Raw genomic sequence first — 57,671 nt, 5'->3', positions numbered from 1 at the left:
TGGTGGATTATTCATTAGATATAATCATGATTTTTGAGTTAATTTTGTGCCTGTAGGTCGCTTTCTCAAAAGAAAAGTGATTTGTAAACCAGCTAGTATAATATCGAAAGTGATTGAACTTAGTTTTATATAGTACGGTTAATTATAGTACTGCTAATCGTAAGAACACTGCGGCGAGTAATAAACTAATTGATATTAATATTGCCGTTATAAGAATAAGTATCATTTTCATAAAAAGGTAACCTGTTACCGATATGGTCTCTTTCCTCTGGGAGTTAAAATTAAGTCGTATCTGTCAGGTCTGAGATAATTTTATATATATCTATTGTCATTGGTGCGGTGCAGGATATTCGATATGGTTCTAAATGTTAAGTTAAAATAAGTAACAATGTGTTACAAATATTTACTTTGGGTGATATTGTAAGGATGTAATAATGGATGTGTATATAAGAATAAAAAAATCTTAATGGTTTATTGGTTGGCAATATAAATATTTATCTTTCTATTTTTATATTAAAGGTATTTTTTTGGGGAGTTAAAGTTATATTTTTATTATGTTTGATTAAATTTTTTCTTACGTTTTTTCATTGCATGTAATTATATTGATGTCTAATCTATTATTTTTGATTTATTTTTATGTTATTGATTTTTAATAATTTATTTCCGTTTCTAATCAATGTAAATTGAAATTTTTCATATGTTTTATTTTTCTGTTTATATGTTTTTTAGCGTATTGTTATTCTTCGGTAATCTTTTTTGGTTTCTGGTTGTCTGTTGTTTTTGTTTATTATTTAATAGGGTTAAAAAACATTATATTGATATTGTTTTTTTTAATTTAATTGATAAATGTAAATATGTTTTTTCTATTTTTCATAGAATTACACTATTTTATTAGGAAATTAAGTGAATTTGCGTGATGAATTAATACTAGGATTATCATTGTGTTACATCAATTCAGGGTAAGTTATAAATGTAAATGAATTTTTCTATAGAAACACTTTATTACAAATTATTACTTATTGAAACACAAATTTTTAATTAAGATGAGGGATAAGAGGCATCTCCTTTGCCTCTTGGTTAATTTTCCTCTTGATTAATTGTATTCAAAGTTCAGCATAGAAGTTGCTTTCAGGTCCCCTGCTATGATGTTTTGCGGATCATAAACGTGGTAGTAAGCATTAAGGTCGATGGCAAAGTTTTTATCGATGACATTGCCGGAGTTTTTGCTGAATAGCAGCGTTGCGCCGAGGGATGAGGATTGCGAGGCACTGAAAGTTATCGGTGTTGAATCATTTGACTGAGAGACACGGATACCAACACCTTTAGCGGCCCCTGCTTTGCTATCAATTAAAGTTCGATTGTCATTTGGTAGCAGATTATTACTGCTCAGGTAAGCTTTAACTGAGCGTGAAGTTTTACCGTTTTGAAGATATTTGCATTCAAAGTTGAGGGTAAAAGGTGTTTCTCCTTTATCTGTTCCGTTAAGCAATCTAATGCGGTTGACTTTTGGTAGATTCACCGTCAATCCCTCATTTAAGAAGTGACAAGTTGTATCTCTGTGATTAAAAATCATTGTGACGGGTTGGTAATAGATATCTTCAGAATGCGTCGGCCACTCCCAGGTAAGAATAAAGGTCAGGAAATCGGTAGCGAAACGGAGAATGGCATCAAGGATTCCTAAGTTGGTGGTATCCATCGCAATTACAGCAGTTTTTAATGTTGCAGAATTACCGGAAAAGACATGAATATTACTACCACCGGGTCTGCCACTCAGTAGTTTTACATTAAGTGTAAATTGGGCTTGCAATTTGCCGGCAGGGTATGTGTCGTTACTGTTTCCTAGGTTAATACTGTTGCTAGGAGAAAGATTCGTGATAGTCACTTCGGCATAATCTTTGCCACCATTGAATCCTAAGACAACTTTGTTTTTGGTAAAAGGCGAGCCGTTAGCAACAGAGTTTTGTTTCCATAATGAATTTCTTGTGCAGGTAAAATAGCCAGAATATTGGGTGTTGAGTATCCAGGTTGCATTACTGTTCAGGGTGAGATTATCTGTTATATCTACCGTGATTGCCGGTGCTGTTATTGCATATTTAGGTTGGCAGTCTGCATAGGCTATGGTGCTATTCAGACTGATTATGGCCGCCAGATATAATAGTTTAAGTTTCATTATCTTCTCCCTAACGGCAAATATTGGCAGTGGAGCCCATTTCAGGCTGTGGATCGTTTATCATGCAGCTTTTTTCGCCTATCTGACCGATGCGGACATAAATTTGCGGTGGTAATTTTTCTACTCGTAGGAAAACCATACTGCCCTGCCCAACGTATCCTAAGCTGTTACCTTCTGAATCGACAATTTCAGTCCCGAAAGGTAAAGGTTTACCATCAGCCTGAGCGGCGTAGAAAATAAAAGTTTTCCGCTGGTCTGTTTTAAATCCGATGTGGGTAATCGCACCGGAATATGGCGCAACATCTCGGATGTTACCGATAAGTTCAGCGGCATCTTCTGATACTTCACTGGTATCTAGCATGATGGCGTTTTTACGGTAAGGAGAAAGATAAGGTATCAGCAACTTACCGCTGTTGTTTGTCACCATGCTTTTATCTCCATTCACAGAAGCGTTTGCCGTGCCCGGCGCGTCAATGATGGCGAAAGTTTCCCCAACCTGATTAGCAGCCAGAATGCCGCCTTGATAAGCAACTAAACTGCCGATTGCGCCAAGCCCCATTTGGCGGTACTCCGTGGATTGGCTATAAGAGCTACTCAATGTGGAAACGGATGTTTTATAGGTCAAATTTGCACTGGTTGTTGTCGAACCGCTTTTCTGATCTGAAATGTTGAAGTGGTAATTCAAACGGTTGCTTGGGCCTGCGCTGCCGCTTAATCCTACGTTACTGTTGTCATAGTGGTTTTCATTGACTGAGACATTGTTGGTCAAATAGGCGGGGTAGCCAAACAATTCAAAAGGAATAGATAGCATCAGATAGTAACGCTGTTCCTCTTGACTTTCTGTTTCATTGATATTGTATCGGACACGGCTTGCTGTCAGGGAATAATTGACTTTACCCAGATTGTTGGAATACCCCATTTGATATTCTCTGCTTTTATTCTGGGTTCCCCAGTAATCGCGGAATGTTCCCGAAAGAAAAAGTGAACCTGCACCACTACCAAGATTCTGGTTCAAATTGATATTAAAGGTATTTTTTTGATGAGAATAGTATTGTTGGTTATATCCGTTGCTTATCCAGTCATGGAGATCAATCGCATCGATTAGGGTGAGATAATTTTTAGTTGAATAACGATAAGCTGCCAGCGAAAAATTTGTTTTTGTTTGTGGAAGATAGCGGCTATAAGCCAATTTGTAGCTTTGACCTTTCATCGTCGGGCTATTATCAAATTTGGCGCTGGACTGTGAAACGTCAATTGAGACAGCGCCAATGGGTAGATTAAAGCCACTACCTAACAGTAGTGAGTAATAATCTTTACTGATAATAGTGCCTGTATAACCGGTCAGGATATTATTAAAACCATATTGATAGCTGGCTTGAAAAAAGTTTGGTTTATAACGACTGTTGGCAATATGTGTTTTACCGGCACTGATATCATATTTGCCAAGACCTTCTTTCATCATATTAGGAACAGATGAAAAGGGGACGGTAAAACTGTTAATACGTCCGTCTGCTTCCGTTACTTCAACGAGCAAATCACCACCTGAACCTGTTGGTAAAATAGTATCAATGGCAAACGGCCCCGGAGGTACATTACCTTGATAAATAACAACATTATTTTGGGTGATCTTTACCAGAGCGTTAGTCTGTGCAACTCCCCTAACGATAGGGGAAAATCCTTGCCAGGCATCGGGGTACATGCGCATATCTGTTTTCAGATTAATACCTCGAAAGCGGAAAGAGTCGAATAAATCGCTTGATGTATAGCTATCGCCAATGCGAATTTCTGAATTAATTGATGAAATTCCCCGTTGCAGATAACGGGTATTGTTACTCCATTTATCACCATTTGAGCGTGTGTATTGATAAGAAGATTGATCACGTAATTGCCAGCCAAATAGATTCAAACCGCTATTAAGTGACACGTAAACATTATCTTCATCTTCATGGTCGCGGTTTTGTTTATTCCTATTTTGAGTATGATAATAGTTGGCATTATAGGACAGCATAGCGCCGGGGATACCTCTGTCCCAGAATGCAGGATCGATATAGCCTTTTAGTTCGTTTTTGACATACGCCTGCGGGACCACCAGATGTAGGCTGAGTTTAGGCACATCGAGATTAGCGGTTCCTTCATATATTATTTTAGTAAGAAGAATTTCATCTTTGGATAAGTTTGATTCTGATAATTGGTTTTTATCAATTTTTATACCTAACCTGGGAAGATCTTCATTGAATAAGTAAATATCTTTACCATCATTCTGGATATTAATATCAAATCTCCCTTTCCAGTCATTATTTAGATATATATCAATATCGTAACGGCCGGCGGGCAGTTCTGATGTGGAATAAAATCGGGATAAATCTGCTTTTGCAGATTCACCGGCTAGAAAATCAGTATTAAATGTTGCGGCATAACATAAACAACCTGTATACAGCAGTGTACCTATTGTCAGAGCTAACGGACTAACTTTTTGTCTTATCATGTTCTATGCTATGCCAGTAATATCACTATTGAAGTGGTAAAGTTAATTTATGTATAGCACCAAAATCGTCAACAATAGCTAGAGTTAATTTGTCTCCAACTTTTACTTTTTCATTGGTACTGAATGAATAAAAAGAGAATGGTTTTATAATTGTTCCTTCATTGAGTAAGTTAGGTTGAGTGTCAGAAGATTTAAGGCCGACGATATTCATGAAATAGGGTGATGAATTCTCCAATTTTAGTTGGCTACCCTCACGTTTTAATACAATATATTGTTGGATCTGTTTAGGTAAGATAGAAAGCTTATCAGGCCGGTAGAAAAATTTGATCCGGGTACGAATCGCAATCTGCATGACATTTTTGTCGCCAATATTTTCTGCGACGGGGGGAATATCCAGAACATTTAAGTAAAACAGTGATTCGCGATCAGTCGGTAGATTGCTGTTGATGTGTTTAATTCTTAATTGTTGCCCGTTATTGCCATCAATTTTGACAACTGGAGGGGTGAGTAAAAAGGGGACTTTAGCTGTTTCAGGTGTTGAATTAGGATCACCATCATCTATCCAGGATTGTACCAAGGAGGGTTGATCTCCTGCATTTAATAATTGAACCGATACCTCTTTATTACTGGCTGGATAAATAACACGTGTTGTGTTAATAACGATGTTGGCATGAGCCGATAAAGTCGTCATCCCTAATAGTATAGCTAAAAATAATTTCTTCATAATGTTATTTTTGCCAAATTAAATAAGCCTATTTATCTAAATAGGCTTTATTTATTGTAGTAAATAATTACATATAAGTAACGTGATAAGTAACCATTGTTACTACTTTACCTAAATCTGCCTCAGCAGTGCCTATTTTGTAGTATTTCGCATAGAAATCGACTGTTTCAGGTACTGCTCCAGAGCCTTTGATTCCTGTATCAAACGCTTTATTCAGCATAATAGGGGTATGTTCTTCGGCATGTTTAACAAGAGCGATACCTACGTTTTTCGGCTTGCCGTTTGCATTGAGTTCTTGGTTCATCAGGTACTTACCATCGTTAGCAATGGTATGTGATGATGAGAACTGGATTTTCAACATAGAGGTTGAGGGGTCAAAACCAACGGCTTTGGACTGACAGTTAGAAAATTCCATTGTAAATGCTTTCTTACCAAAATCAATTAAGCCTTCCTTTTGTCCGGCTTGAGTGACTGAGATAGGTTCCAATATAATCGACAGACTAGTTGAAGCACCGCCGTTAATAGTACAAGTGGCATCAGTGACTGCACCAGAGAAATGCAGTGTACCGCCAGCAGCATTATCGGCTGCAACAGCAGAACCTGCGGTAAAAATAAGGGCGGCGGTGGTTGATAACGCGAGTTTATTCATTTTTCCTCTCCAGGAGTAGGGACATCTTAATTGGTTTGAACAGGGGGTAAAGATAGGGGCCCTGAATCCCCCGATACATCAAAAAAATTAAGAAAACAATGTTGGTATTTATCTATTAAATTGATTGATTCTGTAAATTTAAAATAAAAATCAATATATTATATAGTTGAAAATAGTTTAGTAACTTGAGATTTTTTGAATAATTATAATTATTGCTAATGTAAATTCTTATTTTATCCATTTGGATAAAGATGATATTGTTTATACATATTTATAACTTGGAAACATATATTATAGACGATTAAACCTATTTAAGAAGGGATTTTTATTATTTAAAGTAAATTAAGAGTGAATGTCTGGTTTTTCGATAAAAATAAGTGAAATACACAGTTTGTGAGTATAATTAGGGATTATTCTCTAATTTTTTTGTCTTTTTGAGATTTTATTTCTTTTTTGATCTATTTGGTTGGTTAATGTTTTTATAATTTTTTGATTTATTTTTTAGATGTTATGTAATATTAATTATTTTATATCAGTTGTTTATTGATTTTTTATCTTTGTAAATATTTCAATACGATTTTTTTATCCGGTGAAATAATGGCTTGTTGATGTGGGTTTTACTCTTCTGATTTAATTTAAGTACAGTCAGTATAGTTTAATTTTATTATAGATAATGTCGATTTTATATTGTGGTGTAACATTGCGTAAATAGTAAATAATGATTGATGATACTTCAATGGGATTATTGTTTAGAAAATAGTAATCTAAAATTTCCTATATACTTTAACTCATAATGCTATATTAATTCTTTCATTGAAAATATGTGAATCAATAATTCTCTTGTTGTTCTTTCGCTTTTTCTGCTAATTGAGGAAAATCAGGGGCAATCCAGTAGCTTTCTGGTACAGGAAGATCTTTCATTTGGCGGCTAGGCCACAATTGTAATTCAGCCAATTCAGATAATTTGTAGCCAATATATTGTTGTGGCAAGGTAAGCCTAAGTGGAAATTGCTGTTCTGTAGGCACCATATTAGGTGTGCGATCGCTGTGAATATGGAAATCACGTTGAAGGATTAAGCGTTTATCAGGAATGCGGCGCTTGCTGTCCCACCAGATACCATCAACCTGTTCAAACATTTTCCGCGTTTCATCAGGGGATAAGGCTTCCAGTTCATGCAGTGCTGGAGGCAGAATAGCTTGCATTGATAGACGGTATTGTTTCATTGACGGTACTTGTCCTGCCAATATCAAAGAGAGGGAAAGACGAGCGCCTAATAGATTAGAATAGAGGTCTTCAGGAGAAAACGCAGAGACTTTTTCAGAAAATCCCGGTACAGACTGATAGCCATACCATTGGGCGATTTCATGCCATGCAGCAAGTTCAAAAGCCAATTTTACGGCTAGATAAGCACTTAAGGTATAACGTTGTTCTATCGCTGCTGGTGGTGTGAATTGATAGAACTGGATACGGCGTGATGCTAATTCGTTGCTGAGTTCTATTTGCCACTCTTCTCCAAGACGAGGCCAGATTTGACTGAACAGAAAAACCGCATTATCAGCGGTATCCCGTACATGGGAAATATCAATGAATCCGCCTCTACGGGTATATATCATCCCCACTTTTTCATTACTGAGTCCTGTTAATGAAGCAACGGTACCAAAAAAACTGTTGTTGTAATTATGTGCCCCAAGATTATTGGCATCCAGCACATTACTTATGTGGTAAAAAGGTACTGGAATGGTCAGTAATTCAGTTTTTAAATTATAGCCAAAAGCACAGCAAGCTCTTAATCCTTCGGGAGAGGGAATCGGAGCAAGCACCGGCCACGCACGGGTGGCTTCGGCGGTTGTTTCACTATTTAAGTCAGGTTGTACTGGTGCGATTGAAGAAAAAGTTCCTTGGCATCCTGCAACTAACGTTAAAGCAGCAATCCATAAACGCAATTTCAAAACGCCTCTCCCACTTGAAAATAAAATCCATTGCTTTTTTTACCGATACCAAAATCCAGTCTGACATTCATTTTAGGTTTGAATTCAAAACGATAGCCAGCGCCAACTGTAGGTAACCAGTTTTCTGAGCCAATATCTTCTGCGTAATGACTTAGGGTACCAGCCCCTGCCCATAAAACAAATCCGTGCCGCCAGTTTAATTTGTGCCGATATTCCAGTTGGGTGCTGATAACATTTTTGTCCCGGTATCTACCTTCATAATATCCGCGCATCCGATTGCTATTACCTAGCATTGACAGCATATTCCAGGGTACCTGGCCGTCAGTGAAACGACCATAACTATCAAATGCCAGTACGGACTTTTCATCTAATTGATAATAGGTGCTGTATTGCATATCAACAGTGTTAAACCGGCGATCGCTGCCTAATGCCGGGGAAAAATGGGTATAGGTAATATCAAGAACGTGCCCTTGATGAGCGTTAGGCAGAAAATCCCGTGTGTCGTAGCTGAAATAGGCACTGACGCCTGAACTCAATATGGACCGGCCATCGTTTTCCGCTACGAAAAGTTTTTTAGCACCATAATCGGGATCTTTGGCGTGTAATGATGAAAAATGCCAGCCAGTGCCTAAATAGGTAGAATCAGCAACGCGATAGAGGATTCTGGGTTGCAAGCGCAATTCCTGTGAGCGATATTTTTCTTTGCGATCATCTACCTTACCTGCTTGATATCCCGTTCCCCAATAATAGGTGGGAACGTTGTTCAATGTACCGGAAAGAAAAAAACGCCATTGATCATCAGCAAAGAAATTGTAGTTATCAAATGTGAAGCCAAAGGCACCCGTTGAAGAAGCAAATCCATTCAGGGAAAGAGAAGAGATTTGACTGGTATGATCATTATCATCTGGCCGATAGAGACCAACGACAGCAACCCCGAGACCAGCACCTAACTCTGGAGTATAAAAAGGGCCGGGTAAAACGCCCCAGTCAATCGCCTTACTGCTGTCATAGGTATTACTGCCACCTAATTTTTCCAGCCAGCCATCGATTTTTTCCCTGCTGAGTAGTGCTTCGCCATATGAGAAATCAGAAATAAGAAGGCTGACTAGAGCCAGCCCATGTAAAGTACAGCGGATATTCATTAAAAACGGAACTCACCTGAGATATAGAAGCTGTTACGTTTGTTAAAGCCAACTTCGGTCAACATATTGAAGTTGCGTGTGACTTCCAGCCTTGCACCAACAGTATTATTCCAACGAGATGCAACATGCTGTTTTACTTTGAATTTCATATCAGGATCATTTAATGCTTTTACCAGCCCAGAAAATGCAGGTGGTAAATCCAGGTTACTGATATTGCCTTTAAATTCCTGAGTAATTTTCTGGTACATACCACCGGTCCATACCTGCAATTTGGTATTTCCTTGTCCGGGGACTATTGACGGGAATATAAATTCATAACCGACACGTGGCGTGACAACTAGCGCACTAATTTTACCATCCAGAATATCCAGATTAGTGTAGGTATAGTTGGTATCAAGTGTACCGAAAAACTGATCGTATCCTCCTGCCAGAGTAAAACCGCCGCCATAGGTTTTACCTTTAAAATCCAGTGCGAAAGGAATATCTTTCATGCTAGGAAAAACCATACCGCCCAAATTAATACCTTCAATGTTGGTTTTTGATGTTCCTTTTGTCCAGCCATAAACACCATACACATTTAGAAAAGGCAGAACCCAAGTGTCTAGCTTAAACATATGTGATTCATTCTTTTCTCTGGTTTTCCCTGCTTGGATATCTAGAGATTCTCCCGTTTCTGGGTTTTTCGGCATAATGATTTTAATATCATCTACAACGATATTCTGCCGCATATTCATATAGCCGTAACTGGCACCAAAAGGTTCCGGTAGGTCATAACCTTTAGCTCTGGCCTCGTCACCCCAAATTGGGAGTATCCGTGATTCTTGCTTATTCGGTTTTCTGGATAAGCTGCCATCAGCAGTCGCTTGGTTTCCACCGGACTGGCTAACAGAGAGAGAAAGAATTGGGCGGTCATCAGCGTAGCTATAAGGGATTGCCAGGCAGGATGAAAGAACAGCTAACTTGCTAATATCAGAAAATTTTATGTCAAAAAATTTCATAATAGGAAGCTCGGTTTTGCTAGTAGGGAAATTAAAGTTTTCATTTAAGGCTATTGATTTCTCACTGTAATATTTAAAGCGCAACAAACCCGGCAAATTAGCACAAGTTGTATGGATAAGAAATATCATAAGATGCTGAAAAGTATAATTTTGCTGTATGTTTAATGAGCGGTCTTGTCTTTCTCAGGCAAAGATAAAAGGAGCATGGTTATTACGCCACCGATTAACCCCCAGAATGCAGCGCCTACGCCAAGTAACGTCACACCGGAAGCGGTGATCAAAAATGTGATTATGGCTGCGTCCCGTTGCTTTTCATTCTGTAGTGCTTGTAGCAGACTGCCAGAAATTGTTCCAAGCAATGCTAATCCGGCAATAATATGAATGAGGGCCGCTGGCAGTGCGCTGAATAACATACTGATTGAACCACCGAACAGCCCCGCTATCAGGTAAAACACACCCGCTACAGCAGCGGCCATATAGCGGCGATTTGGGTCAGGGTGGATTTCTGGACTCATACAAATTGCTGCCGTAATGGCGGCAATACAGACGGAAAAACCACCAAAAGGTGACAAGATCAGTGCAATGAGCGCAGTCCAGCTTATCAATGATGAAACAGAAACTGGATACCCTGCGGCTTTCAGTGTGGCTATGCCGGGCGCGTTTTGAGATGCCATCGTGACGATAAAAAATGGAATACCGACACTCAATAACGAAGAGAGTGTGAAACTGGGTGCAATAAATTCAGGAGCAACAAACGCGACTGTGGATTGTTGTTCAAAGTGAATATTTCCCTGTAAAGCGGCGATAATCAGCCCTGACAAGAGTGTTAAGATAATGGCATAGCGGGATAAATATCTGCGTGCCAGAAGATAAGTCAAACACATTCCGGCAGTCAGTATGAAGTTGACTGAAAATGAGGAAAAAGCATCCAAACCAAAGCGTAATAGAATACCGGCCAGCATGGCTGCGGAAAGTGCCTGTGGGATATGGTTCATCAATCGAGCAAACAGGCCAGTAATACCGCACAGCAAGATTAGTGCTGAAGCAAAGATAAAGATACCAATGGCTTCATTGATTGATGTGCCTGGTAGCGTTGTCGCCAGTAGCGCGGCACCCGGTGTTGACCATGCGGTAAGGACGGGGGTGCGGTAATAAAGCGATAGCCCTAGGGAGCTAATACCCATTCCAAGTCCTAGCATACTTAGCCAGCCACCGATCTGCATGGTAGTGGCACCCGCAGCTTCCGCTGCCTGAAAGATAATTGCCGCTGAACTGGTATATCCAACTAAAACAGCGACAAATCCGGCAGTGATTGCCGGAAAAGAGAGGTCACGCAGAGAAATTGTATGGCGCATGTTGGTCTCCATTTAAATTATTTTGGTTAAAAGCATCTGAATTTGGCTATAATTTAGTTAACTATCAGCGTAAAACAGATTTATCTGTAGTGAACTTCTTAGTACAAACTTTGATGATGACAAGATAACGGTAGAACCTGCCAGAATTTCAAGTAATTTACTGTGATCGAAAAGGTAAGGATCGCAACGGCAAATAAGTCATGATGAATTTCATTCGAAAAATTTGAAGCTAAAAATAACTATATTCTATAATTAATTCTTATAATTATATGGAGCCTGCTAAATGGAAAACTATGTTCGCCCTGTTTTAACGTTACCGGATAATGCGGAACGATTACTATTGCACTCTTGTTGTGCTCCTTGTTCTGGTGAAGTGATGGAAGCGCTACATGCTTCTGGAATTGATTACACCGTCTTTTTCTATAATCCGAATATTCATCCAAAACGGGAATATTTAATTCGCAAAGAAGAGAACATTCGCTTTGCGGAACAACATAATGTGCCATTTGTGGATGCGGATTATGACAGCGATAACTGGTTTGAACGTGCTAAAGGCATGGAGTTGGAGCCAGAGAGAGGTGTTCGCTGCACCATGTGCTTTGATATGCGTTTTGAGCGTACTGCTTTGTATGCGTATGAAAATAATTTCAGCGTTATTTCAAGCTCGTTGGGTATTTCCCGTTGGAAAAACATGCAGCAGATAAATGATTGTGGAAAACGAGCGGCAAGTCAGTATCCGGGGATTCAATACTGGGATTACAACTGGCGTAAGCAAGGCGGTTCAGCCCGGATGATCGAAATCAGTAAACGAGAAAGATTTTATCAGCAGGAATATTGTGGTTGTATCTATTCATTGCGTGACACGAATAAACACCGTAAATCTCAGGGACGGGATATCATCAGGATTGGTGTTCAATATTATGGTGATGAAGATACCGAAGGGGCTTGTTAAGCTTTTCACGATAGCCTGTTGAGGGGGGGATTTTCCCCCCTGAATTTACAGTTATGACGTTACCAAACTTGTGTCATAACGATTGAGGACATAATTGCGGAATAATATAGTTTTAGGCCGGAAAACTCAGTGAGTCTTCTTGGCTTCTTTGCTTGTTGCCTTTTGGTGTGAGTGTTGTTTAGGTGCGTTTTTACCAGATTTCTTCTCTACTTTGGTATTTTCCATATGGGAAGAAGTCGCCTTGGTATTCGAAGATTGGGGTACGGGGGTGCTAGGTGCGGCTAATACTGCGCCAGAGAATAACAGTGATAATACAGTTATAGATAAGCCTAAACGTTTCATGATAATTTTCCTGTGTTTTAACTTTGTTTCACTTGCTGGAATACATTTTGAGCGACTAAGTAAGCGACTTGCTATTCCAGATTTGTCTTAACGCTCAGTGAGTATACGGGCTTGATCGTTAATTCAGCAATTTAAGATAATGCCTTTTTATAGGTTTTTATAATTCGTTGAAGAATCGTTGAAGTTTTTGGGCATGATTTGCCTGATAACAGAGAGTGTTTATTTAAAGCGATGGGTCTTCTATTGACATGTATACCCCGGGTTTTGTGCGTTGTTCGTGTTAGCTGTTCATTCATAAGCAGGTTTGCACAAGCTGTAATTAATTATTATTGCCAGTCTGCTTGCACACTATTTATAACTTATAGCCTATAGGAAATAATCATGTTTTAATGAAAATGAAATAAACATAGTCTATTTATATTTTTTCTGAAATACATTGTTTATTTAATGCCAAATCTATTCATTAAAGTAATACTTTCTAAACTCAATTGCGGAAGAAAATAGTTATCTCTAAAGCGTTAAACCTGTAGTAATTAATCAACATAGGTATAATCTAGTGGAATTATCATGTAATAATATTGTTTTTTATTTAGATAGATTAAAGAGAAATATTATTACAACTAATTTCTATCTCTTTTGTGGACAATGGTGAAAACTATACTATTATGAAATTGGTGCGTTGAAATAATTAATGCCAATATAACAGTTTAGTAACTACATCATAGTCTATAATAACAGACTGAACATATTAACGCTCTATTAGGGAAAAACTTATACCGTTCATGATGAAAAGGCAATGAAGTGTCATGATAGCTCATTGGCTGTAATCGGAAAAGTAATGTTAACCAAGTGGAGATAGATATATGTCTAAATACAAATTAAACCGATATTTATTAGCAATTTCTGTATTGTATGCTTTCATATCAGGAAATGTTATTGCCGCCAATCCTAAAATATCTGCATATTATCTGAGTGGACCTGCTGCGCAGGTTGATAATCAAGAATATTATGCCAGTCTTGATAATTTTAAAAAATTAAGTAGAGATATTTCTAAGAATAAGAGTAACTTTAATACATTGGTATTGTCTTTTGTCCAGCCTAGTTTTGTTAATTATGAAAAAAACAGTCTGAAATGTTCAGGATTGTTTGGCTATACTTGTACTTCTGGTCAAATCATTAGTACCAAAGAAGCCGAAAATGCCAGGGCTGATTTTATGGCATTAAAAGGTGTTATTGCTGATTTAAGATCTCATGGCGTGAGCACTTATATTGCAGTAGGTGGATGGAACTTTAGTTGTTATCCGAAAATTTATGATATCACTGCCAGCAAAAAAGATGCTTGTGGTAATGAACCCGGTGCGGTTTATGACATCTTTCCTAATCCTCTGACCAAAATTCCTCGATTTGACAGTACTATTACGGGTAAAGCAGCAGATAAGGCATATAGAAATATTGTCAATTTGGCTGCTAACTTGGGAGTCGAGGGAATTGATGTTGATTATGAAGAATTCTGGCACGCTGATATTAATGCAAAAAGCTGGAAATTAACGCCTGATTCAATCAAGGTTCCTCCTAATAATAGTGAAACTCTTATTACATCAACTTTAATAGCAAAGGGACTAGGCGGTTATGTTTATGATGCGTCAATGAAGATTGTTCCTGGTGCAGAAAAAATTCCCCGCGTAATGCCTGTAACCGTGGATAAATTCGCCGCTATTTTAAAATCTTTTTACACTTCAATTAATGCAGTTAAACCATCACTTAAGCTAAGTATTGCAGGTCCTGCAACGGGAGGTATCCCGAATATGTCCGCTAACTGGGGAACCAATGCGAGGAATAGTGATATTTATGGTGGTGCCTGGTGGGGAGGAAATCTCTATGGTTTGATTTATAATACTGCGCTGAGTTATCCCGATTTAATCAACCGACTCAGTTATATTGGTGTGATGACCTATGATTTAAGTGAAAAAGATTGTGGATTTATTGGCGGAGGTGAAACATATATTCCTTGTGACCTTCCTGGACAGGTTAAGTATTATTATGGTCAATATATTAATTGGCTTAAATCAGGTAATGAAGTTGTTACCTTCCATATCAAACTGAAAGGGGCTCGTAATTACGCTCAGGCATCAATTCAACCGCAAAAATTATTGGTTTTGCCGCCTATTACGGTTGGGTTTGAAGTCGGCAGGCCCGCAACCGGTAATTTACCGCTCACGAAAACAGCTCTCAATAGCATATTAGATGGTACGATCAAATATGGTAAAACGGGCCTTATAATGTGGGATCTATTTAAGAATGAACGTTATGACGGTAGTAACTGGAAAGATGAGTGGGCAACACCTAATGATCTTTTGTCTACGGCTTGCAAAAAAATAGGGCTGACAGGAGAACATTATAATTGTGATAGTTCTGTCCCGACACCTGATCCTGTTTCAGCTTTTACCAAGAAAGAACATTGATGTTGATATTTTATCTTTAATTCTGTGGATATGCGGGTTGCTTTTAAAGGCAACCCGCATTATTAAAGAACGGTGGAACTCACCGAAAATACTGAATTTTCATCGTTGATTAGATATTGCCCCGCAATGTACTGCTGGGCAACAGATAAAAATATATAAAACTATGGGGTTCTTGATGCGGTATCGTTTTCATCCTCACTGACGATAAACCACGGAGTGTACAGTTTTTCTCGCAAATATTTCTTAGCAGTGATGACCTTGTATTCCCGTCCCAGTGGATCATAAAGGTGGGTATCAGCAAACAGGTCATCTCGTGCGCTATCATCACTAACGTAGCGCCAGTCATTTAGAAAATAGGGCTGATAAGTACGTACCGGTTGGCCTTTGTCGTCATATTCTGTGCGCCCGGAAACCGCCCATCGAGTGTCTGTAGCGGCACTGACCAGAACGCCATTTGCATCCACAACCAGCCCACCATCCTCTTTACGTTGCCAGGCATCACCGGGCTCATGACGGACTGAACTCTGGAGTAACCGGCCAAAACCATCACTAAAACTCACTGTCTGTTGGTGCTGCTGTTGCGGATCGTTATCATAGCGATCAGTGGTGATCCCCAGTATATGTGGCGGTAAACGGGGAATACTTGCCAATAGCGAGATAAGTTGAATCGTTAGGTGCTGATGGACTATTCCCCGTTTTCCGCTCAGCGCACACACTTTCCCATCTTCGGTAACCATATGAGCGGCACGCAGTTGCGCCCATAGCGCTTCTGCCTCTTCTGGTGACTGAGAAAGCTGAGACAAAGATAACGACGGCATCCAGCTATCAACGGCATAGACTAAACATTGGGCAATGGGGAGTGCGCCAGTTAATGCCAGCGCTTTGTCTACAGAATCCGGTGGTGTAAAGGGCTGGTTGGAATAGCCTGTGGCTTGTCCTGCTTCCGTGCCCCAGAACCGGCTGGTGGTCACTCGACCTAGTGCATCCAGAGTTACAATATGTTGATTATCATTAATATCTGTCAGTTGTACCGGAGTCAGGAAACGATAATCGTAACGGGCTTGCGTCGTTAATCCAGCGGCATCCTGAGTCTGTATTATTACACAATGATGGGTATCCCAGGTCAGTGTGGTTTTCCCTGTCAGCAACGAGTTACGCTGAGCCTGAGGCCGCCAGAACTGCGTGGCATTACCGTAATCGGTATAGCCTTGCCGTGCTACCCATACCGGGCTTTCTGATCCAGTATTAAACAACCGCGCGACTTGCTGATAACCGGCCTGTATCAGTGTGGTATTCAACTCCTGTTCTTCAATCACGCCCTCATACGCCTGTAATGAGGTATCGTCCATCATGGCGGTTTCTTGAAACGCGACCAGAGCCTGTAATGTGGGCTTTTCCAGTGTGACTTCCGATTGACCGGCGGTGTAAAACGTCTGTTGTTGCCCCAGATAAACGGCCGCTTTTTCATCTGCTAGCAGGCCGTCTGCTTTCAGCAAGGCTTCGAGAGAGATCCCGTCGGCCGGAATTTTGCTCCGGTCATAAGTATAAACGTCACGGCGTTGCGCATTCGGTAAACCTAATCGCCAGTTTTCCTCGTCAGTCAGGTGATGCCAGCTATTTTTTTGTCTCATCAGACGTAATAGTTGTTGCTGGTCATCATAGCTACTGTCAAACAGTGTTTCCGGCAGGGTAGGCGGATAGGGATTTACTGCCGGTTTTTCGCGGCGCGGCCAGGCAATATCGACACTTTGCAGTGATTGACCAAAGACATCATGCTGCAACCGGATACTCTGGCTGAACTGCGGATCAGTGATGATACGTTCATAGTGGTAGCTGCGATTTTCAATAGCAGTCACCCAGGCAGATAATTCGGTTTCTTTATCTACGGGAATAGAGCGTACCTGATAGCGCGATTCACTGACGGTATAAGGCACCGTTTGCTTATCCGTTCCGTCCAGACCGTAGAGCTCAGTGCGTAGCAGTTGGCCTTTAAGTGCCCGCGTCAGCCAGTTACGTTGTGTCTCATTGGGAGTGAATGCTTGGTCTGTCTGGTTGGCGTTATCCCAGACGGTATAACGGGTTTCAAATCCGCTATAAGCTTGAGTGTCTGCCTGCCAATATTCCGTGGCTAATTGGCTATCTACCTGATCCATCCCGGTGGCAAACCAGCTAATACTCAGTGACGGTGCCGCCTGTTCGGGGGCGGTGCCGTGAGAAAACGTTGTGGTATCTGTCTGTTTGATACAACCAAATCCTCTGAATTCCCGTTCTTTACCATCCCAGACGCCGTGGCTGTAGCTGACTTCACTGGTGAGCCGGTTGCCGCTGATTTCATCCTGAATTTCGGTATACCATAGCAAATGCATCGGAAATGGCAGGTAACAAACCGGGGATTTGCCTGTTTTGGTGAGTTGTAATTTCTCATCCAACCAGAATTGCGCGGAACTACGATAATGCAGAGTGTGATGTGCGCCCCGATTATTGTTCATCACATTCAATAACCAGGGTTTAGTCAGTGACAGATCACAACGCCAGTGATGTGGCGCGATATGTGGCACAGTCAGAATCAGGCTGGCTATCCCTAATCCCTGAATATCGGCGACTTGAAGTTGGCAAGTGTTGTCAAATTGTACGCCTTCTGGCAATGCTAATGTCAGTGGAGCATCAAACTGATTACCACTTTGGTTGAGATAAATGAGTAAAGAGCCGGATTGTGCATAGATAAGATCGGTGGTGCCGGAACCATCAATATCCGCCAGAAACAGCCGTTCGGGATTGAAGCTATTTTCGGGCTGGCTAAATCCTGACAGAGTTAGTGGTTGACCAAAACGGCCATGTCCCAGATTAGGCCAACAGGTGACGCGATTAGCCTTGATTTCCACCAGATGTTGTTGCCCGGAGCCGAGCATGTCACTGAAAGCTACCAGTTTGCGGGCATCGGTTCCAGTGACGGGTAGAGTGATACCTGTGGATTGGGGGATATCTTGCCCTTTACGCCAGCCGTTTCGCTGGTTGGCATATAGACGCACGCTTTTCGGCCCGATCAACACTAAATCGGATAAGCCTGCCCCGGTAAGGTCAGCGAACTGGATGTTTGGATGAAAATATTCCACTGGCAAGGCATTGATTGGCGTAAAGTGTGTCCATTTTCCATCGGGTTGCTGGCTATGGTACCCGCGAATACCGGAGGCGGTGACTACCCAATCCAGTTGGCCGTCTCCGTTGATATCCATTAGTGAGGCGTTATCCTGCAAACTGGGTAGGGTAGGCAGTGGGGCGATTTTGCCGTAAGTGACGGCATTACTGTCTCCGTCTTCCTGACGTTGCGGCGCTTTATACCACCAAGCGCCGCGATCTTGATACAGCATACCCGGCAACCCTTCTCCCCGCAGATCAACCAATTGATAACGTTGCTGCGAGTTAAAATTATCTAGTGCATCAAAACGTTGCCATGTTGGCATCTTCTCCAGATCAAATCGCTGCCAGGCTAACTCCAGTGGTGGCAGGGTGACAGGGAGGCCATCTTGTTCATGGCTTAATTGACGGATGGTAATCAACGTGGTGACGCTGGCGTTTTTGTCATATTCCAGTATCAAGCGTCCAACCAGTTCCGGCGTGTCATTGGTACTAGTTTCTCCGGCCATGAGCGCGGTACGGTGAAACATCAGCACTTGTTGACATAAGCGGCGGGTACGCACTTCAAAGCCATATTCATAGCGAGAGAAGATATCCGGGCGTACAGACCATTGCGCTGTACCGGTATCCCATGTCGGTACGGTATGAAGTGAGGTATCGCGCTCGCCGTGGTCAAAGACCAGATGAAACAGCCACTCTTCCGGTGCCGGAGGGGTATTATCCAGTACAAACAGGCTGGTTTGGGGGTTGATGTTACCGTAGTTCACCTGTACCAGATAGCGCAGTGCGGTAACATTAGGATGAGTTGTTTTTTCATTGTCGTCACAATGGGCTTCATCTTCGGCTCGGTATTGGTAGCTGACATGTTCACCGGTTGGCGTCACGGTTTCTTCCAGCAACCACTGGGCGATTTGTTGGTCATTTTGCGGATTTGCCAGACAAGCCTGCGCGGTTTTCCCTAAGATGTGCAGTTGACCGTCCGGTGACGATATCAGCCAGAAAGCGCGTCCTTCTTGACCGGAGGCAGGTTGCCAGTATTCGATTTTACTGAAATCCACGATCTGGCGGGCTTGATAGCGGGTCACGGTATAGGAAATTGGCAAGGTAACGCCCTGCAATGTCTTAACGTCTTGACGAATATCAGGTTGTCCTTGGTCATTCAGGGCGATATTCATGACTTCGCCTTGTGGGGATAAGAACGTGTCGTCATTACCGTATTGTGGAATGCCATGTTGAGTGCGTCGGCTAATGGTCATGACACCACATTGCCAGCCGATGCCGAAAGGTCCGTTACCTGCACTGTTGCTGTAAATCAGCGATAATCCAGGAGCGGTCCCTCTGCCGGTTGAAAGGGGCAATGGTAGAGATAGGGTGGCCATGCCATCAGGGCCGGCAGCATTCAGTGCTTCTCCCATGCCATTGATAGCGCCGCCACCTTTGGGAAGTGACAGCGTTGTAATCGATACTTCTGGTGAATCCTGCATAAAGTACTCCTTAATAACAGGCCCCTGATAGGGACCTGTGATCGAAAAAGAAAAGAAATTTACGCGTCTCGAATGATGTAATTCAGATGCACAATGATGTCACTCAGATTAGCAACCAACTCGTGTTGCGATCCCTCTTTACCCGCATGGAAAATATTGAGCGCCAGTGTGCCGGTTGTTGCATCTCGACCTTCAAAAGGCAGAAAACGGCTGTCGTTAAAGTCGGTGACAAATCGGCCTCCGTCATTTACACCATGTGATAAGGCGGCGATTTCCGCTCCCATTACCAGCGTGGCTTCAAGATCTTGATAGGGTCCCAGAAGTGTTGGCAGGGTAACGGCGATACGTTTGAGACGGCGTTTCTTCTCAGATCCACCGTTAGCCAGCCCAAAGACGTTAGGTACAGCGTTGGCGACTCCACCGGCAATCAGTAATCCTGTCGCAACGCCATTGGTGATCATGGCGGTGCTGCGCAGTGTCAGACCGGCGATTTCTGCCGCAGATAGACCGCCGTTAATGAGGTCGCTGTAGTGTTTCTGGCGCAATGATGCACCATCCCGGCTGGCTTGTAATGCGGTCAGGCTGTGTTGCAATCCTTTGAGATTATTTTGTTGTATATCGTGCTGTTGTTTCAGGATGGCTTGTTGTTGAGTCTGCAACAACAGCGTCATTTTTTCATTATCCTGACGTTCTAACGTCGTTTGTAAGCTGTTGCCGAACTGAGTCAACAAACTGACGGCAGAACGGGCGCGTTCTACCAATAGTGGATAGCGCCAGCCTCGGACACTACCTTGACCGCCAGCCGGACTGCTGCCTGTACCATCGCCCCCGGCTTGTTGACGTTGCAAGGTTTTCGAGTCTACCGGCGTGGCATACAGAGGCAGATTTAGTGGTTGACCATCCAGACTCAGATTGTGGCGCAGGTTGTATAGGCGTAATTCAAGTTTATCCCAGTAACTGAGCAGTACATTGTTGTACGGTGGCAGGAAATTGCCATCACCGATATCGGCGGTATCACCTGTACTCAGCCAAGCGGCAAACGTCATCACCTTCGGTGAGCTAAGCAGTGTTGGTATGGCAATGGCACTCGCTTCTTCACTTAAGGTGGGATTGGGCCAAGTATTGGTGGTATGGATATCAGGACGCGGCCCTAGTAGTTGTTGTGCCTGAATGTAGTACATTTTGGCTTCGACTAAAGTATCGCGTTCAAGTTGGCGGTAAGCACTGTCGCCGCAGGCAATCAATAGATCAAGGGCATGCAGGAATATCGCCAGCTTGTAATGTATTGGATCTGCCATTGCAATCACATCTGGATCAGTGGTGGCGAGCTGTGTGGTATCCCATGCGGTATCCAGTTCCAATGGCATCACATTCCAATAACGTGGTTTACTGCCATCCATAATGAGCTCGCCATTAGCATCGCGGCGTGCTTCTTTATCACCGCCAATATTCTCTACCAAACTATCTTTAAGCACAGATACGTCGGATTGTACGTTAAGTTTAGCCAGCCCTTTAATAACCGGCTCCTGACGTAATTGCCAGGCTCGGTAGAGGGATTTCAGATTTTCTGCACGTTGCCGCGCCTGACGATGGACTGTATAAGCTTCTTTAACGGGTAGGGTGGGAACGGGCTGAACGAAAGCAGCCCGGCTGATTGATGCGATGTCAAAAACGTTTTGATAACCAGCGTCAAGCAGGGGCTGTTCGGATATACCTGATAAAAATGATATTTTATTTTGCATAACAGTCACCATTACATGGCTTAGAATTAGAACATCTTGGAAGGTTAGTTTCGAAAATCGAGCTAGCTTTCTTGGTGTAACAATTCATAAACACGCCTTTTATTTCTGTTTGTTTATTGCTGGTTCAATTGAGGTGATACAGAGATAAACAAAACGACCAGTATGAGAAACTTCATCTAAGGTGCTGATAGCAAAAGTGTTATAAAAATGAAAAATAATTTATGATAATAGGCTAGCGCATCATTTATCTTAGGCAATTAGAATCATTTTCACTATTTAGTAAGAGTTGTTAATTGATGGAGGCATGACTTTATAGCGTGGAAGCTTATTATGTTAAGCTCAATTTTTATTAATGTAGGAATAAAAAATTAATTTAATCATAGTGGAAAAGAAACCCCGTAATAGTTTCAGCTTGAAAGTAATCAGGCTTGCATCTATCGGGGCATTTTAGATTTTTAACAAAATCCGCAGTAACCCCTTGTATCTTGAAAATTGATTACAATGTTGACATGATTAGATTTGGCACAGTGTGTGCAGCCTGATAAACCCCGGGGGATTAAAGCCCGCGAGTAAAGCCCAAAAAGTGGCTCTGGTTGCCTGTATGCGCAAACTTCTGACCATCCTGAATGCCATGATCAGAAAGAACGAAGAATAGATGAGTCATACCATCAGATTGTGTCATAAATTGTTGCTCAAGACAGTTGCTTATTAAATGTCAGATAAAAACCAGCACTTTGTCAATACGCTGTGGGCCATTTGATCTGCCCACAGGAAATATTAACTATTCAATAGCTTAAGCTAACCGCCAATTTTGTGCGGATTGCTGTAGTGTCCAAAGATCGTGGTAAAGCCCTCGATTTGCCAATAATTGCTGATGTTGTCCTTGCTCAGCAATTTCACCATTATTCATCACCACAATTTTGTCCGCATATTCAATGGATGACAATTTATGTGCAATAACCAACACCGTTTTATTAGTTATCAATGACTGCATCGCTAATTGAATATCTCTTTCATTTTCTGGATCGAGCGAAGCCGTTGCTTCATCCAAAATAACCAGAGGCGCATTTTTTAGTAATGCTCTTGCTATAGAAAGCCGTTGCAACTCTCCGCCAGAAAGGCGTATTCCATCTGCACCGATTTTCGTATTCAATCCATCAGGCAATTTATTCAATAAACTATCCAACCTTGCTAGACAGCAGACACGCAATAATTCTTCATCACAGGCATCAGAGTTGGCAATTCGGAGGTTATTACCAATCGTGTCATTGAGCATATAATTATTCTGGAATACCACACTGATATATTGTTGCCAATATTCCATCTCCATAGAGGCAATATCAATTTTTTGGTCCCCACTACCTACCCAAATACTTCCTGCTGAAAGTTGCCAAAAACGGGCTATTAGTGCAGCCAGCGTTGATTTCCCTGAACCGGATGCCCCAACCAAAGCAGTCACTTTATTCGCTTCAATAGTTAGATTTATTCCTCGAAAAATTTCTGGTTTATCAGGATACGCAAAATACACATTATCTAATTCAATCGTCATATTATTGAGCTGCGGTCGGGTATTTCCCTGCGATAATTCAGGCAATTCAAATACTTTTTTAACCCGTTCTGTTGCCAAGCTAAAATAATTCAACTCCGCCAGAAACATTGACATATTCAATAATGGCCGGAAAAAACGCACCGCTGCAATAAGAAATACCAGTACCTCCGCTAGTGACAGAGTATGCCCCAACCATCCCCAAGTCAGCGCGATCAACAACACGATAAATCCGCATTCCACCAGCAAATTAAAACTGTATATCGGCCAGACGCCAGCTTTTTCGGCAGTCAGCGATTGTTGATAAGTTGTCGTAAGTACATTATTCAAACGGCCAAAAGCCTGACCAAGCATCCGATAAGATTTCAACACTTTCAAGCCATCAATATACTCCATCAAAGCATCATTAAGTTTGAACAGTAATTGCTGCATCCTATTTTGCCAGCGACGCGCATATTGCCGCATCAGTAAATAAGCACATACCGCCAGAGGTAAAGTTGAAAGCATAGCCAGCGCCATACGCCAATCTTTCAATAATAATCCGATAGAAAAGAAACAAAGTACGGAAGCCGTTGCGATCATTGGCGCATACAAGTGCGTGAAAATATGTTCGATCATATCGATATCTTTCAGCAATGTATTATTAACGCTACTCATATCCGTCCGCTGAAAAAAACCCATCGGCATACGGCGCAAATGTTCTCCCAGGTTTTTACGTAACGTACGCCCTGCATCGAAACCAATCAGTGAAATATTGAAATAAAGTGTACGAGCCAGTAATACTCGAACCAACATCAAAGCTGCACAACCTCCGACTAATTTAAACTGATACACCATATCGGGCATATCAGAAAGCATATCGAGAATGATGTAGTAAAGAAATGCGTAAGGCGCTGATGCCAGTAAAGCATCTAATATGGAGAGGGCCACCATACCTGAAAGCCCTTTCAGTGGTTTTCCAACCAAGTGGGAAAGATTAAACGCCTTAAACATGCGAAACCTCCTGATTACGCATAGCCACATGCCAGCTTTTTGCCGCCTGATGAGCATCCCACATATTCTGATAAAGTTGGCACTCCTGCAAAAGTTGCTGATGCGTTCCTTCCGCCACTTTACCTCCATTATCCATCACAATGATTTTATTGACATTGACCAGTGTATTTAGCCGATGAGCAATGACCAATACCGTGCGCCCTTTCATCAAATGGGACAATGCCTGCTGGATTCTCACTTCATTTTTCGCATCCGCATAGGCAGTCGCTTCATCCAAAATTAAAACTGGAGAATCTTTTGCTATCGCTCTAGCAATAGAGATCCGCTGAGCCTGCCCACCACTGAGCGACCCCTGCTGAACCACTGTTTGATATCCTTGCGGTAATTCACGAACAAATTCATCAACGCAAGCCGCTTTAGCGGCTGCAATAATCTGCGATTCCGAAATATCCTGATTCCCCATCCTGATATTATTCATAATGGTGTCTTCGAAGATAAATACATCCTGAAAAACGAAACTAACCAATGACATTAGTTGATCCAAAGGCATCGCGGTAATATCGCTTCCACCAATCGAAATACAACCTTGCTGATACTCATATAACCGTGGAATAAGTTGAGCCGCGGTTGTTTTCCCTGCCCCTGAGGGGCCAACAATCGCAGTAATTTCCCCTTGCCGCGCAATAAAAGAGAGAGCATCTACCGTAGGAATAACCGCATTATTATGGCTGAATGTGACGTGCTCAAAACAGATATCACTGCCATTGATTGATTGTGGAACATGCCCTTCCCGTTGCTGAGGCTGATTAGAAAAATCACGGATATTTTCCACGCCTTTTAGCATTTCGCTGAACATGCCAGCAAATTGCAACAGGTTGTAGAATGGTTCCATCAAGCCAATTCCCAACAGCATGAAGATAAATAATATCGCTAGCTCCACATCCCCTTGAGCATATAACCAGATACCAACGGGCATAATACACAACAACCCCAAATCTAAAGCCAACTTAAACAACGCAGCAGGAGTTCGGGTATCGGCGAGCCATCCGGTAACTAATCTATGGTGTTGCTCCACTGCATTAGCATATCGCTGATGGGAATCGACTGTCATATTGAAGGCTTTGACGAGTGGCATGCTTTTAACAAAATCCACTACGCTAGTATGCAAATCTGCTACCACCTGATGATAAGTTCTAATACGCGAATCAAACCCCTTAAAAATCCAGCATTGCATGGCAATCGCTAACGGCAGCGGGATCAACGCTAATAACGCCAGCCTCCAGTCAAAGAAAAACAGCAATGTTGCCGCTGCTAACGGTGAAACAATAGCCGCCGCAATATCCGGTAAGTGGTGAGCAATGAATGTTTCTATTCTACCAATATCATCTGAGATGATTTTTTTCATTGTTGCAGAGGTATGGCGATTAGACGCACCCAACGGCAAATCACCCACTCGTGCAATTACTTTGCGGCGCAATTCAAACAGAAGCTGGAAAGCGGCTTTATGTGATAGTAAACCGGAAAATAGTTGCAATATGATCTTACCAGCCAACGCCATTGCCGCCAGGCTGACCAACCACCATACCTGCGATGCCGTCACATCAGGCTGATGCAGAAAAATATCTATCAGGCGATAGATCAGCACATAAGGCACCAATGCCAACAAAGAGTAGACAACAGCTAAGATCATGGAAATGATCACTCTTTTCCTTTGAGTCCTGATCAATTTCATCAACCAAGAAAAAGCACTATCATCTGATTTCATTGATGTACCTCAACTTGCTGAAGCTGAGCAGGCGGGCGGACAATCATAGACGGAGCCAAACGGAAACAGACTGTCACGATAATAATTGTCGTAATACTCCCGGCAACCGCCGCATAGAAAGCATTGGTGAATCCCCAGTAGTGCGCCAACGTTCCGGCAATGACCATTGCCGCACTACTACCAAGCACTTCACAACATTGCAGCAATGTAAAATTTGTTCCTGGCTGAATAACATCCTGTTTGCTGTCGCCTTCGCTCCAGCACATGAAGCAAGAAAAGAAAGAGACGCAACTCAGATTGAAAAAGAAGCCCTCTAAGACAAAAAAGATAAAGACCATTGTGGGATCTGTTGACGATACAGTCAGTGAAATCGCCAGTCCTAGCCAACATAACGCACTGGCAATCAGCCCGCTTAATGCCAAAGCCGGGCTGGAAAACCAGCGATGAAGAAAACCCGCAACTAGCGCTCCTGTGATATAACTGATAATTAAAACACTGCCGGAAATCAGAGCAATAAATTCCAGATTAACGCCCATATCCACAAGGAGAGGTGATATCAATGCAGCCCCAAGCGTACTGGCGAACTTGAACAGCAATGCCATCAGAATGACTGGCAAGCTTCCCTGACGGCGGAATATTTTCCATATGGAAGCACTGCCGGGATTAACAGGAAGTTGCTGATCGATATTGAATTTATCCTTATTAAGCATAAATGGGATATGGCAGACTATCTGAACTAGTAAAAAAAACAGCACCATATTACGCCAACCCACAGAACTGAAAACATAAAGGCTAAGAATACCCCCTGCCAGCATGCCCAAACTAAACCCGGCAACCTGACCGACATTCACTTTGACATGACGGCTGCCGGCAAAAGTGCGCACTGCCAGAGCATCAACAGCAACATCCTGGCTGGCATAAAGCAGATTAATTAATGTGAGTATGATCAGCAAACCAATGACATCAGTTTGGGGACTGAAAAACCATAGAGAAGCGACAGCAAGCAATGAAAGTATTTTAAGTAGCTGAATCCAAGCTAATCCAGAAGAAAGTTTGCTAAACCCCCACGGTTTATGGTTTTCAATGAAAGAAGCCCAGATAAATTTGAATGCCCAGGGTAACATGCATAAACCAATAAGACCGATAAACTGCATATCAGCCCCTTGTTGCCGTAAGATCCCTGGCAAGGCAAAAATTGCCAACCCCAGAGGAGCGCCTTGCGCACAATAAAGACCGAATAAACCAACAAGGTTATGATTATATTTCATGATATTTCCTAAATTTATTTATTACTCAATGACGCCATAGAAGCAGCAATATTACTGTTGATATAGTCAAATAAAATTGAAGATTTATCATTGAGGTAAAAATGCCCTCCATCAAATACTCTCAATTCAAATTTACCTTTAGTTATCAACTGCCACTGTGCCATCTCTTCCGGGGAAACTTCCGTATCACGTTCCCCAGCGCAAGCAAACACCGGGCAATCAAGTTGTTGTCGGCAACGACGTTGATACGTTTCAATAGCCTGAAAATCCGCTCGGAAAATGGGCATTAATAATGCTTTCAATTCGGGCATTGCCTGATAATCAATCGCAGAACCACCCAAAGAAGTAATTTTATTCAACAGTTGCAGCTCATCTCGACGATGATAATCATTACCATTATTTTTGTGTGGCGGCAGACGGGCAGAAACAAATAACGCGCAGATTTTTCTACCCTGTTGTTGCATACGCAATGCCACCTCAAATGCCAGCGCAGCCCCCATACTATGCCCAAAAAAATAAGTCGGACGTGAAGGCAAGATATTCAATACCTCGACTAAGCTATCAGCTAACTGATGAATACAAGTTTGCAACGGTTCGTTAATTCGCGAGCCATGTCCAGGTAATTGAACTGCATAAACTGCAATATCCTTTGAAATTCCGTCACGCCAGGGGATAAAATATTCCGCTCTTCCCCCGGCATAATGAAAACATATCAGTTGGCTATTACTCCCTGGCTTTATTAATTGCGCTGTTCTAGCAAACGATGCGTTATCAAACATAGTAAACATCCCCTTGTTGTTTCAGAAATTCGCTGATCTCTGGTTGAGGTGGAATAGGATCAGGCACATGCAAACTTTCTGGATTACCAACCTTACTCATTAATGTTTTCCAAACAGAGGCCATTGTCAGTAAATATTGCGCCATACGAGGATCAGGCTGTTTCATCTGTATGGCAAATTGCCGCAAAGCATGGCGAATAGCCTCAGGCCAGTGCTGATTGGTAATCTGCTCCAGACTTGGACAACAGTCATACAGAGAAATGGCGGTTGGTGGTTTAAAGTAATGGGCAGCCTGTTGTGGCAGCAGAGGCTCCCTTACCCCACTGGTTGTACGCTGGCGTGGTATATGGAAACGTGAATTCCACAGCACCGGACCATGTGTATTCACCAATAGCAAATTACCACTGGGCAGACCTACGCAAATACGCTGCATAATGTGGAAATGATTATCAGGATCACCAGGATCAAGCTGATTCTGCAAATTCAGAATCAAAGGAATCCCCATAATAACCCCTTGAATAGTGGTATACGGTGGATAACTGGTCGCCTGAGCCAATAATTGTTTATCCCAGTGATGTGCGTCCCCAAAAGCAAAAGGGGTAAATCTCCCTAATGCACGCCCTAGAATATCCAGTAAACCGCAAATCACTTGAACGCCACAGGTGGCTTCAATAAATAAAGGTTGCTGATGTTGCATTGCCTGTTGCAAATAATCAGTAAATTGCCGTACTGCCGGAACATTCGGATAGTGCGTATTGACTGAGTAGCAGCAATTATGCTGACGAGCAAGTTTCAAACACTCCGCCACATCACGTTGATAAACCGGATGTTCCTGTAAAACATGAATTCCTCTGCTCAACAATTGTTTTGTCAGTTCACTTCCCGCGCCGCCAACAATGGCGGAACGTACCACCACACAGGCAATATCGATATCATCTGGCAACTGGGAAACTTGTTCATACAAAGGCACCTGATATTCAGCCGCCAACCTCTGTGAGCGTTCACTGCCGCGGGCAATAATTCCTGCCAATTCAAAACCCGGAAAATGGGTTTTAAACGCTGACAAATAGACTTGACCGAACAAAGTACCACAAACGATAACACGCAATGGACGGCTCATAGTTCTCCCTCGACATAATCTGCACTCTGACGCAGCTTCATCTCTATCTGCCAGTATTCAAAGGCCCCCATTCGCTCAAGCCCTGACAATAACTGCTCTGCATCAGCTAAATCAGATAGCCATTTCAACCCTGATTGTGGTGTTTTGAGCATCATATCAGCCGCCAATGCAGCAACTACTCCGGTAAAACGATAGCTATCAGTAAAACGCCCTTTGGCAATGAGAGTAACGGGTTGCCCTACCAATACGCCTTCTGCTTCCAGCAAAATATGTTGCTGTTGACCATAACGATGCGTTAGTTCTTCACTCTGGCTGATTAGCTGTTTAATTCCCAGCTCACCATTGAACTGATCTGTCAGCAATAGCTGGCGATCCGCCAGTAAATTAAATGCGGCAAAATCAATCAGATTTAGTTGACGAGCAACTCTTTCCAATTCAAAACTGAGATATGGCAGGGCATCAAATGTCCTGTTAGCCGTTTCGGGCTGAACATTCTTTTCTATTGCTGCCCGTTGTAACCTCCCTCCAGATAAGATATGACCTGCTTTACCATTCTGTTCATTCAGGCTATCAATAAAATCAATGGCAGAAGTCACCGTAAAAGGCTCTATTCCCCCAAGATATGACCGCATTTTACTTACTGATCTCAGCCGGTTTGCCGCTAGAAAAGGTAAAATCGAAGCAAATCCCGGAACATATCCCGCGCCCAAGACACAAGCTGATTTCTGTAATAACGGCGCTAATTTCTCATCTGACGCCAATTGCCGCCAGACAATAGGTTCTCCTGCAACATCCAGATAATGCGTTGCCGCAGCCAATGCTGCTCTGGCAATTCTGTCCTGAATTTGCGAAGCTGGGCCTGCGGCATTAATGATCAAAGAAAACGGCTGACAAAGCTCAGTCAGTGCTTTTTCATCGAATAAATCTATCTGATGATAATCAACTAATTCAGCACAGGGGCGACGCCCTGCCCCTGACACCTGATAACCCAGTTGATTCAATGCAGCAACAACAGAGCGTCCTACTGCTCCCGTGGAACCTATGACCAGAATTTTTTTATCCCAATGCATTTAGCTCACCTGTGTTTTGCGTTGCTCAAGATGGTTTACCAATGGCATCACATTATCTGATTTAATACAGTCAAAATGGTCGCCATTCAGTGAAAGATAATTCACGTCTCCAAGACAATATTGCTGCCAGAACTCTTTCATATCCTGCTGAAGCGCAGGCAGCAAATAAGTATCATTATTTTGGCAAGCAAACGTCAGATCACCGGTAAAATAATCTGGCTGATAACGGCACACACCACTAATGCTGTGACGGAAAACAGAACACATCCGCATCAACTCTTTTTCAGCAATATCATTTTTACGAATAGCGCTGACTAATTGCTGTAAACGCTGATCTTCTTGGATATCTACCACAGCCATATAAGCATCGGCAAAAGCGTCCATTCCGCGAGCACGAGCGTACTCAGCAACAGAATGGCGATCAATTATCGCTGGCTTTTCCGCCAGCAACCCTTCATAAACGGTTTCCAGTTGTTCCTGAGGCAATGGCCACGGGCACTCCACAGACAATCCCCAGATAATCGCCATATCTATCATCAGTGGGTCATCAATCAGATAAGGGATCTGATAACTGCTGGCAATCGTTACTGAGGCGACAGGTGTCTGATTTTCCATAGCTTGACGCGCCATTTCAAAGGCCAATAACCCACCCATGCAATAACCAAATAAATGGCAATGACCAGACAAGGATTGAATATCACGCAGATAATGTTGAGCTAATTGAGATATTAACTGCTCAGACGGAATTTGCAGGAAAGCTTCTGTATCTACCACACTCAACGCATAAACCGGGCCAGAAAGTTTTTCGGTCAAAGGCAGGCAAGGCAGTACCGTACCACTACCTTCATGCAAAATAATGACGGGATCACCGTGACCTTCTTTCAATAACGTCAGACAAGAATGGCTATCTGATGATCTCTTATCCTGCTCTGATTGAGTACGCAGAAATGCCGCCAGGGCACGAACGGTTGGCTGTTGCAGAACCTGACGCAAACTGCCCTCCCACGGAACGTTATCTTCCCCAAGCTCCTGACGAATCCTGCTTATCCATTGCGTTATTAATAATGAGTCACCGCCGTTAGTGAAGAAATCATCATCAAGACCAATATTATTGTGCCCAAGCAATTCCCGGCACAATGTCAGTAAGGTCTGTTCCAATCCGTCGCTGCTGTTGCTTTCTGCTACTGGTTCATTTCCGCTACGCTCTGGTAAATCCGGCATACTTTTACGATCAACTTTGCCATTAGTTGTCACAGGCAGCCGATCAAGTATGGTAAGGCGAGCAGGCACCATATAAGCAGGCAGTTGTTGTTTTAATGACTCTAGTAATGTTGCGCTGTCGCATTGTTTACGGTTGAGATTAAATTGCGCCAAAATAAAACTTTGCCCTAGTTGATAAAGCGCATCCTCTGCTGGCGGATAAGCCCATAACGTCTCCGCCCCCACGTCGAGCATGGCATTGAGCCAATTTTTCTGCGGCATAAACGGTGAATCAAACTCCAGTCGTTCATCCGCAAAATCACTCAAACCATGCTTAAACTCCATAGAAGTCATCAACTGGTAATTATCCCGTGTCGCCTCAATAACCAACAGCCATCCATTCGGAGCCAGTAACTGACGCAGATGCTCTAATCCTTGACGAGCAATAATGGCATTGTGCAAAACATTAGAAGAAACAATCACGTCAAACTGACCACAATCGAACCCTTGTTCTATCGGTGTACGATTGAAATCAAACAACTGGTAACGAACAAAATCAAACTGCTGATAACGTAATCTGGCCTCATTTAGGAAGAATGGGGAAATATCGGTAAAGGTATATTCGACTTTCCAGCCTGCCAGTTGCGGGATCAACACGTTACTGGTGCCACCCACGCCAGCTCCAATTTCCAATACCCGTAGGCAACGTTTTTCCTCATGATTAATCTGAGCCGCTTTTTGTTCAGCCGCTGCCAGCAACAAGCGATTCATCATTTTACTGATCAGATTGTTTTGGTAAGTTTTAGTCGCAACATCCAGCTTGCCGTCAGGGAATAACAAATTCAGCGGATCTTCTTTGCCTTGCAACAACTCTGGTAGACACCGGCTGCTACGTTCCAAATAGGTAAGCAAACCTTGGTCATCATCCAATGCTGACATCAGATCATAACATTGTTGCCAACACTGTTTGATTTCATGCTCTGAAACATCAATATTCAACTGGTAATACTCGCCTTGTTGTTGAATTAATTGATGTTGAGTCAATGCTTTCAGCCATCGGCGTGTTAATTGCAGATTTTCTGCCGCAATATTTCCGTTTTCCATCACAGAAGCAAGAGTAGTGGACTTTCCTACCTGTAAAGCACCAACATCCACCAACGCACCAACCATATGCAACAAGGCCACACGATCAAGGAACCAAACCAGTTTTTCTACCTTTTGCTTATCTATCGTTGCTTCAATATTGCTGGCAACCGAGCGTACTTTTTGTAATGCAATCTCACAGCGCTGACATAGCTTCTCTGCCTGTTCCAAAGAATTTTCTGTCGCAGCTTCAACAAAAGCGTGTAATTCTTGATTATGCTTATCTCCTTTTACGACAACCGCAGCCTGAGCCACACTATGATGTCGTTCTAACACCGCCTCTATCTCACCTGTTTCTACCCGATAACCACGAATTTTTACCTGATTATCACAGCGTCCAAGAAATTCAATCACGCCATTGATGGTATAACGCCCCCGGTCTCCCGTGCGATACCAGCGTTGTCCTTGGTTGTCAGTAATAAAATGATGGCAAGTTTTTTCTTCATCCCGCCAATAGCCCTGAGCAACACCACGGCCACCAATCCAAAGCTCTCCCGCAACCCAATCAGGACAAGGCTCTCCATGAAGATCCAAAATACGGAACTGCTGATTAGCTAATGGCGTACCATAAGGAATGCTGTTGTGATAGGTTGTTGCTGGCTCTATCGGCCAAATATTCGACCAAATAGCGGCTTCAGTAGCCCCACCAAGGCTAAATTGATAAGCATCTGGCGCATGTTGATAAATAGCGGTTGGCAAATTAAGCGGAATCCAGTCGCCAGACATCATTACACAGCGCAAACTACCCATTGATTCACTTCCCCCTTCAGACAGATAGCGGGTCAACATCGTCATTTGTGCCGGGACAGAGTTCCACAACGTAATCTGATGCTCATCAATTAACCGCGCCCATTGTGCAGGGTTTTGTAAATCCTGTTCTTGAGGCAATATCAGTGCGCCCCCAGAGCTAAGTACACCAAAAATATCATAAACAGACAGATCAAAACTCAACCTCGCCAGTGCCAATATGCTGTCAGTCGATGTGACATTCATACGACGATTGATATCGCTGATGGTATTCACCGCGGCATCATGGCTTATCATCACACCTTTCGGCTGCCCAGTACTGCCAGAGGTATAAATAATATAAGCCAAATCATGCGGGTCATTTTGTTTCTCTGACATAACGGAAGTCGTTGCCAGTTCTGACAAATTCTCTGTGCTAGCAGCATTAAATCCCTGTTCCCGTAACTGCCGAGCTAAAACTTCATTATCTGTCAATATCGCATCAATCTGTGCATCAGCAAGAATTTGCAATATCCGTGGTAACGGCTGTGAAATATCAAGCGGCAAATAAGCACCGCCAGCGATGAGAATCGCTAGGGTAGCAATAATCTGCTCCGCGCTTTTCTCCATCAATACCGCGCTATGTCCGCCTTGGGGTAAAAAAGCGGCCAGTTTTGTTGCACGTGTTACCATCTGTTGATAAGTCACCGGTCCACACGCATCAATTAATGCCAATGCATCAGGCGTCTTATCGGCTTGTTCCAAGACACCTTGATGTAATAACGCCGATTGGATCACTTCCTCAGTCGCATTAACCTGTTGCCGCATTTTTTGCTGATATTCCGGCAGATTAATGACGAGTACCTGATCCCACATATCAACAGGTTCCAGCGCCTGATATATCGCTCCAGTAAAGCAACTGAACATATCGCGGATCATATCCACCGGGAATACACCCTCCATGATATCCCAGTTGATCAACAACCCGCCGTTACGAGTCATCACCTGGCAATCAATCCATACCTGCGGGGTCTGGCTGATACCATAGCCAATCTCAATATCCATCGGTAATTGGCTAATAATATCCTGCGCTTGCTCTTTACCCTCGCCGACTAATGCGCTGGTAAATACTATCGGCATTCTCGCAGCTTCTGTTCCCCTTTGTCGTGCCAGCTCACGTATCACCTCAATACCGCTGAATGCGTTATGTTCCAAATCCTGCCACAGTTGCGCTTGTAGATTTTTTACCCGTTCCAGCAGGGAGAGAGGCTGACTAATATCTGTCTGCAATAGGTTAACGCTGGTAAAATCCCCAACCATTCGGTGGATATCGTCATGAAGATCTCGGCGATTCATTACCGTCAGATTGAGGCAAAAAGATTTTGTTTCCGACCAGCGCCCAAGGGTTTCACTAAATAGAGCCAAAAGTAGGGCGGAAGGAGAGACGCCGTGTAAACGACAACGTTGTTGCAATTGCTCCCACTGCTTAGTAGTGAGTTGCAAATCGTAACGGCTGAAACGAGGGATAACACCACTTTGTACCGGAAGGTGAGGTAATTGTGGGCTTGCCGACAACTCAGGCAGACGTTTCAACCAATATTCACGAGCACTGGCATAGCTACGATGATGGCGGCGGCGTCGCTCAAACTCCATCACATCACGGAAACTAGCCTGCAATGGAATAAATTCTGTCTGAGGCTCTTGGTAACCTTTTAACAGTTCCGCCAGCAAAATTTGTACACTGAGAAAATCAGCAATCAGCAAATCAATACTGAAATGAAGGCAGGATTTCTCCGTCGCTTGGCTGACTTTCAGATCAAATAGAGGCCAACAATCGGTCTGATAAACCCTGTGAGACATGGTTTGCCGAAGTTCTTCCTGAGAAGAGGAAGCGCAATCTATGGTGAAATAATGCACTTTCGGCAAAATCTGTTGCTGCCCCTGAACAGTAAATACCGCCCGCAACATATCATGGCGTTGGATCAGTTGATTCCATACCTGTTCAAGACGTTTAACGTCCCAATGTTCAGTCAGGATCTCAAAATAGCCGTGACAACCCACGCCACCATAATCGAACATTGAATGACGCCCGACAAAATAAGCTGACTGCACATCACTTAGAGAGAAAGGCAAATGCTTCTGTGCCGGGTTTATTACAAAATTCTGTGGTTCCTGCCACTCCTGTATTAACGCAATAATTTGTGGTTTTAAATTCTTCAACTGGGCGATAACGTGATTATTCATCACTCCCTCAGGCGCGCGAAATTTCAACGAGTCACCTTCCAGCCAGAATTTAACCTGTTGTTGCTCAAGTTGCAGCAAAAGCTCGATAGCTTGTTGTGAAACTGCTAGTTGTGCTGTTTTTTTCTGTATAGTTTCCTGGCCATTCATAAAGAACCTTCCTCAAAAATCATTTCCGCTTCCTCTGCGGGAGTGGATTGTAGTTGTTGTGCCATACGTGCAATGGTTTGCAGGTTAAAAACCTGCCAGAGTGGTAAATCAATGTTATGACGACGCCTCAGTTCAGAAGTGAAACGAGTTGCAATAAAGGAGTCGCCGCCAAGGGCAAAGAAATTGTCATGAACGCTGAGTTGCGTCAGATTGAGTAATGGCAATAGCACATCTGCCAGTTGTTTTTCCAATGGGCTTTCCGGCAATGTATCCATAGCCTGATTGACAACATGTCGTAGCTGCTGCTCAATCATTTTGCGATCTAGCTTGCCATTGTCTGTCAACGGCCAGCAAGACAACCAGCCAAACTCGACCGGGACCGCATATTCTGGTAATTGTGCTAACAGTTGTTGCTGCAATAGCGACCAATCCGGCGCTTGCGATGCCAAGACGCAAGCTGAGAGGGATGGACGTTCGCCACGTTGATTAACAAATACCAACGCATCTTCAATACCATCACAACCTTTCAAAGCCTGTACGATCTCACCCAGCTCAATACGGTAGCCGGAAATTTTAACTTGCTGATCACGCCGTCCCAGGAATTCAAGTACGCCTGTTGAGTGATAACGCCCCATATCGCCAGTACGATACCAACGCTCGCCTTGCCAGAAAATAAACTGATTAGCAGTACGCTCATCATCACCGAAATAACCCAGCGCCACACCATGACCGCCAATCCACAGTTCACCGGCGACCCAATCAGGGCAATCCTCATTTAGTTCGTTTACTACCCGGAAACGCTGATTCGGCAACGGTAATCCATAAGGAATGGAGTTCCATTCAGGATCAAGCTCGTCCACTAACCAGTAATTCGACCAAATAGCTGCTTCTGTCGCGCCCCCCATAGAAACGAGTTGCACCTGTGGCATCCAGCGTTTCAAACGCTCAGGCAATGCAAGGTTAATCCAGTCACCGGAGAGCATTACCAGACGCAAACAGGTAAGCGCATCGGTTTGTTCATCGTTTTCACACAGTAACAAGGCCATTTCCAGTAGGGCTGGCACGCTGTTCCATAACGTTATCCGGTGCTGTTTTATCAGAGTCAACCAATATGCAGCGTCCTTGGCATAGGATTCAGGTACCGTGACTAAAGCCCCTCCGGCTGACAACACACCAAAGATATCCCACACAGAAAGGTCGAAATGCAGTGCAGACAGCGCCAGAATTTTGTCCTGCTTACCAACACAATGCTGTCGATTGATCGCTTCAATAGTATTAACTGCCGCCTCATGACTTATCGCTACGCCTTTTGGCACCCCAGTGCTACCAGAAGTGAAAATAATGTAAGCCAGATCTTGCGCTTGTGAATTCCAGGGCTGAATCACCGTGGTTGTTAATGGTGACTGGTTAATATCAACAAGAGCGACAGAACCCGTCCATTGCAAGTGGCTATCCGCTACTACGCAGATCAATCCCGCCTGTTGAGCAACCTGTTCCTGGCGAAGTACAGGCCACTCGACAGAGATGGGAACATAGGCAGCACCCAACCACTGAATAGCCAGTACCGCGACGATTTGTCGATGCCCCCTTGGCAATGCAACACCAACACAATCCCCCGAACAAACGCCTTGTTCAACCAAAACCTGAGCCAAACGTTGCACATGTTGCTCTAACTGCTGATAGCTGACGTGTAATTCCCCATCAATAATCGCTGTTCGATCTGCAAACTGTTTCATCGCTTGTCCAACACGCTGGTGCATTGGTGCAAAACTCAGTTCCTGATACGTATCATTAACCCGTTTACGACACTGTTGCTGCTGTATCGGCAAGGGGACATTCACCTGAATATGCCAGTCAGGAATCACACTTAACTGCATCAGCAAATCACAATATGCGCTGAACATCGTATCAATCATATCTTGCGGGAACAGACCATCGACCACATCCCAGTTGAAACGTAATTCTCCATCCTGTTCATATACCTGATGATCGATCCAAACCTGAGGGGTCTGGGAAATTCCCCAGATAGACGGCGGGAAAGGTTGCGCACTCTCTTGATAAGGCATGACCTCTGCCCCTAATGCGCTGGTAAACACGACGGGCATAGCCAAATCGGTCACTTGCCGTTGTTTATTCAATTCACGGATAACCCATACAGCCGAAACATCGGTATGAGCCAGATCTTGCCAAAGCTGTTGCTGTAACCGCTGTGCCCTGTTGAGCCAGTTTTCATCGGCTAAATGGTGACATTCCAGTAACAAAAGCGAAGTGAAATCGCCCAGAATATGGTTGATATCAGGATGTAATGGCTGACGATCAAATAACGTCACATTGATACTCAATGACGCCGATTCAGACCATTTCGCCAGCACCTGAGCATAACAAGTCAGCAATAAACAAGAAGGCGTCACTTGATAATGCCGTGCTTTTTCTGTCAGAGTTTGCCACTGTTGCTGAGGCAAAACAGATTGCCAACGTTTAAACCGTGGAGTCCCCAATGACTGTGGATCACAAATCAGCGGCAGTTTTGGCGCTTCAGGTAATTCTGCCAGCCGCTGCCGCCAGTAATTTGCTGATTTGCTGCTCTTTTCCTCATCAGAAACCACTGTGGTGAGATAATCACGGAAACCAATCCCGACTGACGGCAATACCGCTTCCGGTTGCTGATAAAGCTGCTCAAGTTCAGCGAAGAAAATACGCATACTCAAGCCATCTAAGATCAGATTATCCAACCCGATATACAGGCGATTACGCCCATTATCTGATTGAATCAGCGTCACATGGAACAATGGCCACTGTGTCGGATCAAGTACCCGATGAGATAAAATTTCTCGCAGTTTACTCGTTTCTTCTGACCACTGTTGTTCAGAACAGTGGATCACTTCCAGCGCAGGTTTTGGCTGCTGTGGCAGCACTCGTTGCATTCCTTGCTCATCAAAGACAATTCTCAATGCATCATGACGGGCAATCAAAACGGATAAAGCTTGTTCCAACCGTATTGCATCAAAAGGCTGACCTTCATATTCATTATAATAATGAGTTGCAACACCACCGAGACGGAAACCGACCTGACGTCCCATCAGATAGGCTCGTTGTACATCTGTAGGGGGGAATGGATGATAACGCTCACTTTCCTGATGTTGCAGTTGCATCATTTCGGTTTTTGGCCGTTCAGCAAAAGTCATCAATCGCGCAAAATCACGCAATACCGGGGAGGAAAACACTTGAGCCAGTGAGACATCCACAGCTCCTTCTGATTCCAGCGCCACAACAATCCGAGTCGCATGTAAACTATCACCACCGAGCAGGAAGAAATTGCTGTCAGCCATTGGTTCTGTTCCCAATACCTGTTGCCAGATTTTAGCGACCAGATATTCGGCTTTTCCCGACAATTCGGCTCCCTGTACAGATTGCAGAATTTTCTGTTCTGCCTCGTCTACCGTTAATTGCTCAAGTGCTTTGCGATCTATTTTTCCATTAGCATTCAATGGCAGTTTATCTAAAACATGTAAATACTGCGGCAACATATAAGCTGGAAGATAATTTGTCAGATGCTGCGTCAGTTCATGGCGATTAACCATAACGTTGCCACTACAGTTTTTGCACATCAACAGTATGGAGTTCTCACCAATTACCGTGACAGACTGCACAGGTAAATCACCTTGCAACAACTGCTGTTGCCAACGTTTCTTATCCAATAGTGGATCTCGCTGCCCTTGTCTCAGATCAGTAAAACCATTTTCATCCTGCAACAGTAATACCGTTAATTGTGCCAGCGGGCTGAGATATTGACTTTCAAACACCAATGCTTTACTGCCAGAAGACACCAAGACTTGCAGATCGGAGATTCCTTGACGGATATCAGCATAGCGATGCAGTGCATTATTACTGATAACCAGATCAGCACGATAATGCGCCGCTTCTTGCACCGTACAAACCTGGCTCTGATGCGGATAACCCGACAGACGATATTTCGCCAATTCACGCAGTGAACCAGCCTGTTCAACTAAGCAGTATTCAATATCCAAATCCGACAATAGATCGAGTAACTTGACTGCAAACAGACCACTGCGGCCATTCAGCTCTGCTACTCTGACAGGTCGCTGCAATATCGTGGATAACTGATGGATTTGATCCGCGATAAGGGTAATTGCCGCTCCAGTTTCCGGTGAACCAGCAACCAAAACTTCCGGTGATAATACAGGATCATCAATCAGCACCAGTGGATTCTGTTTCCCTTGGATAACCTGCGCAACCCAGTCACAACACCTATTAAGCGTTTGATAAATCTCATCCATTCGAGATACCAGCACCGGCTTGTTATCTGATTGCCAATCTTGATTCAATTGCCAACCTTTTTCACTTTCAGATAACCATCCCTGATGAACCAGCCATTCCAACCACTGAATAAATAGTGGCTGATAACGGGGTATTATCCCGGCTTGTTGATAAAGTATTTCTGCACTCTGTGGCTGAGTTAGCGTCAGTTGCAAAGAATCAATCAATATCTTTTGCAACAGTGATAAAGCAATATGCTGTTCATCATACTGACTGCTTTCTACCTGAACCAATGTTGGCATCTCAGGCAATACATCCTCAGCTAATGTTGAAGAATCACCCGCGATAACTTGACCTTCAACGAATAATCTCAGGTGTTTCTGTGGTTCAGATAAACATAATGCAACGGCTTTACTGATTGCAGGGTGACGTAAAGCCACAGTCTCAATTTCACCCAGTTCAATCCTGTAACCATTCAGTTTAATCTGGCTATCTTTGCGGCCAAGAAACTCAAGGCATCCTCCTAGCCAAAAGCGGCCATAATCTCCCGTCCGGTAATAACGCTGTCCCTGATGCAGAACAAACTGAGCATCTGTTTTTTCTTGGTCGCCGTAATAGCCCAGTGCGACGCCTTCTCCACCGATCCACAACTCTCCTGCGACCCAATCAGGACAATCCCGTTGTTGTGAATCCATGACTCTGTAATGCTGATTAGAGAGCGGATAACCGTAAGGAATTGAATGCCATTCCAACGGGATAGCATCGACATCAATCGCGTTAGACCAGATCGCTGCTTCCGTTGCTCCACCCATTGCCGTTAATTGCGCCTGGCTTCCGACTTTACGCAAACGGGGTAGCAGATCCAGACCAACCCAATCACCGGATAACAATATCTGTTGCAATGAATCAGGCAAACCGCGAGGATCATTTTCAGCCGCCGCCAGCAACATATCAAACAGTGCCGGAACACTGTTCCAGACGGTTATCTGCTCCTTATGCAACTGCTCTAACCACTGTTTTGCTTCTCGCTCATGGCCCACCCCAGGCATAATCAGGGAACCCCCTGACGCAAGAGGGCCAAAGGTGTCATACACCGACAAATCGAAATTCAGTGCTGATAGCGCATATACTCGTGTTTTTTCCCATCGACCATAACGGCGATTAATATCATCAATCGTATTAGCGGCAGCCTGATGAGATACCACAACACCTTTAGGCGTGCCGGTAGAGCCGGATGTAAAAATGATATAAGCAGAAAGTCCCGGTTCCCCATAAACCACCTGTGATAACGGCAGTTGCGAATGACCTGTCTGATGAATATCTAAAACAGAATCAAACCAGCGACTAACAAGCCCCTGATATTCACTGTTTGTAATAATCAACGAAATATCCGCCTGACTGATAATGGTCTGTAAACGGGCTGTTTGCTGCGCTACATCCAACGGAACATATACAGCCCCGACACTTAAGCAAGCCAAAACCGCCACAACTTGTTCTGTACCTTTTGGCAACAGTAATGCCAGATTATCTCCGGCCTTTACTTTTTTTCCTTTCAGTCTGTAAGCCAGTTCCAGTACATCCTGCTTAAGTTCGTCGTAACTTAATCGTTGATGAGGCGTGATAACCGCAGGTGAATCTCGCCACAATTCAGCTATCTCATAAAAACGGCGATGTAGTAAACGAGGCGTAAAAAGCATGCCATCACGATCTTTAGGCTCTGTACGCTGTTCAATAATTTCTGGCGTGACATAACGCGAAACCGGTTTTAAGAGCAGTTGAGGATTGTCGGTAATCGCGCTGATCAGTTGAGTCATAAAGCTGAACATTTGATCAATCATCCCTTGAGGAAATAATCCATCCACACAATCCCAACTGACTAATAATTCCCCTTGATGCTCCATCACCTGGCAGTCAATCCAGACTTGTGGCGTCTGGGATACCAAATAATTCAGATCGCCCAGTTCATTACCGCTAAGCAGATCACGGCCAAGATTGCTGGTGAATACCACCGGCATGAGAACCTGATGCCCGCATATCTGCGACCAGTCCCGCATAACCTGAATTGCGCTGTAATCCACATGATCCAGATCTGACATAAACTGGCGATTGAGAACCCGGCAGTTTTCTAAAATGCTGTTCCCCGCCTGCGTATGGCAAGCCAGTAACAGTAATGTTGTAAAATCAGCAACTAAATCAGGTAGTTGAGGATGTTTTCCACGGCGGTTGAAAATCGTCAGATTCAGAGTGAAATTCGGTGATTCAGCCCAGCCACGTAATGTTTCGGCAAAGCAATTCGCCAGCAACATTGATGGGGTTATACCGTTGCTGCGGGCGGTTTCCTTCAATGATAGCCAACGAGGTTGTTCCAGACTCCACTGGCGATGATAGAAATCAGGTTTATCAATATGTTCTGGTTTCACTGCCAGAGGTAACTGAGGTGCGAAAGGGAATTGCTCAGCCAATCTTTTTTGCCAGTATTGACGACTGTCGATTAACTGATTATCAACGGCTTGCTCACACAGATATTGTGGGAAGCTGTAATTTAATTGAGGAAGAAGTACACCCGGCGTCAAAATAAACTGGCTGAGTTCTTTCAACAAAATCTGAAGGCTCATAGCATCAGCCATCACCATATCGATATTAATATGTAAGCGACTGCTATTCACGGTATGGCTTACCACTACGCCAAATCCGCTTTCAATTGTCAGATCTGCAACTTTGGTTTCCAGACGTTGCCTGAGAGCGAATCTCTCCTCTTCCAATAAATTCAGTGAAAGTTGCTGCCAGCCATAAGATTCAATGGATACCGGCTGGTAAGTCGTAATTTCCCCTTTACCATCACGGATAATACGCATCCGCAACATATCATGGCGCTGATGTAATTGATTAACTGCCCATTCAATATCACTGTCTTTCAGTGGCGGGCAATCCAATTCCAGATAGACCTGACAAGCGATTCCCCCCAGAATCTGATCTTTTTGGCGCCCCGTCCAGTAGGCTTGCTGAACCGAAGTGAGTTCGAAAGGCTCGCCATTCCATTTTATAACCGGCTGCTCTGATTCTGTTGAGACATCTTTAGATTGAACGGCAGAAAACCAACACTGTTGCCATGCGGCTAACGTTGGCTGTTGGAATAAGGAAGCTAATGACAGAATGACATTCTGTTTTTTACACTCATCCACCAAATCCAACATCTGTAATGAATCAATGCCCAAATTGAGCAAATTATCATCCATTGCTAATAAATTAGGCTCAGTTCCCAATATGTCCGCTACCCAATTGATAACGAAATCAAAGCTGGTATGACTTGAGCAAGATTCGGATCGATCTTGGGTCCCCTGTTCAGTTAAACGAAGTTCTTCTGGCCAGTAACTCGCGCGATTGAATGGATAAAGAGGCAGTTTGGTTAGTACAAATCGGCTAACAGGCATGCTCCCTGCATATTTAACCCAGTTATAGGATTGCCCTTGTAACCAATCGTAAGGATCATCGCTCTTGTCTAACATTCTTACGCGATCAATTTGAATCGGTTCAACATGGCGCAAATGCGCAATCAGAGCTGATAAATTCTGATAGGGAATTAACACCCGCCAACCAAAATGATGATGGCGTTTCTTCAACCAACCGTTGAGTAATTCTCCGGCTTGCTCTTGGTGATTTTCCAGCAAATCTGCTAGTTGATTTGCCATCTGTTGCAATGCGGATGCACTACAGGCTGAAAGCGGTAATAAACCATTTTCAACACATGGCGCAGGAACCGGATGATCAGATAAGTTTGCTTTACTCAGCACTAAGCCTGCCATTGTGCCGGTAAAACTGAATGAACTAACCGCAACGTATTCTATTCGATGAGATTCAGTCTGTTTACTGTAACGATAACGTGGCATTAACGCTGACAATTTAGTGCTGAACGAAGCCAGAGTTGGATGACCAAACCGTTGTTGTTGCTGTATCTGTGCCACGGCGCGAACCACGGAGGCCACACCTGCGGCAGCTTCCAGATGACCAATTTGTGCTTTACAAGCGGCCAACGGCAATGGTTGGCGTCGTTTACCATAAACACTATCGATAGCTTGTAACTCAATTGGATCGCCTAAAGCTGTACCCGTGCCATGCATCTCCAGCAAATCAATATCATCAGGAGCAATATCAGCCTGTTCCAATAATCGCATCAGCATTGCTGACTGAGCTTGCGGATTCGGAGCAGTCAAACTGCTGCTTTCACCATCCTGAGCGACACAACTGGATTCAATCACTGCCAGTACCGGATCACCGTCATCCAAAGCTTGTTGATAAGGTTTTAGCAATAGTAATGCCGCACCTTCTCCTCTGACATAGCCATCCGCGTCTTCACTCAGCGTAGCGCATCGCCCCTCAGGTGATAACATACCCGCGTTTATCAATGTTTGTTCAATCTGTGGTGACAGTAAAATGTTAACGCCACCAGCGACAGCAGCGTGGCATTGCCCTTGTTGTAAGCTACGTATCGCAGTATCTAATGCCACCAAAGAAGAAGAGCAGGCTGTATCAATAGTGAGTGCCGGACCTGTTGTTCCATAGAACTTTGCTAATCTGCCAGAACTTGCACTCGTATTAATCCCAGTAGCTAAATAACTTTTGGCATATTCAGGATTATTCAGTTTTAGTAGTTGCTGACCGAATTCACTGCCGCTCTGACCGATAAAGAAACCAATATCCGATTGTTTCAATTGCTCCGGCAACCATCCGGCTTGTTCGAATAAATGCCAGCTTAATTCAAGCAATAACCTCTGCTGAGGATCAAGTAATACGGCTTCCCGGGCTGAAATGTTGAAGAAACGGGCGTCAAATTGATCAATATCTTCCAGAGCGCCAATAGGCAGCGTAAATTGGCGAAGTTCTGAATTGTTGTCTCTGACGGCTAACTCTCCTTTTGCCAACCATTGCCCGTATTGCTGCCATCTGTTGCTTGTCTGCCCCGGCAGGCGACAGCTTATCGCAATAATTGCAATTTGTTTATTTCTGGCTGATTCAGATTTCCTGACAGACTCCGTGATTTTTTCACCTGATAATTTATCAATATATTTAGCCAATTGAGTAATATTTGGATAAGCAAATAAATCCGCAGGGGTTAGATTACAATGCCAAGTTTTGTTTATTTGCTGGCAATAGCGGACTGCTAATAGGCTGGTTAACCCCAATTCAGCAAAGCCACAGGCAGGATCTGGGTTATCTAAGTGCAACAAACTACAAAGAAGCTGATAAAGCCAACTGGACAGGGAAGGCGATATTTTTTTATCCGTATCACACGGCAAGATAAAAAGTACTTTTAGCTGGTTGTTATCAAAATCAGCCAACATTTGTTTGCGTCGGATTTTTCCACTGGACGTTTTTTTCAACTCTCCATGAGGCAATAACACAACATTCTCTAGTGAAAGCTGAAACTCCGATGCGACTCTGGCAGCAATCTGTCGGGCAATAGCCTGTAATTCAGTCGTTTCAAGATGGCGATAAACTTCAGCAAAAACGAATAATTCTCCGCTTTCTACCCGCTGGCAAGCACAAACTCCACCGATTTTTACTTCTTCACATCCCGTCTCAATATTAGCTTCAATATCATTTGGCATGTAATTTTCGCCAGCGATAATAATAAGATCTTTATGCCGACCACAGATATAAAGTTCTCCCTGCCAGATAAAGGCTAAATCCCCGGTTCGCAGGTAATGGCTTTTATCTATAGACTGATTAAGGCAAGCCATAAAAGTCTTTCGGCTAAGTTCGGGTTTCTGCCAATAACCAAGCGCCTTGGAATCACCATCAACCCAAATTTCACCAACTCGCCCTTCTGGTAATATTTCACCGGTTTCGGGATCAACAATCCGTAGTTTCCACCCACTGACAACCTGCCCTGAACTTACCAACTCACGACCATTTTCATCAGGAACAGCGTAACCAGCAACAAGCCTATCTGCATCAAAACGCTGGCTAATGAATGGCATCCCGGCGGGTTTTCGGCTGATGACGAGAGTTGCTTCCGCCATACCATAGGCGGGCACAAAGCTTAAAGGATTAAAACCTGATACAGAAAAATGGCGGGCAAACCGCGGCATAGTTTCAGCCCGTATAGGTTCTGCGGCATTCAATACCATTTTCAGCGAAGAGAGATCGAATTCTGCCGCTTGTTTTTGAGTGATACTATCAACGCACATTTGCCAGGCGAAATCTGGTGCGGCTGTAGAATTTGCAGAATAATCAGTAATCAGCTTTAACCAACGGGCAGGATCAGCAGCAAAATGGCTAGGCAAAATGAAGTTGCAACAACCGCCAGATAATAGTGGCGTTAATAACCCACAAAATATGCCCATATCATGATAAAACGGTATCCAATTGGCTGTAATAATTCGTGGCTGGCAATCGCGATGTAATTCAAGCAATATCTCATGTTGCGCCTGCATATTTGCATCAAAATTGCAGACCGCTTTCGGCTTACCGGTAGAACCAGAAGAATATTGAAGGAATACCGGACCATCATTCGGACACATTAACTCCTTATATTCATTAGCTGATGGTATTTCTGATATATCATTCTCCGTAAGAATATCATCTAGCACAATAACCTGACGACCTATATGCCATTGTCGCTTTTCAATTTCATCAACGGAGCTTTTTAAAGTAATAATATATTCTGGCTGACAATCTTCAAAAATATGATCAATTGTATCCGCGACTCGTCCAAGACGATGACTGGCAGGTAAGTTAACAGGGACAGCCGTGATGCCACGGATAATACAAGCTATGAATCCCAAAATAAATTGAGCATTACCCGGTATCAGAATAATCGCTTTAGCATTTTCGCGGTAATTTATATGGCGGGCAATATAACTACTGAGACAGATAACATCTCTATAATTAAATTCTTGAGTATTATTCTTAAGGCAATATCTTAAAACTGTTTCGTCAGGTTGTCTATTTGCATATGAATAAAGAGTATCTCTTACCCATCCTGATGAGTTATTTTTATCGTCCATACCTTAATCCCTTACAATTATTACTATCATTTAAAATGGTAGTAATAGCAGGCAGTGAAAATTTATAAATAACGCATAGCATATAAGAGTAGTTAATAAATCTATACCCGTCATCTTTCAAGTTGCTTCTTTGTTGGCTGCACTCACTCACCCCGGTCACATAGTTCTCTATGCTCCCGGGGATTCGCTCCCTTGCCGTCGCGATGCATCTTGAAATCTATAGGGTATAACTACCCTTATAATCCATCACAACAGGAATTATTGTAATGGCCTACTGCAATCATTCGATTTACTATTTATCAGAACTTAACATTGACTGTCGCACCAAAAGTCAGAGGCTCTCCTGCACGACCATACCAATTGTTATCTCCAGACATTGGGAATGCACGAGTAACATAGGTCTTATTTAACAGATTCTTCGCCCATAATGTAATATCGTAAGCTGACGTCTCATATCCAGCTCTAAGATTCAACAAGCCGTAATTAGACTGCTTCTCAGTATTAGCATTATCGAAATAAACTTTACCGGCAACATTATAATCAGCACGAATAAAATATCCGTCGAGGAAATTGTAATCTACACCAACCCCATAGGTATAATTTGGCGTATTTGCCGGACGTTTATCTTTATAATCAGTAACGCCCACAATTTTTCCACTCTTCTTGTCATAAACATTATCTTTAAACTCAGTAAAATGAGCATCATTGAAACCAGCATTAGCAGATAATGTTAGCCCTTTAATCACCCGCCAGGAAATTTCCGATTCTAGCCCTCTACTGATTGATTTTCCTGCATTCTGGGTAACGGACTCTGGATAAAATTGCTTTTCAACCTGCTGATCGGTAAAGTCAATCCAAAATAATGAGGTATTCCAGCGTACAGTCTTATCCAACCATTCCGATTTCAGACCAATTTCATAGTTGGTGGTGTATTCAGCATCAAAACGGCGCTGATCCTTCGGTGCTAAACTGTTAAATCCTCCACTTTTATAACCACGGGCAATACTGGCATATAACATAGCGTTATCCGTAGCATAATAATTGACCCCGGCTTTTGGCAACCAAGCATCAAAAGAGAGTTCATCAGTCAGGTTTTCTCTTGTCATTCCCGAGAAATTTTCTGTCTTACTGAATTTCAGATTCTTTTTCTCATAATCATAACGCAGCCCCGTAACCAGCTCTACATTATCCATGAGATAATAACTGGTATTACCAAACAGAGCATAATTATTGGTTCTAACGTTGGTATTTTTAATCTGATATCCGACCGACAACATCCTGTAATCAATATCTAATTTATCATCCTGATTGAAGTAATACATACCAATCAACCAGTTAAATGGCCCGGTATTTTTAGAGTTAAGACGCAATTCCTGAGAGAGGTAATTTTGTTTACGGTCCATTCGCAATTCTGAAAATGGGTTACGGGTAAAATCAAGATCCTGATAATCTTTTTTATCTTCCGAAGTATATGAACTAATTGAAGTTAGATCCATACTATCCCATTGATACACCGCTTTAAGAGACCCTTTATAAATATTAGCGTCTGACTTACCTGCATAATCAGAGTCTACAGATTTCGTCCCTTTCTTTATTTTATCAAGAGGTGCGAATGAGGCGTTACCATTTCTGCGGTTTTGTACATCGAATGTCGTAATAATATCCCACGGCCCGTCTGATGGCTGCCAGCGAAGCTTAAACCTCCCGTTAAAATCATTAATACCATTTATATTCTTTTTATTATCATAATCCCGTTTAAAGTAACCATCGCTATTCAGATAACGTAATGCTGTACGGTAAGACCAATCGCCATATTCATCAATGCCACCACCTAAAATAGCAGTAGTTTGAAAACGATTATAACTACCATATGAAAAGCCCAATTTCCGGTCTGTTACAGGATCGGGATCTTTGGTAATGATATTAATGACTCCGGCCTCAGTATTGCGGCCATATAATGTTGCCTGTGGGCCACGTAATACTTCGATGCGTTCAATATCCAGCAATTCGGTGTCAAATGAATGACTATATACACCGTCAGTAAAGAAACCCACCGCCTGTTCCCCTTCCATACCAGGCGTGACGCCGCGTAATGAAATAAACCCGGCATCAGATGGATTACCTGCTTTTATCATATATAAATTGGGAATCCCTGAAACGGCCTCATAAAAATTTTCAACCCCTTTCCGTTCAATGTCAAAATCAGATAATACTGTCATACCTACTGCTGTTTTTTGCTGATCCGCAGAAACTTTCTCCGCAGTCACAACAATAGTGTCCAACGAATCTGTTTTGCTATTTTTATTTGCCAAACTCTGATGGGAATAAAAAACAGATAACACAGCAATAGTGGTTACGCTATGTTTCAACATAGATAGCTAATCTCCAAGAAGAAGCTGGTATAGGCATTCAGTAATAGCGGCGGAAACGCTTTTACCATCCATTAATAAAAAACTTGGGAAATTATATAAACAACTAGAAAAAAACGCAAATGCAAATGATAACTACTTTTATTATCATCAGTGGAAAGGAAATGCTTTCTCGATTTAAGCATAACTAATTGTTTTTATTAATATTATTAACCATGAAGATTTGGTGTGTAAAGGGGGGTATTATCCATATCTTAGATACAAACTGAATTTTTACCAAAATACTGAACAGACTTCGAGGGCTTATTCCCTCATTTTATTTACTGTTTTTTGTAGCAAAAGAGTGATTCCAAACAGTACCAAATAATTATTCACTTGCTGAATGGATTTTAAATATTTTTCTATCGGTTAATATAAATATGTAAAAATAATGAAAAGAGATAAATATATAGATTCGGTGTATTATTAACATAATCAACTAACTCTATTATATCCAACAAACCAAACTTAAATTAACTGATAGTAAACTTGTAGCTATTACTTCGGCTCATTCTTTCTAATAATAAAGAACACTAAATTGGGAGTACTGATAAACGTCCGGTGAACATCACCATTGGAAGGAGGACAGTTGATTACTTGGCTGGCTAATGTAAGGATAATTAGCCGGCTAAAGCGCACAAAAATCGATTTCGTTTGCTCTTACCAGCTTTATTTGAGTGATAAAACGGGTTGTTGTTACCGCATCTTACGCCACAACGGCATGATATTGGTCAACACATCAGGGGGAGGGCAAGGATCATTCACCTTTGCCATTTTCCATAAACCGGTCTGGCTTTTACGGGCAGCATTATTGGACATGAAGACTTGATATAACGAGCCTGTATCGCCGGCATGATTATGGGTATCAAGAAAACCTTTATTTCCCCATCGATTATAGAGAGAGATACTATCGCCTTCTCTGATATTTTCATTTGGTGGTGTGGTTTCACAATAAATAACCCACTCTAATGTTGCTCTTTTGCGGATATCTGTGGTGTAGACTTGATGTATTTCGGTCAATTGTTCATTTTGATCCACTACATCATAATATCGTAAATAACCGCCATCACAGTAATATAGGTTGTGAAGTAAAATAATATCATTATTGATTATTTCACTGCCGACAGGTTTTCCCGTTGCTGACTCAATTCTCCAGGCACCGCCATAAATAGCTAAAGAAGCATCTACAGTTACCACGCCATATTTTGTTCCAGGTTTATTACCGTTGCCAAATACACTGAGATACCCACCGCTCCAGTTCTTGTAGCTGTTTAATATTGTCACGGTATCGCCATATTTAAGTACATTATCCATATCCATCATTTCCTCGGAAAATATGCTATCGCTCTTCAAACAACTGATACTTACCCTGAAATGATTTTCCCTCCGACTATGTTATTAGTGCATAACTTCTGGTGTCATTTCAGGATTCGGTTATTGCCACGAACAGGTTGTCTCGCCTTTTATCTAATCCCTTGTGGGCCTAAAATAGGGTTGAATTCCTGCATTGTTGAATATTCATAGCAACGGGAGATAGGAAAAGAAAAGATCAAAAAGTTAATTTTTATCGGATAGGAGGCTATTTGGCGGATAACCGAGTTTCGACTATATCATGTTACTTGAAAGGGTAAGTCATGTTTTTTCTGTTTATGACCGTGTTCATATCAGCAAAAACGGTATCATTTTGCAGATATATCTGCGTGGTAGACAGAAAAAAGCGGCATAATACCGCTTTAATTTATTGATAAATGTCATCTCGACTGATGTTGCCAGAGTAGTGTATTTGTGGCTTTTTGATTCAAGCCTGTGACCAAATTAACACGACTATGCTGTCATCGTAATTATTATTGCCCCCATTGCTGGCACCGATAATGGCTGTTCCCGGTTTTTCGTCAAGGGTGTTATAGGCGTAACGGAGTTTGCAGGGCTTGCCGTCGCCTATAATTTCAATGCAGACTTTGCCGGTGCTTGATGAGTAATTTTTAAAGCCCAACACACTATTGGCACCTTGGCTGATTAATGTATCGACTAACTGATCGTCAATATACACTTTTATCGTTTGCTGATGAGCAGTGTTACCGTAGGCTGATAGGCTAAGCTTTATATTGTCAGGTAACTGGAAACAGTGTTTACCGGTGTTCGTGCTGCCACAGATTCCACCACAGTTTCTATACTCACTACCTAACGAATCGATATCAACCGATACGGCGGCTTGAATTTTTTTGAAGGTGACTCCTTTCCAGTAAGTTGGAATAAAGGAGGGTTCACCATCGATAACATGAGATTTTGTATTGTATTGGATGTAATAACTATCTTTGAAAAAGTAAATGGTAGAGCCGGCGGTATTCTTCCATAAAATAACAGCATCGAGGTCTTCGCTAAATCCTGCATATTTTCCGGTAGTGCCCCATCGGTCTGAAATGGTTTTCTTATTAATCGTGTGTGAACTGACGGTGTAATCGATGCAATCTCTGCCTTTAAAGAAACAGACAACATCTTGTTTTGTATCCACCCATTCTGTGGCGGCGTCGATACCATTTTCCAGTCCAGTACCTTTCAACCCCGGCCATCCCTCAATAATGGGTTTTGGCCCATCAATCACCAGAGCTTTGGCTATATCGAATTTAAGGTATTGAGAGCCTTTAAAAAAATATAATGAGCCGTTTAAATTAATCACATCGTCAATATTTTTTTGAAACTCGATGGGGAGACTAGGCCAATCATTGCTGATAGTTTGGGGATAACCCGTGTCTGCTTTATCTTCTGAGTCGTTATATCTAATGTTTTCTGAGTTAAGAAATAAATAGGTGTTTGAATTCATTTTTTACATCCTTAATAATGGTTAATTTGAATGTCATTTTGATGTGTTTACTCAACTTTCTATTTTCAGATATCACAGTGATATATTTTTGTCTCATGATAATGGCCAATTCAACACTACCACACTATCATCATAATTGTCATTGGAACCATTGTTAGCGCCGATAATGGCTGTTCCGGGTTTTGCTTCTAGAGTGTTATAGGCATAACGAAGTGTGCAGGGTTTACCATCTCCGATAATCTCGATGCAGACTTTGCCCGTGCCTGATGTGTAGGTCCTAACGTCTGTTATGTGACTTATCCCCTTACCGGTTAAGGTATCGACCAATCGGTCGTCGATATAGACATTGATTGATTGTTGATGAGCATCACTATTTACGTAGGCAGTCAGGCCAAATCGAATACTTTGAGGTAATTGAAAGCAATGTTTACTGGTGTTATTCATCCCACATGTTCCGCCGCAGTTTACATTGATATCACTGCCTAATATATTGGGATCGACTGACACTGCCGCTTGGATTTTATTAAAAGTGACGCCTTTCCATTTAGTTTGAATAAGCTCGGGTTCACTATACATATTATTCAACATTAGATGTAAACGGAGATATTCATTGCCTTTGAAAAGATAAAAAAAATAACCGGAGTTTCGCCATAAAATAGCCGCATCCAGATTTTCACTAAATTCTGAGTATTGTTCTGTTATCCCCCATCTATCTGCGATAGTCTTTTAAAGCTTTCAAGGCACAAACTTTGTCTAAATTTGGCAATATTGGTAGTCACTGTCTCGGGATTGCAACAGATACACCGGTTGATGCCAGACATTGTTATTGTGAACTTGACCTGTTTTGTAATCCATATCCTGGCATTTCAGTGAGTGTACTATCCAGGAAAACGAGTGCAAGCGGTACATATCAAAATATTGGTTACGGCTATATGGCGATTCATTTGACTGGGGGATATAAAGGTAAGCCTCAATGGATGCCATCAAATATTTCGTTAGGTACTTCGATTGACACTGCGACGCCTTATGTCATGGTTTGGAATCTTCAGGCGGCTAATTTGATCCAAGCAGTAAACTTTGTTGGCAAACAAACGGATGGTATTTATAAAGGGCAACCGACGCTAGGTAGTGCTCATGGTGTTGCACTGAGTTATGAATGGCCAAAAAATTCTTGGTCACGTTGGCGTATTGGCTTGCTTGCGGCAAATAACGGAACATTAATCATTGAGTGGTATAATGCTGTGCTAGATAAATGGAAGGTGGAGCTTTGCCAATATAATATGAACACGCTGATGACGGGAAATCTTGCGTCTGGTCAGATAGGGATTATTCTTGGTATGTCTTCTCAGGCTACCACAATAGATCAACAAAATTCTCTTTACCGGACACCGTTTGATCGAGCGATATTTTTCCAAGATTTTTAATATGGAATATTGAATCTGGTTATTTAACTATTTTGTATGATATATGCAAAGGGGCTTTCTTATTAGCCCCATATACCCGTTATCTTTCAAAATGTATTGGTTTTAATGATAAAAGTTTGGTTTTTTTGCAATTAAACAGAACGAAAAAATTGGACTGAGTTCCCCAGCGTTATCTATTGTTTTGAAAAATTTAAATAATCAGTATATGAATAATTAATGGCTTACTGGAAAAATAGTCGTTTTTAATATAGATTTATATTATGTGTTGACACATTTAAATATATATCACCTTGAAAGGCGATCGTATAAAATAAAATTGATCGTTGTTTTATGAATTGATAGAAATTATCTTTCTGAGGCTAAGCCACCACTAATTTTTTCATTTATGAATAGAAAATGTCGGTAGCGGCTTAACTCCAAATTAATTCTATACACTGTGTATGACGCAGTACCTAATCATTGAAACTAAACTAACTGATTGTACTGAATAACCGCAGAGATAGATGCATATGTATCGATATGTACCGTGCTACCACGTACATTACTCCATTGAGCTTTTATAGTAGAAACATTAGACGCAAGGGAACAATGGGCAACCAGCGTGAATGGCATACGTCCATAGGATTCTGGACTCTTATTGCTGTAGGTAAATCCACCGAAAGCCAATTGTTCGCCTTGATCAGTTACAATAATAAAGTTCCCTCCAGGAAAATTGTTACCTGAAGCATAGGGAGTTGGTATATTTAACGTGATTAATGCTGTTAAGCATGGTGAGTTCGAATACTTTGAAACATCAAGTTTCAAACCGGGTATATCAACATAATTTTGACTTGATGTTTGTAGGGGATTGCTACGTGGATCTATTGATGCAAAAACAATTGACATGATTAATACTCCTAGGTTGGTTATTTTCGTTTTTTCTTATTTAGTTCCCTCTAAAATACTTATCCTAACTTTTAACTTATACAAATCACCTTATCATAAGACTCTATTATTTACTTTTTTTAAAATTAAACAAACATCATTGTTTTTTATAAATAAAGTTCATGGCTCAACTAATAGATAGATAATTCATATTATTTGTCGCTGATTTTAACTCAATGTTAATATTTAACTATCAGATAATTGAGATACAAAAAATTAATCATTTCTCTTGTTTTTATATCTGGTGTAGTTCATTGCGGAGGTATCAGTGCTGAGAGAGGCTTTCTTCTTGGCCCCATAATTGTTGTAATATCGAAAGTAATTTTGGTGATAATTTTATTGGTGTTGATAAATGTGGCGTAAAAAAGCGGCATAATACCGCTTTAATTATTGACAGAGTTTATCACTAATGAAAATCTTTAACTCACCAGTTCAGAATGATGACACTATCCTTGTACTTATTAGCGGCACCATTTTCAGCCCCAATAATGACGGTTCCGGGTTTTCCCTCAAGAGTATTATCGAAATAACGGAGTTTGCAGGGTTTGTCATTGCCTGTAATCTCAATACAGACTTTACCTGTACCGGATGCATGGGTTTTAGTCGCTATCAGGTTATCTATCCCCTTGCCGGTTAATGTATCTACCAGAAGATCGTCAATATAGACTTTTACTGTTTGTTGATGAACATCAGTATTCGTGTAGGCTGTCAGCCTAAATTTGGTACTCTGAGGTAATTGGAAACAATATTTACCGGTGTCACTGGTACCACATTTTCCGCCACAGTTTTGACTACCCAATAAATCTGCGTCAACCGATACCATAGCTTGAACTCTATTAAAAGCGACGCCATGCCAATAAGTTTGGATGGATGTAGGTCCGATATCAATAGTATTTGATTTTGTATTGTATCGGACATAATTGTTGTCTTTGAAGAAGTAAATAAGAGAACCTGCAATGCTTTTCCATAAAACAACGGTATCCAGATTTGCATTGAATCCTGCGTATTTTTCGATAGTTTCCCATCTCTCTGAAATAGTTTTCTTACTAATCGTGTGTGAACTGACGGTATAATCAATACAGTCTCGCCCTTTGAAGAAACAGACAACATCTCGTTTTGTATCGACAAACTCGGTAGCTGCATCTATCCCATTTTCAAATTCGGTGCCTCTCAATCCAGGCCATCCTTCTATAATGTGTTTTGGTCCCTCACTTACCTGAGCTTTCTCGATATCGAATTTAAGATATTGTGAGCCTTTAAAAAAATATAAATAGCCGTTTAAATTAATCACATCGTCAATATGTCGTTGAAATTCGACAGGAAGGCTAGGCCAATCTCTACTGATAAGCCGGGGAGTATCTCCTTTGTTGATTTGTGGATCATCATGATATTTAATATTTTCTGAGTTAAGAAATAAATAGGTATTTGTATTCATTATTATATCTCCTTTATATTGTTAGAATTTAATTTTAGATAAAATTGAATGAGAATAATATCAATAAATAGAATTTAAATTCTTTTATGCTACTTTTATAATTTATTTTAAAGGGTAATTTAATATTAATTAAATTAACTTTATTTTTGGTGAAATTTACCAAAGTACTTTTAATTCACACCAACGACCAATTTAATATTACTACGCAATCATTGTAATTATTATTGGCATCATTTTCAGCTCCTATAATTGCCGTTCCCGGTTTTCCATCAAGAGTGTTATCGAAATAACGCAGTTTGCTAGGTTTACCATTTCCTTCAATTTCAATGCAAACGTTTCCTGTACCTGATGTGTAGGTTTTGGTCGCCATTAAATTATTTGTTACTTTGCCGGTTAATGTGTCTACCAGAAGATCGTCAATATACACTTTTACCGTTTGCTGAATGTTCGTATTATTGTAAGCTGTCAGACCAAATTGAATATTTTTAGGTAATTGGAAACAGTGTTTACCGGTGTCATTGGTACCGCATTCTCCACCGCAATTTGAGGGAGTGGTAGGCGGACAAGGATCATTAATCTTTTCCATTTTCCACTGCTCTACCTTAATTGTTTTACGAGTGCTATTACCAGAAAGAGATACACCATATAACGTGTTTGGTTTGTTGGCATTACCATAACTATTAAGGAAACCTTTATTCCCCCATCGATTATGTAAGGTGATAATTGCTCCTTCTATGATATTTCCGTTTATGGAATAAGGTGTCTCGCAATAAACAATCCATTCTAATGTTTTTGGCGAATAAGTATTTATATCTGATGTGATTACCGGGTGTATTTCTCCACTTGGTACTGGTTGGTTAGGACCATCATAATATCCCAAGTAACCACCATCGCAAAAAGACAGATTATGAAGTAAAATAATATCATCATTAATTATTTCACTGCCGATGGCTTTTCCCGTTCCTGATTTTATCCGCCATATTCCTCCTAGATCAGAAAAAGAAGGAGCTACAGTTAATACGCTATGTTTTGCTCCTGGTATGTCATTTCCTCCATATGTACTGAGATATCCTCCTTGCCAGTTATTGTAACCATTTAATATTCTTACTGTATCGCCATATTTAAGTATATCAGCCATAATGTATCCTTAAAGGTTTGTGGTTTATTTTTCAACAATGAGTATGACACTGAAATTACCCTAGATTAATTATTCTGTTTCATAATCTTCTGGGTTATCTCAGAATAGATTATTAAAATAAGCTAAATACTCAACTTTTTCTTCATGCTAAAAATAGTGATTAACTTCTGATTTGGTTAATTATGAATATTAATGGTTGTCGAAGAAAGGCAGCGGATTTGTTTCTTTCTTCTGACAATGAATATATCACTAAAGTTTCCTTTACTTAATTTTCAATATTTCTATCTTGAACTGTAAAAAATAGCATTTATTGATTTATTTACATTGTTTACTAAGTTAGATTATTTAATCGTGATGAGAAAATAAAACTTAATTTTTATTGACACGAAGCTTATAAATCTAATAAATTAATAATTTGATATAAGTAATATTTAAAAATAATAGATCATCTGGAAGGAATTCAGTCAAATTTTTGCGATTTGAACATCCAAGATTAACGGAAATATAAATAATAGATATTTTGATAAAGGGATTGTTATTATACGAATGCAAGTTAAAAACTCATTGAAATGAATGACTTTCATTGAGTAGTTGTTGTAAATATAATGTTTTCTCATTTTTCCTTTTCTGGTATTTGATTCTTTA

The 57,671-nt window shown here is 42.0% G+C and carries 29 protein-coding genes and 2 pseudogenes; 5 read left to right on the top strand and 26 right to left on the bottom strand.

From position 1 onward, the window contains the following. Positions 1-1,093: 1,093 nt before the first annotated feature. The 8 genes from EAE91_RS18070 to EAE91_RS18035 all read right to left on the bottom strand — a co-directional run bounded on the left by EAE91_RS18070 (position 1,094) and on the right by EAE91_RS18035 (position 11,473). Positions 1,094-2,170: a fimbrial protein gene (locus EAE91_RS18070; RefSeq protein ID WP_214089687.1), complete on the bottom strand. Its 1,077-nt coding sequence runs from the start codon at positions 2,168-2,170 to the stop codon at positions 1,094-1,096. Positions 2,171-2,180: 10 nt separating this feature from the next. Beyond that, the gene (locus EAE91_RS18065; RefSeq protein WP_214089686.1) at positions 2,181-4,655 is read right to left on the bottom strand and encodes a fimbria/pilus outer membrane usher protein; all 2,475 of its coding nucleotides are present in this window, start codon (positions 4,653-4,655) and stop codon (positions 2,181-2,183) included. Positions 4,656-4,680: 25 nt separating this feature from the next. Then, positions 4,681-5,379, bottom strand: a complete 699-nt coding sequence (locus EAE91_RS18060; protein ID WP_214089685.1) for a fimbrial biogenesis chaperone — start codon at positions 5,377-5,379, stop codon at positions 4,681-4,683. A gap of 67 nt (positions 5,380-5,446) precedes the next feature. Beyond that, positions 5,447-6,028 carry a fimbrial protein gene (locus EAE91_RS18055; RefSeq protein WP_214089684.1) on the bottom strand — a complete coding sequence of 194 codons (582 nt, stop codon included), beginning with the start codon at positions 6,026-6,028 and terminating at the stop codon, positions 5,447-5,449. 828 nt (positions 6,029-6,856) lie between these two features. Then, entirely contained in the window at positions 6,857-7,978 is a 1,122-nt protein-coding gene (locus EAE91_RS18050; RefSeq protein WP_214089683.1) for a DUF4056 domain-containing protein, read from the bottom strand. After that, positions 7,975-9,120 carry a BamA/TamA family outer membrane protein gene (locus tag EAE91_RS18045; RefSeq protein WP_214089682.1) on the bottom strand — a complete coding sequence of 382 codons (1,146 nt, stop codon included), beginning with the start codon at positions 9,118-9,120 and terminating at the stop codon, positions 7,975-7,977. The genes EAE91_RS18050 and EAE91_RS18045 overlap by 4 nt, the downstream gene beginning before the upstream one ends. Then, complete coding sequence (locus EAE91_RS18040; protein WP_214089698.1) at positions 9,120-10,103, bottom strand: hypothetical protein; 984 nt, start codon at positions 10,101-10,103, stop codon at positions 9,120-9,122. The genes EAE91_RS18045 and EAE91_RS18040 overlap by 1 nt, the downstream gene beginning before the upstream one ends. 176 nt (positions 10,104-10,279) lie before the next feature. After that, positions 10,280-11,473, bottom strand: coding sequence for a benzoate/H(+) symporter BenE family transporter (locus EAE91_RS18035; protein WP_214089681.1), 1,194 nt, complete (start codon positions 11,471-11,473; stop codon positions 10,280-10,282). Positions 11,474-11,756: 283 nt separating this feature from the next. On the opposite strand from EAE91_RS18035, the gene EAE91_RS18030 reads away from it, so the two are divergent. The 3 genes from EAE91_RS18030 (at position 11,757) to EAE91_RS18020 (ending at position 15,229) form a co-directional block, all read left to right on the top strand. Continuing rightward, positions 11,757-12,425 (top strand): epoxyqueuosine reductase QueH, encoded by a 669-nt coding sequence (locus EAE91_RS18030; protein ID WP_214089680.1) that lies wholly within the window; start codon positions 11,757-11,759, stop codon positions 12,423-12,425. Between the two features lie 139 nt (positions 12,426-12,564). Further along, the gene (locus tag EAE91_RS18025; RefSeq protein ID WP_214089679.1) at positions 12,565-12,858 is read left to right on the top strand and encodes a hypothetical protein; all 294 of its coding nucleotides are present in this window, start codon (positions 12,565-12,567) and stop codon (positions 12,856-12,858) included. 772 nt (positions 12,859-13,630) lie between these two features. Next, on the top strand, positions 13,631-15,229 hold the full coding sequence (locus tag EAE91_RS18020) for a toxin (RefSeq protein WP_214089678.1): 1,599 nt from the start codon (positions 13,631-13,633) through the stop codon (positions 15,227-15,229). Positions 15,230-15,390: 161 nt separating this feature from the next. Here the strand turns inward: EAE91_RS18020 and tcaC are convergent, their stop codons facing one another. Continuing rightward, positions 15,391-19,848, bottom strand: coding sequence for an insecticidal toxin complex protein TcaC (gene tcaC, locus EAE91_RS18015; protein WP_214089677.1), 4,458 nt, complete (start codon positions 19,846-19,848; stop codon positions 15,391-15,393). 59 nt (positions 19,849-19,907) lie between these two features. Continuing rightward, the gene (locus EAE91_RS18010) at positions 19,908-21,602 is read right to left on the bottom strand and encodes a Tc toxin subunit A-related protein (protein ID WP_214089676.1); all 1,695 of its coding nucleotides are present in this window, start codon (positions 21,600-21,602) and stop codon (positions 19,908-19,910) included. A 544-nt stretch (positions 21,603-22,146) separates the two neighbouring features. On the opposite strand from EAE91_RS18010, the pseudogene EAE91_RS24350 reads away from it, so the two are divergent. Continuing rightward, positions 22,147-22,274 (top strand): annotated as a pseudogene (locus EAE91_RS24350) (IS110 family transposase); the annotation flags it as partial. Positions 22,275-22,383: 109 nt separating this feature from the next. On the opposite strand, the gene EAE91_RS18005 reads toward EAE91_RS24350, so the two are convergent. From EAE91_RS18005 to EAE91_RS17950, 12 genes and pseudogenes are all read right to left on the bottom strand, one after another. Next, positions 22,384-24,129, bottom strand: a complete 1,746-nt coding sequence (locus EAE91_RS18005) for an ABC transporter ATP-binding protein (RefSeq protein WP_244868918.1) — start codon at positions 24,127-24,129, stop codon at positions 22,384-22,386. Continuing rightward, positions 24,122-25,894 (bottom strand): ABC transporter ATP-binding protein, encoded by a 1,773-nt coding sequence (locus EAE91_RS18000; protein WP_214089675.1) that lies wholly within the window; start codon positions 25,892-25,894, stop codon positions 24,122-24,124. The genes EAE91_RS18005 and EAE91_RS18000 overlap by 8 nt, the downstream gene beginning before the upstream one ends. Then, a complete protein-coding gene (locus EAE91_RS17995) occupies positions 25,891-27,162 on the bottom strand; it encodes an MFS transporter (protein WP_214089674.1) in 1,272 nt (423 codons plus the stop codon). The genes EAE91_RS18000 and EAE91_RS17995 overlap by 4 nt, the downstream gene beginning before the upstream one ends. 14 nt (positions 27,163-27,176) lie before the next feature. After that, a complete protein-coding gene (locus tag EAE91_RS17990; RefSeq protein WP_214089673.1) occupies positions 27,177-27,941 on the bottom strand; it encodes a thioesterase II family protein in 765 nt (254 codons plus the stop codon). Continuing rightward, positions 27,934-29,061, bottom strand: coding sequence for a Gfo/Idh/MocA family oxidoreductase (locus EAE91_RS17985; protein ID WP_214089672.1), 1,128 nt, complete (start codon positions 29,059-29,061; stop codon positions 27,934-27,936). The genes EAE91_RS17990 and EAE91_RS17985 overlap by 8 nt, the downstream gene beginning before the upstream one ends. Next, positions 29,058-30,131, bottom strand: a complete 1,074-nt coding sequence (locus tag EAE91_RS17980; protein WP_214089671.1) for an NAD-dependent epimerase/dehydratase family protein — start codon at positions 30,129-30,131, stop codon at positions 29,058-29,060. The genes EAE91_RS17985 and EAE91_RS17980 overlap by 4 nt, the downstream gene beginning before the upstream one ends. Beyond that, on the bottom strand, positions 30,132-35,591 hold the full coding sequence (locus EAE91_RS17975; RefSeq protein WP_214089670.1) for a non-ribosomal peptide synthetase: 5,460 nt from the start codon (positions 35,589-35,591) through the stop codon (positions 30,132-30,134). Next, positions 35,588-46,876 carry a non-ribosomal peptide synthetase gene (locus tag EAE91_RS17970; RefSeq protein ID WP_214089669.1) on the bottom strand — a complete coding sequence of 3,763 codons (11,289 nt, stop codon included), beginning with the start codon at positions 46,874-46,876 and terminating at the stop codon, positions 35,588-35,590. The genes EAE91_RS17975 and EAE91_RS17970 overlap by 4 nt, the downstream gene beginning before the upstream one ends. A 299-nt stretch (positions 46,877-47,175) precedes the next feature. After that, on the bottom strand, positions 47,176-49,248 hold the full coding sequence (locus EAE91_RS17965; RefSeq protein WP_214089668.1) for a TonB-dependent receptor: 2,073 nt from the start codon (positions 49,246-49,248) through the stop codon (positions 47,176-47,178). Between the two features lie 732 nt (positions 49,249-49,980). Next, entirely contained in the window at positions 49,981-50,598 is a 618-nt protein-coding gene (locus EAE91_RS17960) for a hypothetical protein (protein ID WP_214089667.1), read from the bottom strand. Positions 50,599-51,082: 484 nt separating this feature from the next. Beyond that, complete coding sequence (ppxB, locus tag EAE91_RS17955; RefSeq protein ID WP_214089666.1) at positions 51,083-52,105, bottom strand: photopexin PpxB; 1,023 nt, start codon at positions 52,103-52,105, stop codon at positions 51,083-51,085. A gap of 93 nt (positions 52,106-52,198) precedes the next feature. Then, positions 52,199-52,831: pseudogene (locus EAE91_RS17950) on the bottom strand (fucose-binding lectin II); the annotation flags it as partial. A gap of 23 nt (positions 52,832-52,854) precedes the next feature. Here EAE91_RS17950 and EAE91_RS17945 point away from each other — a divergent pair. Next, the gene (locus tag EAE91_RS17945; RefSeq protein WP_244868916.1) at positions 52,855-53,529 is read left to right on the top strand and encodes a hypothetical protein; all 675 of its coding nucleotides are present in this window, start codon (positions 52,855-52,857) and stop codon (positions 53,527-53,529) included. Between the two features lie 465 nt (positions 53,530-53,994). Here the strand turns inward: EAE91_RS17945 and EAE91_RS17940 are convergent, their stop codons facing one another. The 4 genes from EAE91_RS17940 to EAE91_RS17925 form a co-directional block, all read right to left on the bottom strand. Beyond that, entirely contained in the window at positions 53,995-54,414 is a 420-nt protein-coding gene (locus EAE91_RS17940) for a hypothetical protein (RefSeq protein ID WP_214089665.1), read from the bottom strand. A gap of 463 nt (positions 54,415-54,877) precedes the next feature. Next, positions 54,878-55,888, bottom strand: coding sequence for a fucose-binding lectin II (locus tag EAE91_RS17935; protein WP_214089664.1), 1,011 nt, complete (start codon positions 55,886-55,888; stop codon positions 54,878-54,880). Positions 55,889-56,063: 175 nt separating this feature from the next. Further along, positions 56,064-57,026 (bottom strand): fucose-binding lectin II, encoded by a 963-nt coding sequence (locus tag EAE91_RS17930; protein WP_214089663.1) that lies wholly within the window; start codon positions 57,024-57,026, stop codon positions 56,064-56,066. 464 nt (positions 57,027-57,490) lie between these two features. Next, the coding region (locus EAE91_RS17925; protein ID WP_214089662.1) for a hypothetical protein at positions 57,491-57,671 on the bottom strand (181 nt) is incomplete at its 5' end.

Origin of the sequence: Photorhabdus noenieputensis (genome assembly GCF_018448935.1) — a bacterium.
Taxonomy (GTDB): domain Bacteria; phylum Pseudomonadota; class Gammaproteobacteria; order Enterobacterales; family Enterobacteriaceae; genus Photorhabdus; species Photorhabdus noenieputensis.
The sequence above is the reverse complement of the archived record's forward strand: the minus strand, read 5'-3'. Positions and strand labels throughout refer to the sequence as shown.

Coding starts and splice junctions, on each gene's coding strand:
- EAE91_RS18070 (WP_214089687.1), bottom strand. CDS start 2,170: ATGAAACTTAAACTATTATATCTGGCGGCCATAATCAGTCTGAATAGC.
- EAE91_RS18065 (WP_214089686.1), bottom strand. CDS start 4,655: ATGATAAGACAAAAAGTTAGTCCGTTAGCTCTGACAATAGGTACACTG.
- EAE91_RS18060 (WP_214089685.1), bottom strand. CDS start 5,379: ATGAAGAAATTATTTTTAGCTATACTATTAGGGATGACGACTTTATCG.
- EAE91_RS18055 (WP_214089684.1), bottom strand. CDS start 6,028: ATGAATAAACTCGCGTTATCAACCACCGCCGCCCTTATTTTTACCGCA.
- EAE91_RS18045 (WP_214089682.1), bottom strand. CDS start 9,120: ATGAATATCCGCTGTACTTTACATGGGCTGGCTCTAGTCAGCCTTCTT.
- EAE91_RS18035 (WP_214089681.1), bottom strand. CDS start 11,473: ATGCGCCATACAATTTCTCTGCGTGACCTCTCTTTTCCGGCAATCACT.
- EAE91_RS18030 (WP_214089680.1), top strand. CDS start 11,757: ATGGAAAACTATGTTCGCCCTGTTTTAACGTTACCGGATAATGCGGAA.
- EAE91_RS18020 (WP_214089678.1), top strand. CDS start 13,631: ATGTCTAAATACAAATTAAACCGATATTTATTAGCAATTTCTGTATTG.
- tcaC (WP_214089677.1), bottom strand. CDS start 19,848: ATGCAGGATTCACCAGAAGTATCGATTACAACGCTGTCACTTCCCAAA.
- EAE91_RS18010 (WP_214089676.1), bottom strand. CDS start 21,602: ATGGTGACTGTTATGCAAAATAAAATATCATTTTTATCAGGTATATCC.
- EAE91_RS18005 (WP_244868918.1), bottom strand. CDS start 24,129: ATGTTTAAGGCGTTTAATCTTTCCCACTTGGTTGGAAAACCACTGAAA.
- EAE91_RS18000 (WP_214089675.1), bottom strand. CDS start 25,894: ATGAAATCAGATGATAGTGCTTTTTCTTGGTTGATGAAATTGATCAGG.
- EAE91_RS17995 (WP_214089674.1), bottom strand. CDS start 27,162: ATGAAATATAATCATAACCTTGTTGGTTTATTCGGTCTTTATTGTGCG.
- EAE91_RS17990 (WP_214089673.1), bottom strand. CDS start 27,941: ATGTTTGATAACGCATCGTTTGCTAGAACAGCGCAATTAATAAAGCCA.
- EAE91_RS17985 (WP_214089672.1), bottom strand. CDS start 29,061: ATGAGCCGTCCATTGCGTGTTATCGTTTGTGGTACTTTGTTCGGTCAA.
- EAE91_RS17980 (WP_214089671.1), bottom strand. CDS start 30,131: ATGCATTGGGATAAAAAAATTCTGGTCATAGGTTCCACGGGAGCAGTA.
- EAE91_RS17975 (WP_214089670.1), bottom strand. CDS start 35,591: ATGAATGGCCAGGAAACTATACAGAAAAAAACAGCACAACTAGCAGTT.
- EAE91_RS17970 (WP_214089669.1), bottom strand. CDS start 46,876: ATGGACGATAAAAATAACTCATCAGGATGGGTAAGAGATACTCTTTAT.
- EAE91_RS17965 (WP_214089668.1), bottom strand. CDS start 49,248: ATGTTGAAACATAGCGTAACCACTATTGCTGTGTTATCTGTTTTTTAT.
- EAE91_RS17960 (WP_214089667.1), bottom strand. CDS start 50,598: ATGGATAATGTACTTAAATATGGCGATACCGTGACAATATTAAACAGC.
- ppxB (WP_214089666.1), bottom strand. CDS start 52,105: ATGAATTCAAACACCTATTTATTTCTTAACTCAGAAAACATTAGATAT.
- EAE91_RS17940 (WP_214089665.1), bottom strand. CDS start 54,414: ATGTCAATTGTTTTTGCATCAATAGATCCACGTAGCAATCCCCTACAA.
- EAE91_RS17935 (WP_214089664.1), bottom strand. CDS start 55,888: ATGAATACAAATACCTATTTATTTCTTAACTCAGAAAATATTAAATAT.
- EAE91_RS17930 (WP_214089663.1), bottom strand. CDS start 57,026: ATGGCTGATATACTTAAATATGGCGATACAGTAAGAATATTAAATGGT.